Here is a 57671-nt window from a genome sequence, read left to right as displayed (position 1 = left end):
ACGATGACAGGAGCAGAGTTAGTCGTTGCCGCATTAAAACAGCAAGGCATCAAAACCGTGTTTGGTTACCCTGGTGGCGCCATCATGCCAATTTACGATGCCTTGTATGACGGTGGTGTTGAACACATTTTGTGTCGCCATGAACAAGGGGCTGCGATGGCAGCGATTGGGATGGCGCGAGCCACGCAGGATGTTGCGGTGTGTATGGCCACATCGGGTCCCGGAGCCACCAACCTTGTCACCGGTTTAGCCGATGCCTTTCTTGATTCAGTGCCGTTAGTTGCCATCACCGGTCAGGTTGCCAGTTCTCATATCGGCACCGATGCGTTCCAAGAAATGGATGTGATTGGTATGTCGCTATCGTGTACTAAACACAGTTACTTAGTGACCGACATCAACGAGCTGGCCCCAACCTTGGCAGAAGCCTTTGAAGTGGCCAAAACCGGACGACCGGGCCCAGTGATTGTCGATATCGCCAAAGACGTCCAGCTTGCAAAAGCGCCTGTTGAGTTGCTTCCTCCTTTTACGCCTCCAGCATTACCCCAAGTCAGCCAAGTTGATGTGGCTCGAGCCCAAGCGCTTCTCGATCAATCCACCCGCCCGGTGTTATATGTCGGTGGTGGTGTGCAACTGGCTAAAGCGACCCACACGGTGCGCGAATTTTTACGCCTCAACCCGATGCCTGCCGTTAGCACCTTAAAAGGGTTAGGCACCATCGAACGTCACGACCCTCACTATTTGGGCATGCTCGGCATGCATGGCACCAAAGCGGCCAACCTCGTGGTGCAAGAAGCGGATCTTTTGCTGGTGGTGGGTGCACGTTTTGATGACCGTGTGACGGGCAAATTAGAAACCTTCGCCCCTCACGCCAAAGTGATCCACATTGATATCGACGCGGCAGAAATCAATAAACTGCGTCATGCCAACGCTCCGTTACGCGGCGATATCAATGTCATCCTGCCTCAGTTAGAACTGACTCGTGATATTTCTCCTTGGGTTCATCACTGTGAAAGCTTACGCAGCGGCTTTAAGTGGCGTTACGACCACCCAGGAGAGCTCATCTATGCGCCGGGGTTGCTCAAGCAACTTTCCGATCTGATGCCAGACAACACCATCGTCTCCACCGACGTAGGCCAACACCAGATGTGGGCAGCGCAGCACATTCAGCCACGCGAGCCACAAAATTTCATTACCTCAGCGGGCCTTGGCACCATGGGTTTTGGCTTGCCAGCGGCAATGGGCGCAGCGGTAGCAAGGCCGGACGCACAATCAGTGCTGATCTCTGGTGATGGCTCAATCATGATGAACATCCAAGAGTTAGGCACGCTGAAGCGTCGCCAAATCCCAGTCAAAATCGTGTTGTTGAACAACCAACGTCTTGGCATGGTACGTCAGTGGCAATCGCTGTTCTTCGATGGTCGTCACAGTGAAACCATCCTTGATGACAACCCTGATTTCGTCATGCTGGCGAAAGCCTTCGATATTCCGGGCAAAACCATTACCAAGAAAGAAGAAGTGGAACCGGCACTCAAAGAAATGCTCGCAAGCAAAACGTCTTACTTGCTGCATGTGTTGATTGATGAAGAAGAAAATGTGTGGCCGCTGGTACCGCCAGGTGCGTCAAACAGTGATATGTTGGAAAACACCTAGGAGAGCCACTGATGGAACGTTATTTATTAGACATCAAAGCCGATGACAAACCCGTGCTGTTAGAGCGTGTTCTCCGTGTGATTCGCCACCGCGGCTTTGTCATCAAACAAGTTGCTGCGACGCAAAACCATGAGAGCAAGGTCGCCAGTGTCGAAATCATCGTAGACAGCGATCGCCCTATCTCATTTCTCACCAATCAAATTGAAAAATTGTGGGATATTCGTAGTGTTGAGGTGATGAAGATTCGTAACGACGAACTCCCTAACAACAATCTACAACAACACGTAAGTGCATAAGGAAGGCAATAATGGCAACGAAAACAGCAGATTATATCTGGTTTAATGGCAAGATGGTTCCCTGGGCAGAAGCGAATGTACACGTTCTGACTCACGCCATGCACTACGGCACCTCGGTATTTGAAGGGGTTCGCTGTTACAACACGCCAAAAGGGCCGATTGTCTTCCGTCACCAAGAACATGCGCAGCGTCTGAAAGATTCTGCCAAAATTTACCGCTTCCCAATCCCCTTTTCGGTGGAAGAGATCATGGAAGCGACTCGCGAAACTCTGCGTCAAAACAAGCTGGATAACGCCTACATTCGCCCACTGGCGTTTGTTGGCAACGTTGGCTTGGGCGTTTGTCCTCCCACCGATACCGAAATGGATCTGATCATTGCCGCCTTCCCTTGGGGCTCTTACTTAGGGGAAGAAGCGTTGGAAAATGGCGTTGATGCCATGGTATCCAGCTGGAACCGCGCTGCGCCGAACACGATTCCAACCGCTGCGAAAGCTGGCGGTAACTACCTCTCTTCTCTACTGGTTGGTGGTGAAGCACGTCGACATGGCTATGCCGAAGGGATTGCATTAAGTGTTGATGGTTACCTTTCAGAAGGTGCCGGTGAAAACATTTTCGTGATCAAAAATGGCGTCATCACCACACCACCAGCGACGGCTGCGATTCTCCCTGGCATCACTCGTGACTCAATCATGACACTCGCGCGAGAGATGGGTTATGAAGTCCGTGAAGCCAACATCGCACGTGAAGCCCTCTACTTGGCAGACGAAGTCTTTATGACGGGTACTGCCGCAGAAGTGGTTCCGGTGCGTAGTGTCGATCAAATTCAAGTGGGCGCAGGCAAACGCGGCCCAATCACCAAAGCCGTGCAAGAAGCGTACTTTGGTTTATTCAATGGCACCACCAAAGATAAGTGGGGCTGGTTAGATTACGTGTACCCAGAGAAGAAGTAGGGAGACAACAGAATGCCTAAATACAGATCAGCCACCACCACTCATGGTCGCAACATGGCCGGTGCGCGCGCACTATGGCGTGCTACGGGCGTCAAAGATGAAGACTTCGGCAAACCGATTATTGCCGTGGTCAACTCCTTTACCCAGTTCGTACCGGGCCACGTGCACCTGAAAGACCTTGGTCAATTGGTGGCAAGAGAAATTGAAGCAGCAGGCGGCATTGCCAAAGAATTCAACACCATCGCGGTGGATGATGGTATCGCTATGGGCCACGGAGGCATGCTTTATTCACTGCCTTCTCGTGAATTGATTGCCGACTCGGTGGAGTACATGGTCAACGCGCACTGTGCCGATGCCATGGTGTGTATCTCCAACTGTGACAAAATCACCCCGGGAATGCTGATGGCGTCAATGCGCCTTAATATCCCGGTGATCTTTGTCTCGGGTGGACCAATGGAAGCGGGCAAAACCAAGCTTTCGGATCAGATCATCAAGCTGGATCTGGTCGACGCCATGATCCAAGGCGCGGATCCTAAAGTCTCCGATGAGCAGAGCGAACAGATCGAGCGCAGTGCTTGCCCTACCTGTGGATCCTGCTCAGGCATGTTCACCGCCAACTCGATGAACTGTCTCACCGAAGCACTTGGCCTTTCTCAGCCAGGTAACGGCTCTTTGCTCGCAACGCATGCCGATCGTAAACAACTGTTTATCAGTGCAGGCCAACGTATTGTCGAACTGACCAAGCGTTACTACGAACAAGATGATGAAAGCGCACTGCCACGCAACATTGCGACCAAAGCCGCGTTTGAAAACGCCATGGCGCTAGACATCGCCATGGGCGGTTCAACCAACACCGTTTTACACCTATTAGCTGCAGCGCAAGAAGGTGAAGTAGATTTTGACATGACAGACATCGATCGCATGTCACGCATGGTGCCTCACCTATGTAAAGTGGCGCCATCAACCCAGAAATACCATATGGAAGATGTGCACCGCGCAGGTGGTGTGGTCGGTATTTTGGGCGAACTTAACCGAGCGGGCCTGCTGCACAATCAATCGAAAACGGTGCTTGGCCTCACTTGGGAAGAACAGCTTGCCCAATACGATATCATGCTGACCGATTCGGAAGAGGTGAAACGCTTCTACCGTGCAGGCCCTGCGGGTATTCGTACCACCCAAGCGTTCTCGCAAGATTGCCGCTGGGATACCTTGGATGACGATCGCGCCCAAGGCTGTATTCGCACCAAAGAAAACGCCTTTAGCCAAGATGGTGGCCTTGCTGTCCTCAAAGGCAATATTGCGCTGGATGGCTGTATCGTTAAGACGGCGGGTGTGGATGAAAGCATTCTAAAATTCACTGGCCCTGCTGTGGTTTTTGAAAGCCAAGAAGACGCGGTAGAAGGTATCTTGGGGGGTAAAGTCAAAGCAGGCGATGTGGTGGTGATTCGCTACGAAGGTCCGAAAGGCGGCCCAGGCATGCAAGAGATGCTCTACCCTACCACTTATTTGAAATCGATGGGCCTTGGCAAAGCGTGTGCGCTACTGACCGACGGACGTTTCTCTGGCGGCACATCGGGTCTTTCCATCGGCCACGCCTCACCAGAAGCGGCCAACGGCGGCGCGATCGGTTTGGTCAAACAGGGCGACTTGATTGCCATCGACATTCCAAATCGCACGATTTCTCTGCAAGTTTCCGATCAAGAAATGGCAGAGCGCCGAGCAGAACAAGACGCGCTTGGCTGGAAACCGGTATCTCGTCAACGCGAAGTGTCGTTTGCACTGAAAGCCTACGCCAGCATGGCAACCAGTGCCGACAAAGGCGCGGTAAGAGACAAGTCAAAGCTTGAGGGCTAAGCAATGTCATTAACCCAACAAACTGGCGCAGACTATCTGCGCCAGATATTGCGCGCTCCTGTGTATGAAGTGGCAACCGTCACCCCTTTGCAAGAGATGCCGCGTTTATCGGCACGTATTGGTAACAATGTGCAGATCAAACGTGAAGACCGCCAGCCGGTGCATTCGTTCAAGTTACGTGGCGCTTACAATATGGTGGCCAATCTGTCGCAAGCACAGAAGGACGCGGGGGTGATTGCTGCCTCTGCGGGCAACCATGCGCAAGGCATGGCTCTGTCAGGCACACGCCTTGGCATTGAAACCACCATCGTGATGCCTCGCACGACGCCAGATATCAAAGTCGACGCAGTGCGCGGCTTTGGCGGCAAAGTCGTCTTGCACGGCAGCAACTTCGATGAAGCCAAAGCCGAGGCCGAACGCCTTTCGCAAGAGAAAGGCTACACTTTTGTCCCACCTTTCGATCATCCTTTAGTGATTGCTGGGCAAGGCACCATCGGCATGGAAATGCTGCAGCAAAACGGCCATCTCGACCACATTTTCGTCCCTGTAGGGGGCGGTGGTTTAGCCGCTGGTGTGGCGGTGTTGGTGAAACAGCTGATGCCAGAGATCAAAGTCATTGCGGTGGAACCTGAAGATTCTGCCTGCCTTAAGGCGGCATTGGATGCAGGTGAGCCTGTGGTACTGGATCAAGTCAGTATGTTTGCTGATGGTGTGGCGGTAAAACGCATTGGCGATGAAACTTTCCGTCTATGCCAGCACTACATTGACGATCACGTCACCGTCTCCAGTGATGAAATCTGCGCGGCGGTCAAAGATATTTTCGAAGACACCCGTGCGATTGCTGAGCCTTCCGGAGCACTGGCGCTGGCGGGGCTGAAAAAGTATGCCGAGAAACACAAACTCAAAGGACACAACTTGGGTACCGTGCTTTCGGGTGCCAATACCAACTTCCACGGTTTACGTTATGTTTCCGAGCGTTGTGAGCTGGGTGAAAAACGCGAAGGCTTGCTTGCGGTGACCATTCCAGAGCGCAAAGGGGCATTTTTTGAGTTCTGCCATTTGATTGGTGGCCGTGCGGTGACGGAGTTCAACTACCGTTACAACGACGACTCGCTGGCCAATATTTTTGTCGGTGTTCGTCTGCAAAATGGTCAAGAGGAGTTGGATGGTATCATTCGCGACTTACGCGAAGGCGGCTACCCAGTGGTGGACCTTTCTGAGGATGAAATGGCCAAGCTGCACGTACGCTACATGATTGGCGGTAAACCCTCCAAACCACTCAAAGAGCGCTTATACAGCTTTGAGTTTCCAGAATACCCAGGCGCACTGCTTAAGTTCCTGAGCACACTGGGCACACACTGGAACATTAGCCTGTTTAACTACCGCAACCATGGGGCCGATTATGGCCGCGTACTGTGTGGTTTTGAGCTTGATGAGAGTGATTTATCCCGCTTTTCGGCGCATTTGCGCGAACTTGGCTACCAATGCAAAGATGTCACGGATAACCCATCCTACCGTTTCTTTCTTTCCTAATGCTGTTAAAAACGCCCTGTCAGACAGGGCGTTTTGTTTCGCTCAGCAACCAATCTTGATGCAGTTGATGTGAGTTTCCTAAGTAGTCCACCATCCACTGAATCAACTTGTGGTTGTCATCTTTTCGCCACACCAGACAACATTGACTCAGCGGTTTGTCGTCCGGTAGCACCTTTTCCACCAGCACACCGTCGTTGATCAGTGGCATGGCAATATGACGCGGCATATAACCCACGCCTACGCCATTTTTTAAACACTCGATAGCACTGTACCAATTGGGCAACAACAGACGACGCTGCTGCGGATAATGTCCAGTATGGCGCTTGGGTAGCACACTGGAGGTATCATCCAAACAGATCGCGGGAAACTGACTGACAAACGCTTCTGTCAGCACTTGCTGACGCACGCAAGGATGCGCTGGAGACATGACAAACGCCCAATCCAATCGTCCCATATCGCGCACTTCAAAATCGCCCCCAACCGGAATGGCCGAGGTGGCGCCGATGACGATATCCGCGCGCCCTTGGGCAATCGCCTCCCAAGAACCATTGAACACTTCCATATTGATTTGCAGTTCTGCAAAATCGAATTCGCGATAGAAATCCTCGACCAAAGGCTTGAGTTTGTCGAGCTTGACCACGTTATCCAGCGTCAACTTCAGCGTGGATTGCCAGCCTTGGGCCGCGCGCCGCGTCTGCGATTTCACTTCTTCCATCTGCCTTAGCAGCATTCTCGCTTCTGCGATGAACAGCTCACCTGCTGGGGTCAGTTCTACTTTTCTCGGTAAACGGCGGAACAGCAACACGCCAAGTTCTTGTTCCACCTGACGCACACCATAACTGATGGCCGAGGGCACTTTGTGCAACACCTCAGCGGCGGCAGTAAAACTGCCTAAACGAGCGACGGTATCCAACATTTCTAGCGATGGCTTTGAAAACACAGCTTACCTTTCAAAAATTTTGATTGATAACCATGAATTTTAGCGTTTTATTTTCTCAAAAGCGAAAAATAGAATAGCAGGGCATATAAATCAGGGTTGGCGCCAACTGATCACAAAACATTTGTAGTGAAAAAAATTGAATGGAATAAGTATGAACATTTCAAAATTACAGCTTGTGTATCTTGCAGCCCTCTCGATGCTCGGCTTTGTCGCAACAGACATGTATCTCCCTGCGTTTAAAGCGATGGAAATCGACTTTATGACCGGACCAGAACAGATCGCGCTTTCCTTAACGGTCTTTTTGGTCGGCATGGCGGTCGGTCAACTGCTTTGGGGCCTTGCCTCTGATAAGTTTGGTCACCGCAATACCTTAGCAGCTGGCCTTGCTCTGTTTACGCTGGCCTCATTGGGTTTGGCGTTCAGTGATCAAGTTTGGCAACTGCTCAGCTTACGTTTTGTGCAAGCGATCGGTGTGTGTGCACCGGCGGTGATCTGGCAAGCCATGGTCATCAAACGTTACTCCAGCAGTAGCCAACAAATTTTTGCCACTATTATGCCGTTGGTGGCGCTTTCTCCTGCGCTCGCCCCTCAGTTGGGTGTTGTGTTGGCAGATAGTTTTGGTTGGCACAGTATTTTTGTCGCGTTAACGGTTCTCGGTTTGGTCTTGGTTGCGGCGACCATGGCACAACCTAGTGTCGCCAATGAGCCAAAGCAAAGCAGTGTAAAATCGGATATCAAACATCTACTCAGCTCAAAAACCTATTTAGGCAACGTGCTGATGTTCGCCACCGCGTCTGCCGCTTTCTTTGCTTACCTGACAGGTATGCCTGAAATCATGGCGCAGCTTGGCTACGATGCCAAAGACATTGGCATGAGCTTTGTGCCGCAAACCATCGCGTTTATGGTCGGTGGATACTTAGGTAAAGTTGGTGTGCGTAAATTTGGTGATGAAAAAGTCCTGCGTCAACTGATTGGTCTGTTTAGCATCGCGGCACTGCTAATTTTCATCGCATCACAATGGCAGTTAACGTCTATTTGGCCAATCTTAGCGCCATTCTGTTTGATTGCCGTGGCGAATGGTGCCCTTTACCCTATCGTGGTTAACCGTGCACTTGCCAGTGCCAAGCAAAGCCCAGCCACGGCCGCAGGTTTGCAAAACAGCTTACAAATCACCGTCAGCAGTTTATCTAGCGCGCTGGTCGCCGCTCTTGCTAGCCAAGCGCAAGCGGTTACCGGTATTGCGATTGTTCTCTGTATGGGCGGACTTTGGATCGGCTATATCGTCTCCAACAAAGAGTTGGCGCAGCACTTCACGACACCAGACAATGCACGCGTGGTGAGTGATGAAGAGATCTAATCTCTAGCAACACAAGAGCCGCATAATAAGTATGCGGCTTTATATTTCGAGGCGAAGCTAACAGCCAGTTATAACCCTTTTAGTCCCCATTTTTCTGCGGTCTGTTTAAAGAAACCTTGTGTCTTTTTCAGTTCAACCCAATGGTTAACGTAATTAATCCAAACTTGATCATCCTGTGGCAATAACATGGCGATCGGTGTCGGCTTACGTGGCTCTTTGACGGGTGCAATCGCCAATTGCTGAAATTTCTCCACCAGCGTCGCCGCTTCCACATTTGAGGTCACAGAGACATCCGCTCGTTTGGCCAACAGTTCTTGGAAATCACGGGCTGGTGCTTCAATCACGATATGCTGTGCGGAAGGGAAAAACGCCTTAACCATTTTTTCTTGTACGGTACCTAGAGTTGCCGCCACTTTTACATCCGCTTTATCAAAATCGCTCCAATCAGAGTACTTACCGAGATCTTTTTTCTGCACCACAGGCACAAACGCAAGATAAAAGTAAGGCTGACTGTAACCTGCCACTTTCGCGCGAGACATACTCAGCGATGCGCTGCCTGTAATGTCATACTTATCCGCGGTGATGCCATTAACTAACGTTTTCCAATCCGTCGCCACGTATTCAACTTTGACGCCGAGGTCTTTCGCCAGCTCAGTCGTGACATCGATATCAAAACCACGATAACTGTTATTAGCCGGATCTTTCATCGTCATCGGGTTCCAATCCCCGGTCGTGCCGACTCTCAATACTCCGTTGTCGAGAATCTCATTCAAACGACTTTGTGCATTAGCCAGAGTGGACGCAGCAAGCAAACCAAGCCCCAACGCTAACCAAGTTTTTTTCATTTTATTTTCCTTTAACTTATTGTTCCGTAAATAGTTGAGATTTCGCGTTACATCATTGATAACATAGCAGCAACACAACCATTTTTTTAGTTGATATAAGGCGTAGTGTGACCTATCGATATTTATGTTTAATGATGTTACTGCCACTCACTGGATGTTCTGACTATCAATGGGGCTGGTATGTGCTTGATCCGACGACCAAGCAAGGCCTAACGAACGTGACATTTCTTATCGCAGGCTTTGCTGACACCATCAGCGTGTCGCTACTCAGTATGCTGTTTGCCATGACTCTGGGCTTAATGGTTGCCCTACCGGCCCTTTCTCCCCGCAAATCCCTACAACGCTTAAACCGGATTTACGTTGAAGTAATACGTGCCATTCCCGTGTTGGTTCTGCTGTTGTGGGTGTATTACGGCCTACCCACATTACTCGATGTTTCACTAGACCATTATTGGGCTGGAATTATTGCACTAACGATCGCGGAAAGTGCATTTATGGCAGAAGTATTTCGCGGTGGCATTCAATCTATCGGTCGCGGCCAACATGAAGCAGCAAAGTCGCTTGGTCTCAACTATTGGCAAAAAATGCGTCTGGTGATTTTGCCGCAAGCATTTCGTCAGATGCTGCCCGCGCTCGGCAACCAGTTTGTTTATATTCTAAAGATGAGCTCATTGGTCAGTGTCATTGGTCTGAGTGATTTGACGAGACGTGCCAATGAGTTGGTGGTGAATGAGTACTTACCACTAGAGATTTATACTTTCTTAGTGTTGGAATATTTGCTGTTGATCTTGATGGTATCTCAAGCAGTACGTTGGCTAGAAAAGCGCAGTGCTATTCCGAGCCATTAGTTCGTCATCATCATAAAAAAACGCCGCTATTACAGCGGCGTTTTTATTATCCAGCGATAATTACTTTTTCTTAACTGGGCGTTGCCAGCCTGTAATTTTAAGTTCTTTGGCGCGAGTAATCACTAACTCACCTTCTGCAACGTCTTTGGTCAAGGTGGTACCGGCACCAATTGTTGCACCATCAGCAATCGTCACCGGAGCGACCAGTTGGCTATCTGAACCAACAAACACGTCATTACCGATAATGGTTTTGAATTTGTTTGCACCATCGTAGTTGCAGGTAATAGTACCAGCGCCGATATTGGTGCGTTGACCGATTTCAGCATCGCCAAGATAAGTCAGGTGGTTGGCTTTAGAACCCTCACCAATACGTGCATTTTTTACTTCGACAAAGTTGCCCACGTGAGAGTCGTTACGCATCTCAGCACCAGGACGCAGACGAGTAAACGGACCAACGGTACATTGCTCACCCACCGTTGCACCTTCAATAACACTGTATGGACGAACGATGGTGTTATCATCGATTTCACAGTCTTTTAGCACACAGCCAGCACCGATAACGACGTTATCACCAAGGGAGACGTTACCTTCAATGATCACATTCACATCGATTTCAACATCAAGGCCACACTGCAGTTCACCACGTAGGTCAAAGCGTGCAGGATCACGCAACATCACACCTTGCTCTAGCAGCTTTTTCGCTTGGGCTGCTTGGAATGCACGTTCTAGACGAGCCAACTGAGCGCGATCATTCACCCCTTCCACTTCGATTGGGCTAACTGGGTGAACCGCTTCAACCGCATTGCCTTCATCATGCGCCGCCGCAATGACGTCTGTTAGGTAGTACTCACCTTGCGAGTTGTTATTGTTTAAGCCTGCAAGCCAACGCTTCAGATCACCACCGGTCGCCACCATTACGCCCGTGTTGATCTCTTTGATTAATTTTTGCTCTTCATTCGCGTCTTTTTGCTCAACGATCGCCACTACCGGACCGTTTTTACGCACGATACGTCCGTAACCCGTTGGGTTATCCAAGACGACAGTGAGCAGCGCGATGCCGCCTTTAGGCTGGGCATCAAGCAAGCTTTCAATGGTTTCAGAGGAAATAAGCGGAACATCGCCGTAAAGAACCAAGATTTTTTCATCATCTTGAAACTGAGGAGAGGCTTGATCCACCGCGTGACCAGTACCCAATTGTTCGGCTTGCAGCACCCAATTAACCGGCTCTTCTGCCAAAGCAGCTTGCATTTGGTCGCCACCATGACCGTACACCAAATGAATGTTCTGAGCACCTAAGCCAGTACAAGTATCAATTACATGTTTCACCATTGGTTTGCCTGCAAGTGTATGCAGTACCTTTGGCATATTGGAGTACATACGGGTTCCTTTCCCCGCTGCGAGAATCACCGCGCTAAATTTCATTATTTATAACCTATTGACGTTGCCAAAAATTCTGTCGGCCATTTTACCCAGCTAATGACGAATAGTTAACTTCAGGATAAAAATTTCTGATAAAAATTAAGCAAAAAGGCGGTCAAAATGACCGCCTTTATCACTATTAAAACATCGCAAAATTAACGACGTTTCTTTGTCAGCTCGATAACACGAAGCTGAGCAATGGCTTTAGCCAGTTCACTGGCCGCTTGTGCGAAGTCCATATCGCCATGCTGGTTGAGAATGTTCTCTTTCGCACGACGTTTTGCTTCTTCTGCCTTCGCTGCGTCTAGTTCTTCACCACGAATCGCAGTATCAGCCAGTACTGTTGCAGTACCAGGCTGAACTTCTACGATACCACCAGAGACATAAATGAACTCTTCTTCGCCGTGAAGTTTAACAATACGCACCATACCAGGCTTGATAGCGGTCAGCAGCGGTGTGTGGCCATGGAAAATACCCAGCTCACCCTCGCTACCGGTCACCTGAAACGTTTCAACGCGACCAGAAAAGATTTTCTTCTCCGCGCTTACCACATCCAGATGAAAGGTTATTGCTGCCATATCGCCTCCTAGTTAGCCTTATAGCTTCTTAGCATTCTCAATCGCTTCGTCGATAGTACCGCAGTACATAAACGCTTGCTCTGGAATGTCATCGTATTCACCAGCTAGTAGACCTTTGAAGCCACGTAGAGTCTCTTTAAGAGGTACGTAAACACCTGGGTCGCCTGTAAATACTTCCGCTACGTGGTAAGGCTGAGTTAGGAAACGCTCAATCTTACGTGCACGCGCAACCACTTGCTTATCTGATTCAGATAGCTCGTCCATACCTAGGATTGCGATGATGTCTTTCAGCTCTTTGTAGCGCTGAAGTGTCTGCTGAACACCACGAGCAGTGTCATAGTGTTCTTGACCTACAACAAGTGGGTCTAGCTGACGAGACGTCGAATCCAGTGGGTCGATCGCTGGGTATAGACCCATCGCTGCGATGTTACGGTTAAGTACAACCGTTGCATCCAAGTGCGCGAACGTTGTTGCTGGAGACGGGTCAGTCAAGTCATCCGCAGGTACGTATACCGCCTGTACAGACGTGATAGAACCTTGCTTCGTTGACGTGATACGCTCCTGAAGTACACCCATCTCTTCTGCAAGAGTTGGCTGGTAACCTACCGCTGAAGGCATACGACCTAGCAGTGCAGATACCTCTGTACCAGCAAGTGTGTAACGGTAGATGTTATCGACGAACAGTAGAACGTCACGACCTTCGTCACGGAAACGCTCTGCCATTGTCAGGCCAGTCAGTGCAACACGTAGACGGTTGCCTGGAGGCTCATTCATCTGACCGTAAACCATCGCTACTTTTGATTCTTCAGGCTTCTCGATGTTTACAACACCCGCTTCCTGCATCTCGTGGTAGAAGTCGTTACCCTCACGAGTACGCTCACCTACACCTGCGAATACAGATAGACCGGAGTGTTGTAGTGCGATGTTGTTGATAAGTTCCATCATGTTAACGGTCTTACCTACACCTGCACCACCGAATAGACCGATTTTACCACCCTTAGCGAAAGGACAAATCAAGTCGATTACTTTAACGCCTGTTTCTAGAAGCTCAGTCGCGTTTGACTGTTCTTCGTAGCTTGGCGCTGGACGGTGAATTGAGTACAGTTCTTCTGCACCGATCTCACCACGCTCGTCAATCGCATCACCAAGCACGTTCATGATACGACCTAGGGTCTTAGTACCTACTGGTACTGAAATTGGAGCGCCTGTATTTACTACTTCAACTCCACGACGTAAACCATCAGAGCTACCCATTACGATACAACGAACTACGCCACCGCCTAGCTGTTGTTGAACTTCAAGAACAAGACGCTCTTTTGAGTCCTTTACGTTTAGAGCGTCGTATACACTTGGTACATCGCTCTGTGGGAACTCTACGTCGACTACCGCACCGATGATCTGTACGATCTTACCTGTAGCCATCGTTAATCCTCTAAACTGTTTCGTTTAACCTAAGCTTAAACCGCTGCTGCACCACCAACGATTTCCGATAGTTCTTGTGTAATCGCAGCCTGACGGGCTTTGTTGTACACAAGTTCTAAGTCGTCAATCAAGTTGGTCGCGTTATCAGTTGCAGCCTTCATCGCAACCATTCGAGCCGCTTGCTCACAAGCAAGGTTCTCAACTACACCTTGATAAACCTGAGATTCCACATAACGCACTAATAGTGCATCAAGTAGAGACTGAGGTTCTGGCTCATAGATGTAATCCCATGAATGCTCACGCTGCATATCTTTGCTGTCCGATTTAGGCAAAGGTAGCAATTGATCGATCGTTGGTTGTTGAACCATGGTGTTTACGAACTTGTTAAATACAAGGTACAAACGGTCCAATTCACCTTCATCATATTTTTCTAGCATCACGCTAACCGAACCGATCAGGTCTTCCAAACTTGGGCTATCACCCAAACCTGAAACCTGAGCCGCTACTTTCGCGCCGCCATGTTTAAAGAAAGCTGTCGCTTTTGAGCCAATTACCGCAAGCTCAACCTCAGCACCTTTCTCTTTCCATGCCTGCATATCTGTAACCGCTTTTTTGAACACGTTGATGTTCAAGCCGCCACACAGACCACGGTCCGTTGAAATGATGATGTAACCAACACGCTTGGCTTCACGCTCATCTAGGTACGGATGACGATACTCTAGACTTGCATTTGCCACATGACCGATCACTTTACGCATTGTTTCCGCGTATGGACGAGAAGCTTCCATTGCGTCTTGCGAACGACGCATTTTTGAAGCTGCTACCATTTCCATCGCTTTCGTAATCTTCTGAGTGCTTTTAACACTCCCGATTTTACTACGTATCTCTTTTGCGCCGGCCATCGTTACTCTCCATTAGTTGGTGGCAGCCACTGCCACCGACCTATTACCAAGTTTGGGTTGCTTTGAAATCGTCAACCAGTTTCTTGAACTGAGCTTCGATTTCATCGTTGTAAGCACCCGTCTTGTCGATCTCAGCTGCAAGTTCAGCGTATTGACCGCGAGCGTACGATAGTAGAGCTGCTTCGAAATCAAGAACTTTAGATAGTTCGATATCGCTTAGATAGCCACGCTCTGCCGCAAAGATAGTTAGAGCTTGGTCAAACACTGACATCGGAGCGTACTGCTTCTGCTTCATCAGTTCAGTTACTTTTTGACCATGGTTCAACTGTCTCTTTGTTGCTTCATCAAGATCCGAAGAGAACTGAGCAAACGCTGCTAGTTCACGGTAAGCAGCAAGTGCTGTACGGATACCACCTGATAGCTTCTTGATGATTTTCGTCTGAGCTGAACCACCTACACGAGATACTGAAATACCTGGGTCAACGGCTGGGCGTACACCCGCGTTGAACAGTTCAGTTTGTAGGAAGATCTGGCCATCGGTAATCGAGATTACGTTGGTTGGTACGAATGCAGAAACGTCACCCGCTTGGGTTTCAATGATTGGCAGAGCCGTCAATGAACCCGTTTTACCTTTCACTTCACCGTTAGTGAAACGCTCTACGTACTCTGCGTTTACACGAGCAGCACGCTCTAGTAGACGAGAGTGGAGGTAGAATACGTCACCTGGGAATGCTTCACGGCCTGGTGGGCGTTTTAGCAGTAGAGAGATCTGACGGTACGCTACCGCTTGCTTAGATAGATCATCGTAAACAATCAGCGCATCTTCGCCGCGATCACGGAAGTATTCACCCATTGCACAACCCGCGTAAGGCGCTAGGTATTGCAGTGCAGCAGATTCAGATGCTGAAGCCACAACAACAATTGTGTTCTTCAGAGCACCGTGCTCTTCCAGTTTACGCACTACGTTGGCGATAGTAGAAGCTTTCTGACCAATCGCTACGTAGATAGAGAAAATACCAGAGTTTTTCTGGTTGATGATCGCATCGATCGCCATCGCTGTTTTACCAGTCTGACGGTCACCGATGATAAGTTCACGCTGACCACGACCGATTGGGATCATTGAGTCAACAGACTTATAACCAGTTTGTACAGGTTGATCAACCGATTGACGGTCGATTACACCCGGTGCAATCACTTCAACAGGCGAGGTCAACTTCGCTTCAATCGGACCTTTACCATCAATTGGTTCACCTAGTGTGTTCACTACGCGACCTAACAGTTCAGGACCAACTGGCACTTCAAGAATACGACCAGTACCTGTTACTTTCATGCCTTCCTTAAGGTCAGCATATGGGCCCATTACTACCGCACCAACCGAGTCACGCTCAAGGTTAAGTGCTAGTGCATAACGGCCACCCGGTAATTCAATCATTTCACCTTGCATCACGTCCGCTAGGCCGTGAATGCGAATGATACCGTCGCTTACCGATACGATAGTACCTTCATTGCGAGCTTCACTAACAACGTTGAAAGATTCAATACGCTGTTTAATTAGATCGCTAATTTCCGTGGAATTAAGTTGCATGCTCCAATCCCCATTAAGACTGCAATGCATCGCTCAGGCGATTCAGACGACCGCGAGCTGAGTTATCGATGACTAAGTCTCCGGCTCGAATTATCACCCCACCTAGTAGGGCCTCATCTACACTGCAATTCAGCTTAACTTTGCGCTCAAGACGCAGTTCAAGTTTCTGACTGATATTTGCACATTGTTCATCAGAAAGTTCGGTTGCAGAAATCACTTCTACATCAATCTCTTTCTCATGCTCTTTCTTCAAAATGAAGAATTGAGTGCATACATCAGGAAGGGCCGCAAGACGACCATTCTCCGCCATCACCTTAAGAAGGTTTTGACCGAATTCATCCACTTGTTCGCCACAAATCGCAATAAACAGTTCAGCCAGTTTATCGGCTGACATAGAGCCAGATAACAGCTCACTAATTTGTTCGTTTTGGGCTACTTCAGCAGCGAAAGACAACATTTGACCCCATTGGTCTAGTTGGCCTTTCTCTACCGCAAAGTCAAAGGCTGCTTTAGCATAGGGGCGCGCGATTGTTGTAAAATCAGCCATGTTCGCCCCCAAACTTAAAGTTTTGCAGTAATGTTATCGAGAATATCTTTGTGCGCATCTTTATCGATTGAACGCTCAAGGATTTTCTCTGCACCAGCTACAGCCAGAGTTGCAACTTGTTTGCGCAGTTCATCGCGTGCACGATTACGTTCCGCTTCAATTTGAGCTTCTGCTTGCGCTAGGATTTTTTGACGTTCAGTCTGTGCATCCTCGCGAGCTTCATCCAAAATTTGTGCTTTACGCTTATTCGCTTGTTCGATGATCTCAGTTGCTGTGCGCTTTGCTTCTTTCATTTGAGAAGAAGCATTAGCTTGTGCTAGATCCAAGTCTTTTGCAGCACGTTCTGCCGCTTGTAGACCGTCAGCGATTTTCTTCTGACGCTCTTCAATCGCTTGCATGATTGGTGGCCATACGTACTTCATACAGAACCACACAAACAGTGCAAACGAGAATGCTTGGCCTAGCAGAGTTGCGTTCATATTCACAACAGCTACCCCTCTATTCGGAATTAGTGTTCATCAAGGACACGCTAATGCATGCCGCTCAATACCGATGATTAACCAGCTAATTGACCTACGAATGGGTTTGCAAACGTGAATAGAAGTGCGATTACGATACCGATCATTGGAACCGCATCAAGTAGACCAGCGATGATGAACATCTTAACTTGAAGCATAGGAGCCATTTCTGGTTGACGAGCAGCACCTTCTAGGAATTTACCACCTAGAACCGCGAAGCCTACTGCAGTGCCTAGTGCACACAGACCAACGATGATTGCTACTGCGATTGCAGAAAAGCTTAGTACAGTTTCCATTACTATCTCCAATTATAGCGATTAACTAAAAGTCTAATAAGAATAAACAAAATTAATGATCACTGTCTTCGTGAGCCATTGACATATAAACGATTGTCAACATCATAAACACGAAGGCCTGAATCAGGATTACCAGAATATGGAAGATCGCCCATGGTAGCGAGCCCATCCATTGTAGATACCATGGTAGCATTGCCGCACAAAGAATAAATACAACCTCACCCGCGAACATGTTACCGAATAGACGCATACCAAGAGAGAGAGGTTTCGCCAGTAGCGATACCACTTCGATTAGTAGGTTGAACGGGATCATTGTCCAGTGGTTGAATGGGTGCAAAGCCAATTCTTTTGCAAAGCCACCTAGACCTTTCACTTTGATGCTGTAATAGATCATCAGAGCGAATACGCCTAGTGCCATAGCCATGGTGATGTTCACATCAGCTGAAGGTACTACTTTTAAGTAAGGAATACCGAGCCAATGCTCTGCCGGGTATGGAAGGAAATCGATAGGAACCAAGTCCATCAAGTTCATCAAAAATACCCAACAAAAGATAGTCAGTGCTAGAGGTGCAATCAGCGGGTTGCGTCCATGGAACGTATCTTTGACGTTTGTCGCGACAAATTCTACGATCATTTCAACAGCACACTGAAGCTTACCTGGTACACCGGCTGTTGTTTTTCGAGCAACAGAGTAAAAAATTCCGAGGAAAATTAGACCTGTAAGCCAAGAAAAAAACAGACTATCGATATGTACGTTCCAGAAACTAGACTCTTCCGCCACCAACCCCAACTTGTAAGTTGAAAGGTTAGTTAGGTGGTGAGTAATGTAACCAGAAGGTGTTAGCGCTTCACCTGGCGCAGCCATAACTCATCCTATTTTTTGTTGTTAATGAATAGCGCTGGTGCAAAGATATTAATTCCGAGTACCAGCAAATAGGTTAGTTTCAGGGGAACAAGTTCCACCTGCATATACATGTAGGCTACAGAAAACAGCACTACTGTAATGAGAATCTTCAACGCTTCACCTGTGTAGAAGGAAATGGCAACGTATTTTGATGCCCTAGCCCCTACAAACAGAAATGCACATATTGAAAATACTGCATTGGCGACGACAAAAATGCCACCACCGATTAGCGAGGAAACTCCCCACTCAGCATTCACAGCTAAAGCTATTCCTGCTGCCACAAAAATAACCACGCCGGTCTCGATCATTAACAATTGCTTTACAAGCTCTCGTCCTGGCCTAGCCAACGCAGCTACCATGTATTCGTACCTCTAGTAAATCCCATCAATCCCCCACTCTTGTTGTGGGTCTGGGAAGTTGCGGAAAATTATACGGTGAGTCCAACTGATTGCAATTAAAACGCAGCAAAAACTTACAGTTTTGTTTACAAACCGACAACTTTCGTACAAAAATTGCTTTTTTACATAATTGACCTAAATCAATTATCTCATTTAGCTCTCAAGCTTGGCAATTAGTTGCTCTAATTTGTGAGGCTCATCAATACTTATCGTCAATTTCGCTTTTCCATTGGTGCTTTTCACTAAAGAAACCTTAGCCCCCAATCTTTCACTTAATTTTTGTGATATTTGCTGTATTTCTTCATCTTTTGGCTGATTTTTATCTTCAACCTTTGGCGTGAGACACTTTTTTACCAATTGTTCGGTTTGACGAACCGTAAGAGCTTTACTAGCAACCTGCTGAGCCACTTCCACTTGTTGCTCACCTTCCAACGCTAATAATGCGCGAGCATGCCCCATATCGAGCAGTTTCTGTGCAACAAACTGTTTCACTTCTAGCTCCAAGCCATTCAATCGAAGCAGGTTGCTCACCGCGGTGCGTGACTTACCAATCACATCCGCCACTTGCTGATGAGTCAGAGAAAACTCGTCTTGCAATCGCTCGAGCGCTTGTGCTTCTTCGATCACATTAAGATCTTCACGCTGGATATTTTCGATCAGCGCCATGGCGATCGCAGCACGATCTTCAACCTGTTTGATCAAACAAGGAACACGCTTAAGACCCGCTTGCTTAGCGGCACGCCAGCGCCGCTCTCCAGCGATGATCTCAAAATGACCATCTTGCAATGCACGCACAATAATAGGTTGAATAATACCTTGTGACTGGATGGACGCAGCTAACTCTTCGAGTGCCTGTGGCGACATATCTTTTCGCGGCTGATAAACACCAGGTTGCAACTGACCGACCGCAATATCGGTTAACTCACCTTCAGCAGACAGAGCTTGGCTGTGTGTTGCGATATGTTGTTTCTCACGAGCTAATGAACTGGTGGACAATAGTGCATCCAGTCCCTTTCCTAGGCCACGCTTAGACATTGGGATCAATTCCTTTGGTAAAGGTTAAACTGGGATTTCTTCTCGGCGCAGCATTTCTCCGGCAAGCGCCAAATACGCTTTTGAACCCGCAGAGTGTTTGTCGTAATACATCGCTGGTTTTCCATGACTTGGCGCTTCTGCTAAACGTACATTGCGAGGGATCACTGTGCGGTAAACTTTACTGCCGAAATGCTTTTTGAGTTGATCGGAGACTTCATTAGATAGGCGATTGCGAGGATCATACATGGTGCGCAACAATCCCTCGATTTTGAGTTTGTCGTTTACCACAGCCGCCAGCTTACTAATGGTATCCATAAGAGCCGTTAAACCTTCTAACGCAAAATATTCACATTGCATTGGCACCAGCACGGAATCCGCCGCCGCCATGGCATTGATTGTAAGAAGGTTTAAAGAAGGAGGACAATCAATAAAGATGAAATCATAGTTATCGCGAACTGAGGCTAACGCGTTCTTCAAGCGAACTTCGCGAGCAAACACTTCCATCAATTTGATTTCAGCGGCGGTGACGTCACCATTCGCCGCTATCAGGTCATATTTGCCAGTGGTGGTTTTACATACCACTTGATCAAATGGGGTTTCTTCGACGAGTAAATCATACGCGGTAGCGTCGACCATATACTTGTCGACGCCACTTGCCATCGTAGCGTTACCTTGCGGGTCCAGATCAACGACCAACACTTTACGTTTGGTGGCTGCCATTGAGGCCGCCAAATTGACACACGTTGTTGTCTTACCCACACCACCTTTCTGGTTGGCGATTGCTACTATTCTACCCACGATGACCTCGCTAATTTTCCTTGCGCGATAAGATTACAAGATGGCGATCCCCTTCCAACTCAGGAACAGTCAAAGATATGACCTCTGTCACACTACACCACTCCGGAAGCTGATCAATTTCATCTTTAGGGTGCAATCCCTTAAGAGCAAGAAAGACACCTTGACCGCATTTTGGTAGATGATGACACCACTCCACCATGTCTGTCATTGAAGCAAATGCGCGACTTAGAACACCATCAAATTTTTCTTCTGGTTGGAACTCTTCGACACGACTTTGCACCGTGGTCACATTTTCAATCTTTAGTTCATGGAGAACTTGTTTGATAAAGCGAATGCGCTTACCCAAGCTGTCCAACAAAAAGAACGTTTTCTCTGGATGCATGATCGCCAACGGAATACCAGGCAATCCAGGTCCAGTACCGACATCGATAAAACGCTCACCGTCAAGGTGAGGCGCGACTACGATGCTATCGAGGATATGTTTCACCAGCATGTCTTGCGGATCACGCACAGATGTCAGGTTGTAGGCTTTGTTCCACTTATTGAGCAGTTCCACATAACCTAACAGCTGTTCACGTTGACGTTCATTGACCTGTAAGTCGGTTTGCGCGATTAATGCGTCCAGTTTTTGGCGAAGAGCACTCATGCGTTTTCTTCTCCCACTTTCAACATGCCAATTTTCTTTAAGTGAACCAGCAAAATCGAAATGGCCGCTGGCGTAATACCAGAGATGCGTGATGCAATCCCCAATGTTTCGGGTTTGGCGGTGTTGAGTTTAAGTACTACCTCGTTGGATAGGCCTTTCACTTCGCTGTAATTGAGATCCACTGGCAATTTGGTATGTTCATGACGCAGGGATTTTTCAATCTCATCTTGCTGACGCTTAATGTAACCTTCGTATTTCACTTGAATTTCCACTTGCTCTGCGGCTTCAAGATCGTCGAGTGCAGGTGCAAAAGCGGCCAATGACGTGAGCTGCTCATAACTCATCTCAGGGCGACGAAGAAGATCTTCACCACTGGCTTCACGGATCATTGGTGCTTTCAATAATTGGTTAAGCTCGTCAATACCGACAGAGCTTGGGTTCATCCATGTCGATTTCAGACGTTGACGCTCTTGCTCCATATTGTCGATCTTCTGGTTGAAACGAGCCCAACGAGCATCATCAATCAAACCAAGTTCACGTGCTTTTTCTGTCAAACGCAGATCCGCGTTGTCTTCACGCAGTAACAAGCGATGTTCTGCACGCGATGTGAACATACGGTACGGTTCTTTGGTACCCATGGTTGAGAGATCGTCGATCAATACGCCCATGTAGGCTTGATCGCGACGCGGGCTCCAACCTTCTTTCTCTTGACTGAACAAGCTGGCATTGAGACCTGCCATCAAGCCTTGTGCGGCCGCTTCTTCGTAACCAGTGGTGCCGTTAATTTGACCAGCAAAGAACAAACCTTGGATAAACTTGGTTTCGTAAGTCTGTTTCAAGTCACGCGGATCGAAGAAATCGTATTCAATTGCGTAACCAGGGCGAACAATGTGCGCGTTTTCAAACCCTTTCATCGAACGAACAATCTGCACCTGTACATCAAATGGCAAGCTGGTGGAGATGCCGTTTGGATACAATTCGTGAGTCGTTAAACCTTCTGGTTCAATGAAGATTTGGTGGCAGTTCTTATCGGCAAAGCGCATCACTTTGTCTTCGATAGAAGGGCAGTAACGAGGGCCAATACCTTCGATGATGCCAGCATACATTGGGCTACGATCGAGGTTGTTGCGAATCACCTCATGCGTCTGCTCATTGGTATGGGTAATGAAACAAGGAATTTGACGTGGGTGATGAGTGCGATCGCCCATAAAAGAGAACACAGGCGTTGGGTTATCACCGTGCTGCGCTTCCAGCACTGAAAAATCGACACTACGTGCATCAATACGTGGAGGTGTTCCTGTTTTCAGACGATCAACACGGAAAGGCAGTTCACGAAGACGCTGTGCAAGCGCGATCGATGGAGGATCCCCTGCGCGCCCACCTGAGGAGCTTTCTAAGCCAATATGGATCTTACCACCAAGGAAAGTACCTACCGTCAAAACGACCGCTTTAGCATGAAACTTCAGACCCATTTGCGTAACCACACCGCGAACTTGATCGTTTTCAACAATCAAATCATCCACGGCTTGTTGGAAAAGAGTCAAGTTTGGCGCATTTTCTAAAAAGTCACGCACGTACGCTTTATAAAGCGCTCGGTCGGCTTGTGCACGAGTGGCACGTACAGCTGGGCCTTTTGACGCATTAAGCGTTCTAAATTGAATACCCGCGTGATCGATGGCTTGTGCCATCAAACCGCCCATTGCATCCACTTCTTTGACTAAGTGTCCCTTACCGATCCCGCCAATCGCAGGGTTACAAGACATTTGTCCTAAAGTATCGATATTGTGAGTAAGTAATAAGGTCTTCTGACCTGTACGTGCTGATGCGAGTGCGGCTTCCGTTCCTGCGTGTCCGCCACCGACAACAATGACGTCAAATGTTTCGTGATAAAGCATGAACTGACCTCAGGTATTCAAAGGATTCAACAGTGAAAGAAAAAGAGCGATATTCTACCTGTTTTTAACTATGAGTGAAAATTGTTTTCGTACACTCGATCATAGGATCGTCTCTCTAAATATATATAAAGATCTTTATATATGATCTTTTATTGGATCTATTATTAGGATCCACCTCTCCTGTGGATAACCCATAAATGATCAACAAGATCATGGATCTTATTCGGATCAAATGATGTGATCATGATTTGATCTACTCTTGTATTTCCTGGGATCAAAAATGGTAGTTATACACAGGGCATGGTTTGGATGAAAGTTATTATTTGGATAACTATAGGAAAAACACGGGATCTTCTCTATTTTATCCACAGATGGTTTGTTGGTTTTTTGTTCAGATTGAAGGGAGGGAAGCTTGGTGGGTTATTCACAGAGAAAAGCGGAGTGTCACTCCGCTTGTCATCTAGCACAATTAAAATTGTTGGATATGCGCATTGAACCACTCTTCTGCAGCATCTTCTGGAACAGTGTGGTTTAAGACATCAATGGTTAAGCAATCTGTAATAGGCGTCGCGCCGATGTCTTCTAGCAAGGAGTAGGCGTGTAGGCCTGCAGCGCAGAAGGTATCGTAGCTTGAATCTCCGATGGCGATGACAGCATAGCGAACATCTCCCATTTTAGGAGGAGTGGCTTGCAGAGCGCGAATAAAAGGTTGGATGTTGTCTGGATACTCTCCAGCGCCATGGGTAGAGGTAATGATCAACCAAGTACCGTTATTTGGGATTTCAGACAGTTGAGGCTGATTGTGAATGTGAGTTTCAAACCCAGCAGCTTGCAGCAGATCGTTAAGATGATCGCCAACGTATTCTGCGCCACCCAGTGTGCTGCCAGTGATGATGTGAATCATAGTGTGTCCTTGAGTCGAAAAAAAAGCGCAGCCAATGGCTACGCTTTAAGATTATTTACCGATACAGAATGAAGAGAAAATACGTCCGAGCAAATCATCAGAGCTAAACTCGCCCGTGATTTCGTTGAGATGCTGCTGAGCAATGCGGAGCTCCTCGGCGAGGATTTCTCCAGCCATATAACCCTCAAGCTGATCTTGGCCTATCTGTAAGTGTTCTGCAGCGCGTTGAAGCGCATCCAGATGTCGGCGTCTTGCCATAAAACCGCCTTCGGTGTTGCCAGAGAAACCCATACAGGCTTTAAGGTGATTACGCAATGCCTCAACCCCTTGGCCCGTTTTGGCCGACAAACGGATCAACGTCGGCTGACTGACATGGCAGATCCCCAGTGATTCTTGGGTTTGATCGGCTTTGTTGCGGATCACGGTAATGCCGATTTGTTCTGGCAAACGATCAATAAAGTCTGGCCAGATTTCTTTAGGGTCGGTGGCGTCGGTGGTGGTGCCATCGACCATGAAGAGTACGCGATCGGCTTGACGGATTTCATCCCAAGCGCGCTCGATACCGATTTTTTCTACTTCGTCTGAAGCATCACGCAGACCAGCGGTATCGATGATGTGCAATGGCATGCCATCGATATGGATGTGCTCACGGAGGACATCACGTGTGGTGCCAGCAATGTCGGTGACAATCGCGGAATCCTTACCTGATAGCGCATTCAGTAGGCTGGATTTGCCAGCGTTCGGACGGCCCGCAATCACCACTTTCATCCCTTCACGCATGATTGCGCCCTGGTTGGCTTCTTTGCGCACCGCATCTAAGTTGTCGATGATGGCTTGCAGATCGCCCGCCACTTTACCATCGGCTAAAAAGTCGATTTCCTCTTCTGGAAAATCGATGGCCGCTTCAACGTAGATGCGCAGATGGATGAGAGATTCCACCAGCGTATGAATTCGCTTAGAAAATTGCCCTTGTAGCGATTGGAGTGCCGATTTAGCCGCTTCTTCGGAGCTCGCGTCAATTAGGTCGGCGATCGCCTCTGCTTGTGTGAGGTCCATCTTATCGTTAAGGAAGGCTCGCTCAGAAAACTCCCCAGGTCTTGCAGGACGAACACCTGAGATGGTCAGGATGCGTTTAATCAGCATGTCCATCACCACGGGGCCACCGTGGCCTTGCAACTCAAGGACATCTTCGCCAGTAAATGAATGAGGATTGGGGAAGAACAGTGCGATCCCTTGGTCAAGTTCACTGCCATCTTGGGCTTTAAAAGGGATATATTCAGCGTAGCGTGGCTTCAGCGTCTTCCCTGTTACTTCCAAGGCAACTTGAGCGGCTTGTGGGCCTGAGACACGAATAATCCCGACCCCACCTCTGCCCGGCGCTGTAGCCTGGGCGACAATCGTATCTGTTGTCATAAATGAGCCTATCGTTTTAACGACCATTTGTCTGGTCAGTGAATCAATTAGCTGAATTGTAATCAGCCGAAAACAAAAAGGCGACCTTTTGGCCGCCTTTCTTTACTCTGTTGTCACTTACTTAGTGTGTAAGCCTTTTTTCTCCAGTGCTTTGTAAATCAAAGACTGCTGGATCAGAGTAACGATGTTCGATACTAGCCAGTATAGAACCAGACCTGATGGGAACCATAGGAAGAAGAAGGTAAACATCACCGGCATAAAGGTCATGATCTTCTGCTGCATAGGATCGGTTACTGTCGTTGGGCTCATCTTCTGGATGAGGAACATTGATCCGCCCATCAATAGCGGCAGGATGTAGTATGGATCCTGCGCAGAAAGGTCGTGAATCCATAGGAAGAATGGCGAGTGACGCAGCTCAACCGATTCCATCAATGCCCAGTACAGCGCGATGAAGATAGGCATCTGCAGAATGAGAGGAAGACAACCACCGAGTGGGTTAACTTTCTCTTTCTTGTACAGTTCCATCATCTCTTGGCTCATGCGCTGACGGTCATCACCGATGCGCTCACGCATTGCTTGCAGCTTAGGCTGTAGCATGCGCATTTTGGCCATTGAGGTGTACTGTGCTTTTGTCAGTGGGTACATCGCACCACGAACGATGAAGGTTAGACAGATGATCGCCACACCCCAGTTACCCACCACGCTTTGGATAACAGACAGTAGCCAATGCAGAGGTTTCGCGATGAACCACAACCAGCCGTAATCGACTACTAAGTCAAGGTTTGGTGCGACTTCTGCCATTTGGTCTTGCAGTTTAGGACCCGCCCAAAGGGTTGCAGTGAAGTGTGCGCTATCGCCATCAGCAACCGTTTTGTTTGGCATACGAACGCCAATGTCGCCCATATTGCCAATCACGCGAGTGTACAGGTTGGCACCTGGTTCGTTACGTGGGATCCACGCCGCAGCGAAGTAGTGCTGGATCATTGCCGCCCAACCTTGACCATTGGTCAGAGTAAGAGACAGATTGCGATCTTGCATATCTTCGAAGCTGTATTTTTTGTAACGAGTATCTTCAGTTGAGTAAGCTCCGCCACGGTAGGTTGGCATGGTGATGCTGCCGCCCGCGTCCATCAGGTTTTGACGTAGGTGGGCGTACATGCCTAACGTTGCGTTGTTACCTGATTTGTTGATGACATCGAACTCAACGTCAATCGCGTAGCTACCACGTTTTAGGATAAAGGTTTTGGTGTACTCCAAGCCATTCGCTTGGTAGGTCATTGGAATACGTAATTCGTTTTGATCGTCAGCTAACGTAAAGCTGTCCGCGCTCACTTGGTAGCTTGGACGATTGTTGCTGCTTAGGTCGATGCCTTGTGGGCCAACCAGACCACTTTGTGCGATGAACTGATGACCTTGAGTATCTTTAAGAAGCTCGAAGGCATTCGCAGAATTCATCTCTGCAGAATATTGGTTCAAATCCGCAGCCACTACATCACCACCAACAGTGTCGATTGACAGAGTCAACACATCCGTTGTTACCGTGATGAGTTTTGCTGACGCTTGTTGCGCTGGCGCTGGGTCCAGTTCATCAGCAAAAGATGGTGCAGGTAAAGTGCTGCTTGTTTGAGCCTGTTCAACGGCTTGAGGGGCTGGGTTCTTTGCAACTTGCCACTGTTGGAACAGCAAGAAAGAAACCAGCGCCAGAAGCAGGACCAGGAGAGTACGTTGAGAATCCATCGTTATTTATCTCTGTCTTGTTTTTGGACTGGTGGAACGGGGTCAAAGCCCCCTTCATTCAAAGGGTGGCATTTTAATAGACGTTTGCCTGATAACCAACACCCTTTTACAAAACCGTGAGCTTTCAACGCTTCTATGGCATATGTAGAACAGGTTGGAGTAAAACGACAGCGCGGTCCAAGGAGAGGACTGATAAGACCTTGATAAAGACGGACGAGTCCGATTGTTAACCACGCGAGGGGCGAGACAGGCGATGCCATAGCTTATCAAACAACTTAAACAGTTCCTCATTGCTCAAATCTTGCGCGCTTTTCTTGGCGATCACAACAAAATCTTTATTGGGAAGTTGATGTTGTGTGTTACGAAAGCTTTCACGGGCTAGGCGTTTGAATCGGTTGCGACCAACGGCAGTTTTGATTTGCTTCTTGGGTACAGCCAAGCCTAAACGAGGATGAGAAAGGTTATTATTGCGAGCAATGATAGTGAAATGAGGAGAGCCAGCTCGATGAGCTTGCTGAAAGACGTTTTGATAATGCTCGGGAGTTAACAAACGTAACTCCCGATTGAACGCGTACGTATTCAAAATAAGCTAATGATTATTTTGACAGGCGCGCACGGCCTTTCGCACGACGTGCATTGATTACTTTACGACCGTTCTTAGTCGCCATGCGTGCACGGAAACCGTGAGTACGCTTGCGCTTTAGAACTGAAGGTTGAAAAGTGCGTTTAGTAGCCATTGTTATTACCTTTACTGATCAGTAGTTTTAGGTTCTAAGTTAACCCGGCGTGGGTCTGTTTTCTTCTCCATATAAAGAAGAGTTCACCGACGCCTCTCAACAAAGAGGCGGAATTGTAATCACAGTCACACAAAGTGTCAATCTTTGTGGTGTATCAACAAATCCGCCGGGCGATTATACGGAGTGTGAGTAAAATCTCAAGGATCTCGCGATCTTTGTCGGGATCTTTACTCCATTCCTACTTGGCGTAGGAATTTTTGTAAGCGAGGATCCTGTGGATTTCCAAAGATATCCTGTGGAGATCCCTGCTCAACAATCTTGCCTTCCGCCATAAAGATCACGCGATCCGCCACTTCTCGGGCAAATTGCATCTCATGGGTGACCACCAGCATCGTTTGATGTTGGTTGGCTAACTTCTTCATTAAAGAGAGTACTTCTCCGACCCATTCAGGATCCAATGCCGAAGTTGGCTCATCAAAAAGCAACAGTTCGGGTTGCAATGCCATGGCACGGCCAATACCGACGCGCTGTTGCTGGCCACCCGAGAGGGCTGCTGGGTAGCTGTCGCCTTTTTCTCCCAGACCAATGTCGTCCAAGATTTGCTGCGCGCGTTTCAGAGCGTCTTCTTTTTTCCAGCCGCGAACGGTGACCAAACCCTCGGCAATATTTTGTCGCGCCGTCATGTGGGCAAATAACGCGTAGTTTTGAAACACGAAACCAGTGCGGCGGCGCAGCGCAAGCACTTCGGCTTTGGTGTGTTGTTGGCTATCGACACTGATGTCATCAATGGTGATTTTGCCTTGGTCCGCTTGCTCTAGAAAGTTAACACAGCGCAGCAAGGTCGACTTGCCAGTACCACTTGAACCAATGATGACGATGATTTCACCTTGGTTAATGGTCAGATCAATGCCTTTGAGTACTTCTGTGTCGTCAAAGCGTTTGTGGATATTGTCTAATTTGATCATCTCGCATACGCCTTATTCAGTTTGTTCTCGGCCCAAATTTGCACTCGGGTTAGCACCAGTACGACACCCCAATAGATGAGTGCGACGGCCAAAAAGGCTTCAAAGAAGCGGAAGCTTGAGGAGGCTTCCATTTGCGCCTTGGCCATGATTTCCGCCACGCCTAGTGTAAAAGCCAAAGAGGTGGATTTGATCATGTCGATGAAGTAGTTCATCAACGACGGTAAAGCAACGCGAGTCGCTTGAGGTAGAATAATGCGACGCATCGCTTGAGAAGTGGTCATGCCTACCGACAAGCTGGCTTCCATCTGGCTACGGTCAATGCCAATAATCGCGGCGCGAATGCTTTCGGCCATGTAGGCAGCAAAATGCAGTGTTAAACCGATAACAGCGGCACTGAACGCGTCGAGTCCAACCATGATTGGGAAGATCTGAGGTAAGCCATAGTAAAGTAGGAACAGTTGTACCAGCAGCGGTGTGCCGCGGAAAAAACTGATATAAAGTTGGCTCAGTGGATCCAGAATCGGTATGCGAAATACGCGAATATTAGCGAGCATAATGGCTAAGGCCAGAGAGAAAATAAGACCTAAAAATGCCATTTCCATGGTGGTGCCGAGGTATTTGAGCAGTATCGGCAGCAGCTCTAGCATGTAGTTAAAATCAAATCCCATACCAGTACCTTTAAAGAAAACAAAAGGTGGAATGCGAATTCCACCTTAAAAACAAAAGCTGTGACGAGCAGTATATCAGGTTACTTAGTAATGTCGGCACCAAACCATTTGATTGAGATTTTCTCAACTGTGCCATCGGCACGCATCTCAGCAAGGGCTTTGTTGACTTCACCTTGCAGCTTCACGCCACGTTCGTTGTTCACAAATGGCCATGCGTTAGCGATGGTTTCAAATGGTTCACCAGCCAATTGTAGTGGCAAACCGGTTTTCTTGATCAGTTCTAGTGCTGATAGGCGATCCATCACAAAGGCATCGGCGCGTCCTAACGCAACATCATGCTCGATACCGGTATCGTAAGTCTTGATATTGATCTTGCCGTCTTTATCGTAATCGCGTAATAGCTGTTCAAAGTTTGAGCCTAGGTTGACCGCAACGGTTTTACCAGCGAGGTCTGCAACGCCTTTGATGCTGTCATTGCCCTTGCGTACGGTGATCTGAGCGCCGTCTACCACATAAGGGTCAGCAAAAAGGTATTTGGCTTTGCGCGCATCCGTCATGGTGATTTGGTTGGAGATGGTATCGATGCGACCCGTTTCAAGTAAACCAAACAGACCTGAGAAGTTTGCGGTTACGTATTCGACTTTGTAGCCATTACGCTTACCAATCTCATCCCACATATCCACTTCAAAACCTTGCAGTTGGTCTTGCTTTACAAAGGTGAAAGGAAAGTAGCGGCCAGACATGCCTACTTTAACCACTTCTTCGGCAACCGCCTGAAAAGTTGCTGCAGAAAGCGCGATGGCAGCAATACTCGCTTTAATCCAGTTATTCATCTTGTGACTCCTTATCTTTATGGGAGGTGATGTTAATGTGATTTATCTCAATAGAATAAATAACTAGTTGTTATTAACCATAACCAGATGAATAGAGGGTCTTGGGGATAAAATGCCAAGATCCGTGGAAAAGTGGATCGTCTTGTGGGTAATCATTGGGCAAGGTGTGTTGATCCGCAAAAATCAAGCGAAATTATTGTGAATAACTTGGATCTTATTCACTGGATCGTCGATCAATCACTGGCGATCTTGGTTATCAACAGGTAAAATTGCCAATCTTTTCAGATTAATTTCGTACTCAGTGGGGGCACCGTGTCATCTTCGCTTTGGTTGCAGTGTATGCAACGGCTTCAAGAAGAGCTACCAGCTACAGAATTCAGTATGTGGGTTCGCCCGTTACAAGCGGAGCTCAATGACAATACGCTCACTCTGTTTGCCCCAAATCGCTTTGTTTTGGATTGGGTGCGAGACAAATACCTCAATAGCATTAATCGTTTACTGCAAGAGTATTGTGGTAACGATGTTCCGAGTTTGCGTTTTGAAGTGGGGAGCCGTCCTATTGCAGCGGCAAAACCTGCGCCAACGCGTACGCCAGCGGATGTGGCGGCCGAATCGTCGGCACCCGCACAATTGCAAGCACGTAAGCCAGTACACAAAACTTGGGATGATGATGCTCAAGCGATCGCTGACATCAATCACCGCTCAAATGTGAACCCAAAGCATAAGTTCAATAATTTTGTGGAAGGTAAGTCGAACCAATTGGGGTTGGCGGCGGCACGTCAGGTGGCGGATAACCCAGGTGGGGCGTACAACCCACTGTTCTTATACGGCGGCACCGGTTTAGGTAAAACTCACTTGTTGCACGCCGTTGGCAACGCCATTGTTGATAACAAGCCCAACGCCAAAGTGGTTTACATGCACTCTGAGCGTTTTGTGCAAGACATGGTTAAAGCCCTGCAAAATAACGCAATTGAAGAGTTCAAACGCTACTATCGCAGTGTGGATGCCTTGCTTATCGATGACATTCAATTCTTTGCTAACAAAGAGCGTTCGCAGGAAGAGTTCTTCCACACCTTTAATGCGCTATTGGAAGGTAACCAACAGATCATTCTGACTTCGGACCGTTATCCAAAAGAGATCAATGGTGTAGAAGATCGCTTGAAATCACGCTTTGGTTGGGGTTTGACGGTGGCGATTGAGCCACCAGAACTGGAAACCCGCGTGGCGATCTTGATGAAGAAAGCGGAAGATCACCAAATCCATCTTGCCGATGAAGTGGCGTTCTTTATTGCTAAGCGTCTGCGGTCTAATGTTCGTGAGCTAGAAGGGGCATTAAACCGAGTGATCGCCAATGCCAACTTTACTGGCCGTCCAATTACCATTGATTTTGTGCGTGAAGCACTGCGTGATTTATTGGCACTGCAAGAGAAGCTGGTGACCATCGACAACATTCAAAAGACGGTGGCGGAATACTACAAGATTAAAGTGGCCGATCTGCTCTCTAAGCGACGTTCTCGCTCGGTTGCGCGCCCTCGCCAATTAGCCATGGCATTGGCCAAAGAGCTTACCAACCACAGCTTGCCAGAAATCGGTGATGCGTTTGGTGGCCGTGACCACACCACAGTGCTGCACGCGTGTCGTAAGATTGAGCAGCTGCGTGAAGAGAGCCACGATATTAAAGAAGATTACTCTAACTTGATTCGCACCCTGTCGTCTTAATCGGTTAGAATGACACAATTCTAAACACTTTATTGAAGCGGACAGCGTAAAGAGCCAAGCATGAAATTTACTATCGCACGTAGTCATTTTATTAAACCCCTTCAACAGGTTTCCGGTGCACTCGGTGGGCGACCAACGCTACCGATCCTCGGGAATTTGCTGATCAACGTTGAAAATGGTCAACTGTCAATGACCGCCACGGACTTAGAAGTGGAGCTGATCAGTAAAGTGACCTTGGAAGGGGAGTTTGAAGCGGGCAGCATTACGGTTCCTTCGCGCAAGTTTCTTGATATCTGCCGTGGATTACCCGACGATGCAGTGATCACGTTTGTATTGGAAGGCGATCGCGTGCAAGTGCGCTCTGGGCGCAGCCGTTTCTCGTTGGCCACATTACCTGCCAATGATTTTCCGAATATTGAAGATTGGCAAAGTGAAGTGGAAGTCTCTCTCACTCAGGGCGAATTGCGCGCACTGATTGAGAAAACACAATTCTCGATGGCCAACCAAGACGTACGCTACTACCTCAATGGCATGTTGTTTGAAATTGAGGGCAGCACACTGCGCAGTGTCGCGACCGATGGTCACCGTATGGCTGTGGCTCAGGCACCATTGAGTGCTGACTTCGCGCAAAAGCAGATCATCGTACCGCGTAAAGGTGTGCAAGAGCTGGTTAAACTGCTGGATACACCAGAGCAACCTGTCACGCTGCAAATTGGTAGCTCAAATCTGCGCGCCGAAGTAAACCATTTTGTCTTTACTTCTAAGCTGGTGGACGGTCGTTTCCCGGATTACCGTCGCGTGTTGCCACAACACACAACCAAAACGCTGGAAGCGAGTTGTGATGAATTACGCCAAGCATTTTCTCGCGCGGCGATTTTGTCGAATGAAAAATTCCGTGGCGTTCGTGTTAACTTGGCTGGCAGTGAAATGCGCATTACCGCCAACAACCCAGAGCAAGAAGAAGCGGAAGAGATGTTGGACGTGAGCTTCGACGGTGAGGCGATTGAGATTGGTTTCAACGTTAGCTACGTATTGGATGTGCTGAACACCTTGCGTTGTGAGCAAGTACGAATCTCAATGTCGGATGCCAATGCCAGTGCGCTGGTTGAAAATGTCGATGACGACAGCGCCATGTACGTGGTTATGCCAATTCGTCTATAAGCTGATTGAATGCCACTTTCTCGTCTGATTATTCAGCAGTTTCGTAATATCAAAGCCTGCGACATTGCACTGTCGCCAGGCTTTAATTTTCTTATTGGTCCGAATGGCAGTGGCAAAACCAGTGTCTTGGAAGCCATCTATTTGCTCGGTCATGGTCGCTCATTTAAAAGTGCTTTGACCGGACGCGTGATTCAAAATGAGTGTGATCAACTGTTTGTCCATGGTCGTTTTTTGAACTCGGATCAATTTGAGCTACCGATCGGCATTAATAAGCAGCGCGATGGCACAACAGAGGTTAAAATAGGCGGTCAATCTGGGCAAAAGTTAGCGCAGCTAGCACAAGTGTTGCCATTGCAATTGATTCATCCCGAAGGCTTCGATTTATTAACGGATGGGCCCAAGCATCGTCGAGCGTTTATTGATTGGGGCGTGTTTCATACCGAGCCCGCGTTTTACGATGCATGGGGGCGTTTTAAGCGCCTCAACAAACAACGTAATGCGTTGTTGAAGTCGGCAAAGAGCTATCAAGAGCTGAGTTATTGGGACAAGGAAATGGCACGTTTGGCCGAGTTGATTAGCCAATGGCGCGCCGATTACGTTGCCCAAATGCAAAGCAAAGCGGAACAGTTGTGCCAAGAATTTTTGCCAGAATTTCATATCCAATTGAAGTATTATCGTGGCTGGGAAAAAGAAACCCCATACCAACAAATACTGGAAGAGAATTTCGAACGCGATCAAACACTAGGTTATACCGTTAGCGGGCCAAATAAGGCCGATTTACGGATAAAAGTGAATAACACCCCGGTGGAAGATGTGTTGTCGCGTGGCCAATTGAAATTAATGGTGTGTGCGCTCCGCTTGGCACAAGGCCAGCACCTAACGGAAAAAACCGGTAAGCAATGCGTCTATCTCATAGATGACTTTGCCTCTGAATTAGACAGTCAACGTCGCAAGCGTCTTGCTGATTGCTTGAAACAGACGGGGGCTCAAGTTTTTGTAAGTTCGATTACGGAAAACCAGATCAGCGACATGCGCGATGACTCTGGCCGACTGTTTCATGTGGAGCAGGGTGTAATCGAGCAAGGATAAATAATGAGAGAGTAACTCATGTCGAACAATTACGATTCATCGAGTATTAAGGTACTGAAGGGTCTGGATGCGGTACGTAAGCGTCCGGGTATGTACATCGGGGACACAGATGATGGCACCGGTCTGCACCACATGGTTTTTGAGGTGGTGGATAACTCAATTGATGAAGCCTTAGCAGGCCACTGTAAAGATATCGTAGTCACGATTCATGAGGATAACTCAGTTTCTGTTAGCGATGATGGCCGTGGTATCCCGACCGAAATGCACCCAGAAGAGAACGTGTCTGCTGCCGAAGTTATCATGACGGTATTGCACGCTGGCGGTAAGTTTGACGACAACTCTTACAAAGTGTCTGGCGGTCTTCACGGTGTAGGTGTTTCGGTGGTAAACGCACTGTCTGAAAAAGTGCTGTTGACGATTTATCGTGGTGGTCATGTTCATAGCCAAACCTATCGTCATGGTGTACCTGATGCACCGCTTGCTGTTATCGGCGATACTGAAAAAACCGGTACCACGGTACGTTTCTGGCCAAGTGCACAAACCTTCACCAACATCGAATTTCATTATGACATCCTAGCGAAGCGTCTACGTGAACTCTCTTTCCTGAACTCTGGTGTGTCGATCAAACTGTTTGATGAGCGCGAAGAAGATAAGAAAGATCACTTCATGTATGAAGGTGGTATTCAAGCGTTCGTCACTCACTTGAACCGCAACAAAACCCCCATCCATGAAAAAGTATTCCATTTCAACGCCGAGCGTGAAGACGGTATTGCGGTTGAAGTGGCGATGCAGTGGAACGATGGCTTCCAAGAAAACATCTACTGTTTTACCAACAACATCCCACAGCGTGACGGTGGTACCCACTTAGCGGGTTTCCGCGCGGCATTGACGCGCACACTGAACAGCTACATGGACAAAGAAGGCTACTCGAAGAAAGCGAAAACCGCGACTTCTGGTGACGATGCGCGTGAAGGTTTGACCGCTGTTGTTTCAGTAAAAGTGCCGGATCCAAAATTCTCAAGCCAAACCAAAGACAAACTGGTTTCTAGTGAAGTGAAGTCCGCAGTGGAATCCTTCATGGCAGACAAACTGAACGACTTCTTGGCCGAACACCCAAGCGAAGCGAAAACCGTTTGTTCTAAGATTATCGACGCCGCACGTGCGCGTGAAGCCGCACGTAAAGCGCGCGAAATGACACGCCGTAAAGGGGCGTTAGACCTTGCTGGCCTTCCAGGTAAACTGGCTGACTGTCAGGAAAAAGATCCTGCGCTGTCTGAACTTTACATAGTGGAGGGTGATTCGGCAGGCGGCTCCGCAAAACAAGGCCGTAACCGTAAGAACCAAGCAATCCTACCGCTAAAAGGTAAGATTCTAAACGTAGAAAAAGCGCGTTTCGACAAGATGCTTTCTTCTCAAGAAGTCGCAACGCTGATCACTGCACTAGGTTGTGGTATCGGTCGTGACGAGTACAACCCAGACAAACTGCGTTACCACAACATCATCATCATGACCGATGCGGACGTCGATGGTTCGCACATCCGTACGCTACTGTTGACCTTCTTCTACCGTCAAATGCCTGAGCTTATCGAGCGTGGCTACGTGTATATCGCTCAGCCACCATTGTACAAAGTGAAGAAAGGCAAACAAGAGCAGTACATTAAAGATGAAGATGCGATGAACCAGTACCAAATTTCCTTGGCATTGGATAACGCAGCACTGCACGTGAACCCAGACGCACCAGCATTGGCCGGTGAAGCACTGGAGAAACTGGTTCAGCAATACAATGCAGCGATCAAGCTGGTGGATCGCATGAGCCGTCGTTACCCACGTGCACTGATTCATGAACTGATTTATGTTCCGCGCCTCAGCGAAACACAATTTGCCGATCAAGCAGCAATGGCAGCATGGACAGAGCAACTGGTTACTCAGTTGAACGCCAAAGAAGTGGGCGCAAGCCAATACAGCTTTGAAATCGAACACGATGCAGAGCGCGGACTGTTCTCACCGAAGATTGTGGTTCGTACCCACGGTGTGATGCACGAGTACCCACTGAGCGTGGATCTGATCAACTCGAAAGAATACCAGAAGCTGGCAGAGCTGGCGGATGCGCTGGATGGTTTGATCGAAGAAGGTGCGTATATTCAGCGTGGTGAACGTACTCAACCCGTGAACAGCTTTGCAAGTGCGCTTGAGTGGTTGATTAAGGAATCTCGTCGTGGTTTGAGCCTACAACGCTACAAAGGTTTGGGTGAGATGAACCCAGATCAGCTTTGGGAAACCACCATGGATCCAGAAACTCGTCGCATGATGCGTGTGACCATTGAAGATGCCGTTGGTGCTGATGAGCTGTTCACGACCTTGATGGGTGATCAAGTTGAACCACGTCGTAACTTCATCGAAGAAAACGCCTTGAAGGTAGCAAACCTAGACGTGTAGTCGATAAGACGCGATCAAAATTAATGAAATGCCACCTCGCAAGAGGTGGCATTTTTACATAGGCTAGGAAAAACTGCCCTAGACCCTAGACCCTAGACCCTAGACCCTAGACCCTAGAAACGAAGACTGAAAATTCTTTTTCTGATCCCTTGAATCCCCATTTCCAGACCTTATATCTAGTTAAGAAGAGGGATGGCTAGCTTGCTCAACAAGAGAAGAACAGCGCCTCTGGCATCGCTAAACCAGATCGCTCAAGAGAGGATACTGAAGTTTAGTACTCAATTTGACTCTAGATTCGACACCATGTCCCCGTCCCCAAAAGTTGGGCTGTGGAGTGGATTATCGAATCCCTTAGCTCGGCGTTTTCTTGCATAAACACGCCAACAAGATAGGTTTATCTGGGCTAAGACTATTGCTTAAAAGAGGATAGGATTATGCGTAATGTAGATTTCTCACCACTATACCGTAATGCGATTGGTTTTGACCGTCTGTTCAACCTGATGGAAGCCAGCGCAGCCAAAAACAGTTCTGGCGGTTACCCTCCATACAACATTGAGCAAAAAGATGAGCACAACTACCGCATCACGATGGCCGTTGCAGGTTTTGCTGAAGATCAACTCGATTTGACGCAAAACGAAAACATGTTGATCGTGAAGGGTGAACGCAAAGCCGAAGACAGCAAAAACTACGTTTATCAAGGCATTGCCGAGCGCGACTTTGAGCGTAAATTCCAGCTAGCGGATTACGTCAAAGTGGTGGGCGCATCGATGGAAAATGGTTTACTGCACATCGATTTGGTGCGTGAAGTTCCAGAAGCGATGCAACCACGTAAAATTGCCATTGGTGGCACTAAACTGCTCGAGAACTGATGTCTGTGCTGTTAAATAGCAGCGAGTCGACTGGGGCAGGGCGACCAAACAGGTAGCCTTGCCCAAAATCACATTGAAATTGAGCAAGCAATTCTTCTTGCTCAATCTGTTCAACCCCTTCCGCTATCACCTGCATATCAAGATGATGCGCCAAAGTAATGATGCTTTGCGCGACCTTCTGATCGCCAGTATTGGAATTGATTTGGTCGATAAACGACTTATCAATTTTTAAGTAGTTGGCTGGCACGTCTTTCAAAATCGCCAATGAAGAATAGCCGGTACCAAAATCATCAATCGCTATCTGTATGCCCAGTTGTTTAAACTTGAGTAAGATATTGGTACAGGCCTGAATATTTTGCATCAAGGTGGTTTCGGTCAGCTCAAACTTCAGTGAATGCGCATCTACACCATACTGCTGGATAATGCCGATAAACCGCTCAAAGAGTTGAGGGTCGGACAGTTGGCTGGCGGAAATATTGATCGATACGATCGGTTTTTCCGGCGCTGCTTGTGCAATAAATTGGCAGGCTTGTGCGAGGACACAATCACCAATCTCGTTGATCAAGCCACTTTGCTCTGCAAGCCCAATAAAGCTTGCGGGATACAGTAAACCTTTCGTTGGGTGTTGCCAACGGATAAGAGCTTCATAGCAATGTATTTGGTGCGATCGAATGTCATAGATAGGTTGGTAATGAAGCACAAACTGATTTTGCTCAATGGCGATCTTCAAACTTTCAACGAGTTGGATTTTTTCATCGTCTCTGAGTTTCATGAACTTATCAAAGAAACAATATTGGTTGCGACCTTGGCTCTTGGCTTGATACATCGCAAAATCGACATGTTTCATCAGTGTTGTGGAGTCTTGACCATCTTGTGGAATAAGCACGGCGCCGACGGAAACGGTTAAGCGATGAGAGTTAGGAAGATGTTCGCTGGGTTGTGATAGCGCGGCAATCAGTGCAGAGAGACGCAGCTTGAGGCTGTCGAACTCTTGATATTCAAGGAGAACGGCGAACTCATCGCCACTGATTCGTGTGATCGATTGCGCATCGGAAACGTGGTGGCACAAGCGTTGGGCCACGACTTTTAGCACTTGATCTCCTACATAGTGGCCCAGTTGGTCATTGATCTGCTTGAAGTTATCGATATCGAGATATAGCAGGGCGTGGCAATGCGCCAGTGCGTCTGGTTTTTGTAGAATCTGGTTAAGCACATCCGTGAATTTTCGCCGATTGTCCAATCCAGTAAGCATGTCAGTATTGGCCAGCTTTTTGAGCTGAAATGTCTTTTGTTCGACGGCGTGTTGCAGCTTCTTCGGTAGTGTGACGTAGTAAAAAAAGCAAAAACTGGCGAAGCCACTGACTATGAAAGCAATGGCCAATTGAATTAACGCAGAGCCATACAGTTGCTGGCTTTGTGGTAGACCAACGATGAGCGTCCATTGGTTGTTGGGCACGTCAATGGTGACCTGGCTGCTGATCCAGTCTTGAGATATCGACTCACCATAAAAGACATCCATTTGGTTAGTGTCGGGGTGGGTGCGCGAGAGTTGAAAATGCAGATTATCTTTCTGTAGTTCCTGCAGATCGCTACTGGCAATTAAGTTTTCTAACAAAATCAGCGCGGAGACAAATCCCCAAAACTCGCTTTTATCTTGCTGTTTAAGAAACACGGGCCGACGAGCAACCATGCCTACGCCCCCTTGTTTTAGGGTAAAGGGGCCAGCGAGGGTGAGCTTGCCTGACTCCACGGCACTCAGCGCCTCTTTCTTTCTTGCATCGTCTTTGAGTAAGTTGTGGCCAATGGCTTTTTCGTTGCCAGCGAGAGGGTAAATGGATTGAATGATGCCATTCGGTGCCAATTGAACGTTGGTGATCACTTTACTTAAGGAAAGGACCTCTTGAGCGTACTCTTCAAAATTATCCATGTTACCGTTGTTTTGAATCACTTCGACGGCAAGAATTTGCGTGGAGGCGATCAATGCAGTGTGCAGCTCTTTCTCTAAGTTTTTTGCTTGAGTCATCGCGACTTGGCTCACCAACAGCTCTTTTTCGCGCAAATTGGTGGCGGTCACTAAATGGATAATCCACAAAGTAATTGAGAGTATCGATGCAAATAAGAGCAACGTCGCAATGAGAGGATGCTTTATATTGAGAAAGGTATTCATCCATGTACACCAAATGACAGATAAACAAAGATGAATACCAGTTTACCCATTTAGATAAGCAAAGCGGCTTTCATCATTTAATGGTTTTAGAATTATGAATATCTTTCAGAATAGGCGCGATTGACCTCTTCAGCAATGATTGCAATGCCTTTTTGCATGAGCTCATCATCTTGTACATAGTTCATGCGTAAACACTGATGGGCATGCTCCCAATTATCTTCTTGGCCAATAAAGAAGTATTCCCCTGGCACGATCAACACGCCTCGAGCCTTTAAGCGTTGGTACAGTTCCATGGTGGTGATAGGAAGTGCGTCAAACCACAACCATAAGAAAATTGCGCCTTCCGGTTTATGGATACGAAAGCGATCATCGGGCATGGCGGCTTGGAGCAGTTCAACTGCGCGTTGAGATTTTTGTTGGTAGAACGGTTTAATCACCTCTGAACTGAGGTGCAGTAGATCTTTCTTCTCTATCATGTAGTGACCGAGAGCGGGGCCAACGCTGCCAGGAGCGAGACTAATAATGCCATTCATATTGGTCAGGGCTTGGGTCACGGCTTCATTCGCAATCACGATGCCACAGCGAACCCCAGGGAGCCCCAGTTTGGACAAACTCATGCACAGAATGGTGTTTTCGTTCCAAAATGGTTCGACATCTTCAAAGATAATGTTTGGGAAAGGTAAACCGTAGGCGTTATCAATGATGAGGGGAATCTGGTTGTCTCTGGCCAACTGATCCAGTTTGCGAATTTCTTCATCTGTCAGTACGTTACCGGTTGGATTGGTCGGGCGAGAGGCACAAATCGCAGCGACAGATTCATCCACTTTGAGTTGTTCGAAATCGACGTGGTATTTGAACAAGCCGTTATCGAGCAGTTCAATCTCAGGACGATAAGAGACAAAAATATCTTCATCAATCCCCGCATCGGCATAGCCAATGTATTCTGGCGCCAGCGGTAGCAAGATTTTTTTATGTGAGCCGTCGGGTTGTTGACCAGCAAAAAGATTAAACAGGTAGAAAAAGCCGCTTTGGCTGCCATTGGTCAAACTGATGTTCTTTTCACTGATATTCCAACCATAGGTCTCCTTGAGTAAGCGTGCCAGTGCTTTAACAAAGACATCTTTACCTTGAGGACCATCGTAGTTTGCCAGTGCTGCAAGCAATTCGCCGTTAGAGAGCATGTTTTCGCTGGCTTGGTGAAAGTATTCGAGCATGGCTGGGATAGCGGCTGGGTTGCCTCCTCCGAGCATGATGGCACCCGGTGTGCGCAGGCCATCATTCAAATCGTCCATTAATTGGGTTATTCCAGAATACTGATTAAATTTTTCGCCAAATTTTGAAAACTGCATTTGTTGTTATACCTAATTCATTGTGATTGCTTTTGTGTGCCTAAATGGCCAGTACGTTGCTGGCTGATAGAGTAATAGTTGAACATACCTGAATGTAACAGAGAGTAAAAGCGTGAAATTGCTCGTAAGCTGAAACTTTTTCCCACGAAATTCTTCTTAATAAAGAAGAAAAATTCAGCAAATGTCAGAGCGGATGATCCATATAACATTTTGATAAATTAGAACGCCATATGGCTTTGTGGTTATTCTTGTTGTGAATGTATTATGCGTGCGCATTACATAACTAAATGGAATTACAATGAAAATGAGAAAGTGTTTATTATCGACCATGTTGGTGGCAGGTTTAGCCGCGTGTAGTACGACGAGCTATCAAGCCAGTGTGCCAACAGCGGCCCCAGAGGTAGTGGCAGCATTACAAGATGAATTGAAAGAGATCCAGGATTTAAAAGTCACCGATGAAGGCTATATTGATTACTACGTTTGGGTACCTGACGGTTATCAATGGGATACTCATGCGATTAAGAAAGGTGGATACGAATGGGCATGTGAAGATATGCTTGATTTGTTGAGCCAAGGCTTTGTTGTTCGTATGGGCTTCAAAGGAAAAGGTGGTCGTGAAGAGCATTATGACTTTGCTCGCTGTGAACAAGAAGCCACCAACTAAGCCGTTTGGATGCCAAGAAACAAAAAAGGGAAGCTGATGCTTCCCTTTTACTTATCTCTTAATCACTTCAAAGCGCAATACATTACTTCTGAAGCAAAGAAATGTCAGCGATCTGTAGGAACAGGTTACGTAGGTTGTTCAGGAGCGTTAGACGGTTGGTCTTCAGTGCGTCATCATCAGCCATAACCATTACGTTATCGAAGAACGCATCCACAGGCTCACGAAGGTCTGCGAGTTTACTTAGCGCTTCTTGGTAGTTACCAGTGGCAAATGCTGGCTCAAGCGCTTCTGTCATCACTTCCACGTTTTCAGCCAGTACTTTCTCTGCGTCTTCTTGCAGTAGCGCAAGGTCGATTTCTGCTGCTAGCTCGCCATCGAATTTCGCGAGGATGTTACCAACACGCTTGTTCGCTGCCGCCAGTGCTTCTGCCGCTTCCAGTTCACGGAAGTGAGAAACCGCTTTAACACGTTGGTCAAAGTCAGCAGGTTTCGTTGGACGACGTGCCAATACCGCTTGGATGATGTCGACACTGAAGCCTTCGTCTTGGTACCAAGCGCGGAAACGACCCAGCATAAACTCAATCACTTCTTGCTCAACGTTATCGTTAGTTAAACGGCTAGTACCATCTTGTTGGGCGAACAGTGACTTCGCTTTCGCCACTAGGTCTACTAGGTCTAGGTTGTAACCGTATTCAACGATGATACGCAGTACACCGAGAGATGCGCGGCGCAGTGCAAATGGGTCAGAACCTTTTGGCGCTTGACCGATACCGAAGATACCGACGATAGTGTCTAGCTTGTCTGCCATCGCAATTGCTGCAGATACACCATTTGATGGTAGGTCATCACCAGCGAAACGAGGCATGTATTGCTCGTTGAGTGCCACGGCTACTTCTTCCGCTTCACCGTCATGGCGAGCGTAGTGCATGCCCATCACACCTTGAGTATCGGTAAACTCGAATACCATCGAGGTCATGAGGTCACATTTTGCTAGAAGACCAGCGCGTTTTGATTTCTCAACGTCAGCACCGATTTGCTCAGCAATGTAGCCAGCCAGTTCCGTGATGCGATCGGTTTTGTCTTTGATGGTGCCAAGTTGCTGTTGGAAAATCGCGTTTTCTAGCATTGGCAGACGATCGATGAGCTTGCTCTTACGGTCCGTGTTGAAGAAGAACTCCGCATCCGCAAGACGTGGGCGAACCACTTTCTCGTTACCTTCAATCACATAACGAGGCTCTTTCGATTCGATGTTAGACACGAAGATGAAGTTAGGCAGTAGCTGCTTGTCTTCGGTGTAGACAGGGAAGTACTTTTGGTCACCTTTCATGGTGTAAACCAATGCTTCTGCTGGGACTTTTAGGAACTCTTCTTCGAACTTAGCGGTCAGTACCACTGGCCATTCAACCAGAGAGGTGACTTCTTCGACTAGGTCATCTTCGAGATCAGCGATACCGCCGATCGCTGCTGCCGCTTTTTGCGCATCAGCGAGGATGATCGCTTTACGCATTTCGTAATCTGCCATCACTTTACCGCGCTCTTCTAGAAGTGCAGGGTATTGCTCTGCAGACTCGATAGTGAACTCGCGCTCACCCATAAAGCGGTGACCACGGATAACGCGATCAGAAGCTACGCCTAGGATTTCACCTTGAATAAGGTCACTACCCATTAGCATAGTCAGCGTTTTTACTGGACGGATAAATTGAGTGGTTTTGTTACCCCAACGCATAGGTTTTGCGATAGGTAGACCTGCTAGCGCTTTGGCTGCCAGCTCAACCACGATATCAGCCGTTGGTTGGCCTTTGACTTCTTGTTTGAACAGCAGCCATTCGCCTTTGTCGGTGATCATGCGCTCTGCTTGATCAACCGTGATGCCACAACCACGTGCCCAACCCTGAGCGGCTTTGGTTGCATTACCTTCTGCATCAAAAGCGGCAGAAACGGCAGGACCACGCTTTTCAACGATTTTGTCTGCTTGGTGTTCGGCTAATGCGGTGACTTTCAGTGCAAGGCGACGAGGCGCTGCGTACCATTTCACACCTTCGTGCGTTAGCTCAGCACCTTTTAGCTCTGCTTCAAAGTTTGCTGTAAATGCTTCAGCCAGAGTACGAAGTTGCGTTGGTGGCAGTTCTTCAGTACCTAGCTCGATTAAAAATTCTTTTGCCATGTTACTCTACCTCTTACGCTTGTTCTTTCTTACACATTGGGAAGCCCAGTGCTTCGCGTGATGCGTAGTATGCTTCTGCCACTGATTTAGTCAGGTTACGGATGCGCAGGATGTAGCGTTGACGTTCAGTGACTGAGATCGCTTTGCGAGCATCGAGTAGGTTGAACGCGTGAGCCGCTTTTAGAATGCGCTCGTAGGCAGGTAGAGGAAGTGGTTTTTCTAGCTCAAGCAGTTGTTGACACTCTTTCTCACATTGTTCGAAGAAGCTGAACAGGAAATCCACATCAGCGTGCTCGAAGTTGTAAGTTGATTGTTCTACTTCGTTTTGGTGGAAGATATCACCGTAAGTCACTTTGCTGCCATCAGGTGCGATGTTCCAAGTCAGATCGTAAACCGAGTCAACTTCTTGGATGTACATAGCAAGACGTTCGATACCGTAAGTGATCTCACCAGTAACTGGTTTACACTCAAGGCCGCCGACTTGTTGGAAGTAAGTAAACTGAGTCACTTCCATACCGTTTAGCCAAACTTCCCAGCCTAAACCCCAAGCGCCTAGCGTTGGGTTTTCCCAGTTGTCTTCCACGAAGCGAATGTCGTGAACCAGTGGGTCAATACCAAGAACTTCTAGAGAGCCTAGGTACAACTCTTGAATATTGTCTGGCGACGGTTTTAGCGCAACTTGGAATTGGTAGTAGTGCTGTAGACGGTTAGGGTTTTCACCGTAACGGCCATCGGTCGGACGACGAGAAGGTTGTACGTAAGCTGTCGACATTGGCTCTGGGCCAAGCGCTCGTAGACAAGTCATTGGGTGAGAGGTACCCGCACCCACTTCCATATCCAGCGGTTGAACAATGGTACAACCATTTTGAGCCCAATAATCCTGCAGCGCGAGGATCATTCCCTGGAAGGTTTTGATATCGTATTTTTGCATAAGTCAGGTTCGCGCGATTCTCTTATTACGGATTCATTCATCGAATTTGTTGGGCTTTCTGCTGCCAACAGGGGTGAATGAAGGTAATGACGGTTGAATAAAATAACGATCAAGTATACCCAGATATTCAGCATGGGAGTAGAGCTAATCTTGATTAATTCGTGGGCAATTTTCTCGTTTAATGGATTTTTACCGCGTTATCGACTGAATTTTTCCTAAAAGGGAGTTTTTGACGGATTTCTTACTTGAGATGTTCGGATAAGCTGGCTAGAATTGCGCCTGTCTTTGGGGAGTAGCTTACTGGATGAAAAGCCATTTTCATCGAGTTCGTCCGTCAACATAATTGGTGCCAAATCACCATGGCGTTCGAGACTTGAAGCCTTTCAAGTTTAGCAAGACCTTAGACAAACATCACGAACCGGGGTGGGGCGTGGGGTTTGTCTATGGTTACTATAATTATCCCGCCCCAATGAGCATGTCGTGAGCGTTTTAGCTATTTCAATTACTACTGTCGCCTTAGCCGAAATTGGCGATAAAACCCAATTGTTGTCTCTGCTGTTAGCCAGCCGTTACCGCAAACCGATCCCAATCATTGCTGCGATCTTTTTCGCGACGATTGCTAACCATGCCTTGGCTGCTTGGCTGGGTGTCGTTGTTGCCGATTATCTTTCTCCCGACGTGTTGAAGTGGGTGGTGGTGGCTAGTTTCTTAGCCATGGCGGGATGGGTGTTGATTCCCGATAAGTTGGATGACGAAGAAGAGATCTCAAACCGTGGCCCTTTTGTGGCCAGCTTTATTGCTTTCTTTATCGCTGAGATTGGCGATAAAACGCAGATCGCAACGTCCATTCTAGGGGCACAGTATGCGGATGCACTGACCTGGGTTGTGTTAGGAACCACCATTGGCATGTTGCTGGCCAATGCCCCTGTGGTGCTGATTGGGAAACTGTCTGCGGATAAACTGCCATTGGCGTTAATCCGCAAAGTCACAGCAGCTCTGTTTGTTGCATTAGCGATTGGCGCAGCGTTTTATTCATAATTCATATGAGTTCGGGTTCAAATGCGAGGGGAACTTTTAACCTCCTCGCAATTTGAGCACAAGCTCATATTGAATTTTTTAGGTAAATTGTTGTTTTCTTACGACATTATTATCCAGTAACCTTGAGGTGAAACACATAATCTCCTTTGGGGTGACGTGGAGGTACGTTGTTAAATCATCAAATGGTTATTTTTATTGACTAAAGGCTCAACTATTTGTTTTTTATAGTTTTTAGTTCTATTGATGATTTAATTGTGGTTGGTTATTTTGTGTGCAGTCATGTTCACAAGGGATCACCATGAAAAACACATTGTTGTCTACCGCTATCGTATCTGCACTGATGTTTAGTGCTTCTTCATCAGCCAAGACGGATGTTGCTGATTTGTCGCAACTGACCATTATTCCCAATCACAACGCCTCGTTGATTCGCAACTTTAACCCGTATGCAGTATCACGCTTACATACGGCTCGTGATTTTATTTTCGAACCGCTGGTCATCTTCAATGAACTCCATGGCAACGTGCCAGAGTTTCGTTTGGCGACAGGATATGTTCTGAGTAAAGACTTACTCAGTATCACCTTTGATTTGCGTAAAGGGGTTAAATGGTCGGATGGTGAGACTTTTGATGCAGACGATGTGGTTTTCACTTTTGAACTGGTTAAAGCGCATACCAGCATCGATGATCGCGGTATCAACAGTAAGATTAAATCGGTTGAGAAGCTGAGCCCTTATCAAGTACGTTTCCATCTTAATGAAGTTAATACCAACATCAGCTATGAAATTGTTCAAGTTCCTATTGTGCCCGAGCATCAGTGGAAAGAGGTGGCTGATCCAGCAGCATTTATGAACCCAAACCCAGTTGGTACGGGACCGTTTACCGAATTACCACAGTTTACCAGCACTCTGTTCCTACAATGCCGTAACCCCAATTATTGGGATAACGCTAACTTAGAGGTGGACTGTTTGCGTGTGCCGCAAATGAACCATAATGATCAGGTGTTGGCGGAGCTGATGCGTTCGAGCATCGATTGGGCTGGTTCATTTGTTCCTGATATTGATCAAACCTACATGCAAGCATCGAGCGATCATGGCTACTGGTTCCCACCGGCGGGAACCCAAGCGTTTGTGTTCAATTTCGCGTCTAAAGATCCAGTGAAGCACCCAGTGCTCAACGATATCCAATTCCGCCGTGCCTTCTCGATGGCATTGGATCGCCAAACGTTGATTGATATTGCTAACTATGGAAATGCGGTATTGAACGATTTTGCCTCTGGCCTTGGCTACGCATTTGAAGCTTGGTCGGACAAAACAACCCATGAAAAATACAAACCGTTTATGACCTACTCACCGGAGCAGGCCAAAGCTCTGCTAGCGAAAGCGGGCTATAAAGATCTCGATAACGATGGCTTTGTTGAATCACCAGCGGGTAAGAAGTTTGAGTTGTTGATCCAATCTCCGCAAGGCTGGACGGATTTTAATAACACCGTGATGCTCGCAGTGGAGCAGTTGGTCGAGGTTGGCATTAACGTGAAAGCACGTACGCCAGACTTTTCGATTTACAATAATGGAATGATTTCTGCAGATTATGATATTGCTTATACCAACTATTTCCACGGATCTACGCCTCATAAGTATTGGGACAGTGGTTATCACTCTCGTTTGCAAGCTTCAGAAGGGATGCCGCGTTTTGCTATGCATCACTGGAAAAATGACAAGTTAGATGCATTACTGGATAGCTTCTACACAACGGCAAACCTTCAAGAGCAGAAAAAAATAGCCCATGGCATTCAGGCTATCATTGCAGAAAATCAGGTTACCGTGCCTGTGTTATCTGGCCCGAATTTCTACCAATACAATACCAAGCGTTTTACTGGCTGGTGGAACAAAGACAATCCGAAAGGTCGTCCTATGATATGGGAAGGCACGCCCGAGCGATTACTGCACGTTTTGGATCTAAAACCACGCAGTTAGTTCATTGCTCAGCTTTTTCCTACAAGCCCTACGTTGTTAGGGCTTTTTTGCATCACCTCGTTTCATCATGTGACATTTCAATAGATAAAATGCGTGATCCTGTACATATCAACGTCATCATGGTCATGATACTTTAGTGTTATCAAAGAGGACGAGAGGGTTGCATTATGCTGACACGATATATGGGTATGACTGCGAAAAGTCAGAGTTATCTGTTCACTTTTGGTTTAGCACTCTGTTTGTTGGCGATGGTTTTAACAGACATGTGGCTCCCGATAGTCGCGGGATCTTTCATTCTCACCGGTTTAACTGTAGAAGCGTGGATCCGCGTTGCTCACATCATTCCAATGCATGAAGAGATGCGATCGATGAAAAAGCAGTTGAATAAGCTGCAATCGGAAATTCGTTCTATCGAATTCGATCAATAAAGAAATGGCAGCCGTGTGGCTGCCGTTTTTTTATCTCGCGTTATAAGCCTTTCTTAATCAGATACTGATAAGGTAGCTCGTCGGTTTGTGCCGCAATGAGTTGGTGATCCATAAAGCGACAAAAGCTTGGAATGTCTCTGGTGGTGGATGGATCATCGGCTTTTACCAGTAAAACCTCACCGTCTTGCATGGTTCGAATTGTCTTCCTGACCATCATTACTGGCTCTGGGCAGCGTAGTCCTTCCGCCTCTAAGGTCTTGGTCGCCAGTTCAGGATTAAAGCTCATAATGTGATTCTCTTAACTTACTTAGCGGTGAATTCTACTTTCGTAGAAAAAATATTCAATAACCACTTGGCAAAGCGATCATTTTGTTTTAACTTTAGTTAACAATTTGGTAACAACTGGCGGAGGGAGCGATGCTAACAGCATTAGATAGATTGACCATTTATTCGGTTTTGTGCTTCATCTCGTTTTGTGCACTCGTGTTCAGAACGCCAGCAGAAACCTCATTGATGCCTATTTTAGGTATGAGCGCAACCATCATCGGGATTTGGATTGAGATGCATCGATGGTCCGGTGCATCTGAAGAACAAGAGAATTAGCGCTTTTGTTAACAAACCTACGCTCACCAATTTAACGACACTTCATTCCGACACTATCCCCATTTTTCTTGGGCTTCCCCGCTGAAAGGCGGGATTTTTTTTGCCTGAAGAGTACAATTGTCATAGACATGGGCGTGGATAGGAGCTTCAACGTGGAGTTGGAAGAGATTTACCGTCGAGATCTGAATTTGCTGGTGGCACTGCGAGTGTTAATTGAAGAAAGCAGTGTTAGCAAAGCCGCAGTGCGTTTGAATCTCAGTCAATCTGCGATGAGTCGAGTGTTGGGGCGCTTGCGCGATTTGCTTGGTGACCCGCTGTTTACGCGTGAAGGGCAACATTTATTGCCGACTGAAAAAGCATTAGAGATCGATCGGGCTCTCGGCGAGCCACTGGAATCGTTACGTCAATTGCTCTCTCCATCTGAGTTTGAACCTCATCTCTGCACTCAAACGTTTACCATCGCCACCACTGATTACGCGATGCAGACGATCTTGCCGTTTGCTCTGCCGAGGATCTACCAAGAAGCGCCTAATGTGTCGTTTCATTTTCTTCCTTTGCAACACGATCGCTTGGCGGATCAGTTGACGTATGAAGGGGCTGATCTGGCTATTTGCCGTCCCACAGGTCCGGTTGAACCGCTGCGTAGCGAAGTATTGGGCCGAGTGGGGGTGCTGTGTTTGCTTTCCAAGCAGCATCCGCTCGCGGGAAAAGAGATGAGTCTGGCAGACTATCTGTATCATCCCCATGCCATGATTGCCATCAGTGATGGTGTGAAAGCGCTGATCGAGCAAGCGTTAGTCGACCAGCCGCAACGTAAGATGGTGCTGCGTGCCTATCATCTTGAAGCGGCACTGGCGATAGTGGACACCATGCCCTTGATCATTACCGTCCCCGCCGATTTGGCCTATTTGGTTGCCGAGCGCTACGATTTGGTGGTGAAAGCGCTGCCGTTTCAGTTTACCCCATTTGATTACTCGATGATTTGGCATCCAAGATGTGAACATTCTCCTGCTCAAGAATGGTTGCGCTCCGTCGTGCGTGAAGAGTGCAGTCGGCTGATTGCCAAACGTATTGAAGATATGGGGCTCGATTAACGCAAGCGGGGGAAAGAACAGCAAAAAGCCGAGTGTGACTCGGCTTTTTTTCGCTACTTGTACGGCAAGTGCTACAGCTTGATGACCACGCGACCGGTCACTTGGCCATTGGTGATGTCTTCAGCGTATTTTGCCGCTTCACTGAGTTCAACTTCGGTACACGCTTGTTCGAAGTAGCTTTCTGGCAGTAGCGCTACCAGTTTTTCCCACGCTGCGATGCGTTTTTCCGTTGGGCACATTACTGAGTCGATACCTTGTAGGCGAACGTTACGCAGAATGAATGGCATGACGGTGGTCGGCAGATCAAAGCCGCCCGCGAGGCCACATGCGGCGACCGCACTGTTGTAGTCCATTTGCGCCAGCACTTTTGCCAGTACTTTGCTGCCAACGGTGTCGACTGCGCCAGCCCAAATTTGTTTTTCTAGTGGGCGAGCGGGCTCTTCAAATTCAACCCGATCAATAATGCGGCTGGCGCCAAGTTGCTTGAGTAGTGGGCCGTTTTGTTCAACACGACCAGTCACCGCTGCCACTTGGTAACCGAGTTGAGCTAAGAGTGTCACGGCCACAGAGCCGACACCGCCACTTGCGCCGGTGACAAGGATTTCTCCCGCTTCTGGTGTGATGTCAGCATCGAGCAGTGCTTGAACACACAGCATGGCGGTGAAACCCGCAGTACCAATCATCATTGCTTTTTTGCTGTCGATTCCTGTTGGTAGCGGTACTAACCAATCGGCGTTGAGACGCGCACGCTGAGCCATTCCGCCCCAATGATTTTCCCCGACACCCCAACCCGTGAGCACAACCTGATCCCCTGCTTGGTAGCGCCCGTCTTGTGATTCGATGACAGTACCTGCTAAGTCAATACCTGGAATCATCGGAAAGTTGCGGATGATTTTGCCTTTCCCCGTGATTGCTAAGCCATCTTTAAAGTTGAGAGATGAATAGTCAACGGCCACCAGCACGTTGCCTTCGGGTAGCTGAGACTCATCCATTTGTTCAATAGTAGCGATGGTGCGTTTTTCTTCCTGATTAAGAACTAAAGCGTGAAACATGAGATTTCTCCAGCGATTGCAGATAGGTCAAACGGGATAAGTGTAGGCGCAAGTGAACTATGAATAAAATGAAACTTTAGCATTATAGTAATGCGTTTTACGCATAAATTAAGAGCGGCTCAAGCCGCTCTTAGTGAGTGAAGGCGTTTAACCGACGAGGTTAAGGACGTTCAAATACCGTTGCAATGCCTTGGCCTAAACCAATACACATGGTCGCAAGACCGTATTTGGCGTCTTTGGCTTCCATCAGGTTAATCAGGGTGGTTGAAATACGAGCCCCCGAGCAACCCAGTGGGTGGCCAAGAGCGATCGCGCCGCCGTTAAGGTTGACCTTTTCATCCATCATCTCAAGCAAACCAAGGTCTTTCGCACATGGTAGAGATTGTGCGGCAAACGCTTCATTTAGCTCAACCACATCCATGTCTTCAATCGATAGACCGGCACGTTTAAGTGCTTTTTGCGTCGCAGGTACAGGGCCGTAACCCATGATGGAAGGATCGCAACCGGCGATCGCCATGCCTTTAATACGAGCACGAATCGTCAGGCCAAGCGCATTGGCTTTCTCTTCACTCATGATCAACATCGCAGATGCACCATCTGACAACGCAGAGGATGTACCGGCAGTCACGGTGCCATTGGCCGGATCAAACACGGGGCGAAGCTGAGATAGCCCTTCCACCGTGGTTTCTGGGCGAATCACTTCGTCGTAATCCAAGGTGAACAAGGTGCCATCCGCGGCATGCCCTTCGGTAGGCAGAATTTCGTTTTTGAATCGACCTTCAAGTGTTGCCGCATGGGCACGAGCGTGAGAGCGTGCGGCAAACTCATCTTGCTGCTCACGGCTAATGCCGTGCAGCTTACCAAGCATTTCAGCGGTTAAGCCCATCATGCCCGCTGCTTTGGCAACGTGTTTCGACATGCCTGGGTGAAAATCCACGCCGTGGTTCATGGGCACGTGGCCCATATGCTCAACACCGCCAATCAAACAGATCTCTGCATCACCAGTCATGATGGCGCGCGCACCATCGTGCAGCGCTTGCATCGATGAACCACAGAGACGATTGACCGTCACAGCGCCAATTTCAATTGGCAAACCTGCCAGCAGCGCTGCGTTTCGCGCTACGTTAAAGCCTTGTTCTAGGGTTTGTTGAACACATCCCCAATAGATATCTTCAATCTCACTTGGGTTAACTTGTGGGTTACGCGCCAGAATCCCTTTCATCAAATGGGCAGAAAGATCTTCTGCTCGAGTGTGGCGGAAGGCGCCACCTTTAGAGCGACCCATTGGCGTACGTAGACAATCGACAATTACGACATTTTTCATTGTGGGAACTCCTTAGATAGAACCTTGCTGTTGCGCGCCGTAAAAGGTTTGCCCTTTTTCAGCCATATCAATAAGCATTTGTGGAACCTGATACATAGCGCCAAGTTCGACATGCTGCTGTGCCATTGCGACAAAGTTTGCAATACCAACACTATCTAAGTAGCGGAATACACCACCACGGAAAGGCGGGAAACCAAGGCCATACACCAGCGCCATATCCGCTTCTTGCGCTGAGGCGATAATGCCTTCTTGCAAGCAAAGCACCACTTCGTTGATCATCGGAATCATCATGCGTTGGATAATGGTCTGATCATCAAAGGCTTGTTGAGCGGCACAAACAGGAGCAAGAATCGGTACGATCTCATCACTGAATGCTTTCTTCGGTTTGCCTTTCTTGTCCATGGTGTACGTGTAGAAACCGCTGCCGTTTTTCTGGCCATACTTGTTGGCTTCAAATAATGCATCAATCGCATCGCGACCTTGTTTACCCATGCGCTCAGGGAACCCTTGCGCCATGACGGCTTGAGCGTGGTGTGCGGTATCAATACCGACCACATCCAATAAGTAAGCAGGGCCCATTGGCCAACCGAACTTACGTTCCATCACTTTATCGATTTGAGTAAAGTCGGCACCATCGCGCAGCAACATGCTAAAACCACCAAAGTATGGGAACAGCACGCGGTTAACAAAGAACCCTGGGCAGTCATTGACCACAATTGGGGATTTGCCCATTTTGGCTGCGTAAGCAACGACACGGTTGATGGTTTCATCGGAGGTGTGTTCGCCACGAATGATTTCGACTAAAGGCATGCGATGCACTGGGTTGAAGAAGTGCATACCACAGAAATTCTCTGGTCGTTTGAGTGATTTGGCCAGCAAGTTAATTGGAATGGTCGAGGTGTTCGAAGTGAGAACGGTCTCTTCGCTCACTTGCTCTTCCACTTCGCTTAATACGGCTGCTTTTACTTTCGGGTTTTCGACCACGGCTTCTACAATGATATCGGCGTTATCGATGCCCGCGTAGTGAAGGCTTGGCGTAATAGAAGCGAGAATACCGGCCATTTTAAAGCCATCAATCTTGCCACGTTCAAGCTGTTTGTTGAGTAGCTTTGAGGCTTCCGTCATGCCCAGATCCAGTGATGCTTGTGCGATGTCTTTCATGATCACGGGGACACCTTTGAGAGCAGATTGGTAGGCGATGCCGCCCCCCATAATACCTGCGCCCAGCACTGCTGCACGTTGGGTCTCTTTATTGGCGGATTTTACTGCTTTCTTCGCGATGCCTTTGATGTATTGGTCATTGAGGAAAAGCCCCACCAAGGCTTTAGCTTCTTCTGACTTCGCCAGTTTAACGAAATGTTTTCTTTCGATGTCTAACGCTTGATTGCGTGCAAAACGGGCACCTTCTTCAATCGTGACAACGGCGGTCATCGGTGCAGGGTAGTGTGGCCCTGCCACTTGAGCCACCAAGCCTTTGGCCATGGTGAAACTCATCATCGCTTCGAGTTTGCTTAGCGTTAACGCTGAGGTTTTTTGCTGGCGACGTGCTTTCCAGTCAATTTTTTCATTGATGGCATCGGTGAGTGTTTGCAGGGCGGATGCGTAGAGGCGATCGGTATCGACGACAGCATCAAGTAAACCAATTTTTAGAGCTTCCTCTGCACGGCAAGCTTTGCCTTGGGTGATGATTTCCATGGCGCTGTCTGCGCCGATCACGCGCGGCAAACGCACACAACCGCCAAAGCCAGGCATAATGCCAAGCTTAGTTTCAGGAAGACCAATGCTGGTGGTTTTATCACCGATGCGTAAGTCGGTAGCAAGTACACACTCACATCCACCGCCTAAGGTATGCCCTTTGACAACTGCGACAGTCGGAACGGGCAAATCTTCCAGTTTATTGAAGATGCTATTGGCAAATTGAAGCCATTGGTCGAGCTCTTCTTCTGGCTTGGCAAACAGTCCTAAAAACTCAGTAATATCTGCTCCGACAATAAAGGCTTCTTTGTCTGATGTAAGCATTACGCCTTTCAGACCGGAGTAAGCGGTGAGCGCATCAAGCGCTTTGTCGAGTGAAGCAAGGGTTGCTAGATCGAGCTTGTTGACGGAATTTGGTGCACAGAAAAGGATTTCTGCCACTCCATCTTGTACTTCCTTTACCTGTAGGGTTTCGGCTTGGTAAATCATTGTCTATCTCCATGACATACAATCTTGGATTGTCTGTATACCTAAGGCGCACATTCGCCGATGTAGGTATAGTGGAAAGTGTTGTATTTATATTCTGGTTAGACCAGTTTGCTTAGTGTGGACCTCGGATTGTCTAATTTCAATACATTTTTTAAACAAGTGTTTAACATTGTGCGTTAAAGCAGATCTTATGCACTCTGAATAGGGGCATGCTACACTTGCCGCTCTTGTTGATAGTGCGAATGTCATGAACGAAAATCCATACCTCATCCCAGCCCAAGTGGTTCAATTTGAAGAAGAAATCAAAAAGAGTCTCTTTATTACTTATCTTGCTCATACCCCGACGATAGAGGCGGCAAAAGCTTTTGTAGAGAGGATTAAAACGCAACATACCGATGCGCGTCATAACTGTTGGGCGTTTGTTGCTGGGCGACCAGAGGATTCAATGAAGTGGGGTTTTAGTGATGATGGTGAGCCATCCGGTACAGCAGGAAAGCCGATTTTGGCGCAGCTCTCTGGGTCGGGTGTTGGTGAGATAACCGCAGTCGTAACACGATATTATGGTGGTATTCGCCTTGGCACTGGTGGATTGGTGAAAGCGTATGGCGGTGGTGTGCAGCAGGCGCTCAAGCTGCTTCAAACAATTGAGAAAAAAATAACCACAAAACTCAGACTGGAGTTAGACTATGCGTTCGTACCAATTGCGCAATCTATAATGCAGCAATTCGACGCTGTTGAGGTTGACGCTCAATACAGTGAGAGCGTCGTGCTGGTGGTTGAACTGGAAGTGAGAAACGTGGAGATGTTTACTCAAACCATGATCAACAAAAGCAGTGCAAAAGCGCTCGTGACGCCTTATATCGGGAAATAACAATAACAACTAGGAAGTCTGTCGACTTTATTGATTCAATCATCCATGCAATTTCGTTCAATTATCCGTATTGTCGGGCTGTTGCTCGCACTCTTCAGTGTCACTATGCTTGCGCCCGCGTTGGTGGCGCTTATTTATCGCGATGGTGCGGGTGTTCCTTTTGTTACGACCTTTTTTGTGCTGCTGTTTTGCGGCACCGTGTGTTGGTTTCCAAACCGTAGGCATAAACACGAACTCAAAGCGCGCGATGGCTTTTTAATTGTGGTGCTATTTTGGACCGTACTCGGTAGTGCTGGTGCGTTGCCCTTTCTGATCGCTGATAACCCCAGTATTTCGATCACCGATGCATTTTTCGAATCCTTCTCCGCGCTGACCACCACGGGTGCGACGGTTATCGTCGGTTTAGATGAGCTACCCAAAGCGATTTTGTTCTATCGCCAGATACTGCAATGGTTTGGCGGTATGGGGATCATCGTGCTGGCGGTCGCGATTTTGCCGGTTCTAGGCATCGGTGGCATGCAGTTGTATCGTGCTGAAATTCCTGGTCCAGTCAAAGACAGTAAAATGACCCCGCGTATTGCTGAAACGGCTAAAGCACTTTGGTATATCTATTTGAGTCTGACTATCGCTTGTGCGGGGGCTTTCTGGTTGGCGGGAATGACGCCGTTTGATGCGATTAGCCATAGTTTCTCGACCATCGCGATTGGTGGCTTTTCTACCCACGACGCCAGTATGGGGTATTTCGATAGCTATGCGATTAACTTAATCACGGTTATCTTCCTGCTGATCTCGGCATGTAACTACTCACTTCACTTTGCCGCCTTTGCCTCTGGCGGTGTTCATCCCAAATACTATTGGAAAGACCCAGAGTTTAGAGCGTTTATCTTTATTCAAGCACTGCTGTTTGTCATTTGCTTCTTATTATTGTTGGCACACCATTCTTACGACTCCATTTACGATGCCTTCGACCAAGCGTTGTTCCAAACAGTCTCCATCTCAACGACTGCGGGTTTCACTACCACGGGATTTTCAGATTGGCCACTATTTCTACCCGTGCTACTGCTGTTCTCCTCTTTTATTGGCGGATGTGCAGGCTCAACCGGTGGTGGTATGAAAGTCATTCGGATTTTATTGCTCACGTTGCAAGGTGCGCGTGAACTTAAGCGCTTGGTTCACCCTAGAGCGGTCTACACCATCAAAGTAGGTGGCAATGCTCTGTCGCAACGTGTGGTGGATGCGGTGTGGGGATTCTTCTCCGCTTATGCATTGGTGTTTGTCGTTTGTATGCTCGCGCTCATTGCGACAGGAATGGACGAACTTACCGCGTTTTCGGCCGTTGCGGCAACGCTAAACAACCTAGGCCCAGGCTTGGGGGAGGTTGCGGTGCATTTTGCGGATGTGAACGATAAAGCCAAATGGGTTTTGGTGGTGTCTATGCTCTTTGGTCGTTTAGAGATCTTTACCTTACTTATATTGCTAACCCCTACGTTTTGGCGCAGTTAAGGAGAAATGATAGTGAAAGCCCTATTTCTTTATTCTTCCCGCGAGGGGCAGACCAAGAAAATCCTTCAATATATAGAAGAACAGTTACCGAGCTATCAATGTGATGTGAAGAATCTACATGACATCGATACGGTGGATTTTTCTGTTTATGACAAAGTGCTGATTGGCGCGTCGATTCGCTATGGTCATCTAAATCAGAAGCTCTATCAATTTATCCAGCATAACCTAACTCAGTTGAATGAACATAAAGTGGCGTTCTTTTGCGTCAACCTAACCGCAAGAAAAGAAGAGCAAGGGAAAGATACGCCAGAGGGAAGCGCTTATATTCGAACATTTCTTAAAAAGTCTCCTTGGCAGCCTAACCTAATCGGTGTTTTCGCTGGCGCGCTCTATTACCCCAGATATAACTGGTTTGATAGAAATATGATCAAACTCATCATGACATTAACTGGCGGAGAGACGGACACCAGTAAAGAAGTGGAGTACACCAACTGGAAGAAAGTACGCCAATTCTCTGAGAAGTTTGCTTGTTTGTAGAAATAACCTGCACTTTTTGCTTGTTTTGACTCTTTTTTAAACG

54 protein-coding genes are annotated in these 57671 nt (G+C 47.8%); 21 read left to right on the top strand and 33 right to left on the bottom strand.

The window, feature by feature from the left end; genetic code table 11:
* Positions 1-3 precede the first annotated feature (3 nt).
* Genes ilvG through ilvA form a run of 5 tightly spaced genes read left to right on the top strand, consistent with a single transcriptional unit; the run spans position 4 to position 6283 of the window.
* Complete coding sequence (ilvG, locus tag LZU85_RS18515) at positions 4-1650, top strand: acetolactate synthase 2 catalytic subunit (RefSeq protein WP_011151435.1); 1647 nt, start codon at positions 4-6, stop codon at positions 1648-1650.
* Between the two features lie 11 nt (positions 1651-1661).
* Positions 1662-1946 (top strand): acetolactate synthase 2 small subunit, encoded by a 285-nt coding sequence (ilvM, locus tag LZU85_RS18510; RefSeq protein ID WP_011079065.1) that lies wholly within the window; start codon positions 1662-1664, stop codon positions 1944-1946.
* An 11-nt stretch (positions 1947-1957) separates the two neighbouring features.
* Positions 1958-2896: a branched-chain-amino-acid transaminase gene (gene ilvE / locus LZU85_RS18505; protein WP_237288078.1), complete on the top strand. Its 939-nt coding sequence runs from the start codon at positions 1958-1960 to the stop codon at positions 2894-2896.
* Between the two features lie 12 nt (positions 2897-2908).
* Positions 2909-4750 carry a dihydroxy-acid dehydratase gene (ilvD, locus tag LZU85_RS18500; RefSeq protein WP_011079063.1) on the top strand — a complete coding sequence of 614 codons (1842 nt, stop codon included), beginning with the start codon at positions 2909-2911 and terminating at the stop codon, positions 4748-4750.
* 3 nt (positions 4751-4753) lie between these two features.
* Positions 4754-6283: a threonine ammonia-lyase, biosynthetic gene (gene ilvA, locus LZU85_RS18495; protein WP_011151438.1), complete on the top strand. Its 1530-nt coding sequence runs from the start codon at positions 4754-4756 to the stop codon at positions 6281-6283.
* Between the two features lie 19 nt (positions 6284-6302).
* On the opposite strand, the gene punR is transcribed toward ilvA, so the two are convergent.
* Positions 6303-7223, bottom strand: coding sequence for a DNA-binding transcriptional activator PunR (gene punR / locus LZU85_RS18490; RefSeq protein ID WP_011079061.1), 921 nt, complete (start codon positions 7221-7223; stop codon positions 6303-6305).
* A 151-nt stretch (positions 7224-7374) separates the two neighbouring features.
* Here punR and punC point away from each other — a divergent pair, with 151 nt between their 5' ends.
* The gene (punC, locus tag LZU85_RS18485; RefSeq protein ID WP_237288077.1) at positions 7375-8580 is read left to right on the top strand and encodes a purine nucleoside transporter PunC; all 1206 of its coding nucleotides are present in this window, start codon (positions 7375-7377) and stop codon (positions 8578-8580) included.
* 68 nt (positions 8581-8648) lie between these two features.
* Here the strand turns inward: punC and LZU85_RS18480 are convergent, their stop codons facing one another.
* Positions 8649-9425, bottom strand: a complete 777-nt coding sequence (locus LZU85_RS18480; protein WP_237288075.1) for a transporter substrate-binding domain-containing protein — start codon at positions 9423-9425, stop codon at positions 8649-8651.
* Between the two features lie 107 nt (positions 9426-9532).
* On the opposite strand from LZU85_RS18480, the gene LZU85_RS18475 reads away from it, so the two are divergent.
* Positions 9533-10273 carry an amino acid ABC transporter permease gene (locus LZU85_RS18475; RefSeq protein WP_237288074.1) on the top strand — a complete coding sequence of 247 codons (741 nt, stop codon included), beginning with the start codon at positions 9533-9535 and terminating at the stop codon, positions 10271-10273.
* 60 nt (positions 10274-10333) lie between these two features.
* Here the strand turns inward: LZU85_RS18475 and glmU are convergent, their stop codons facing one another.
* The 23 genes from glmU to LZU85_RS18360 all read right to left on the bottom strand — a co-directional run bounded on the left by glmU (position 10334) and on the right by LZU85_RS18360 (position 30473).
* Positions 10334-11695 (bottom strand): bifunctional UDP-N-acetylglucosamine diphosphorylase/glucosamine-1-phosphate N-acetyltransferase GlmU, encoded by a 1362-nt coding sequence (gene glmU, locus LZU85_RS18470; RefSeq protein WP_237288073.1) that lies wholly within the window; start codon positions 11693-11695, stop codon positions 10334-10336.
* Between the two features lie 152 nt (positions 11696-11847).
* On the bottom strand, positions 11848-12270 hold the full coding sequence (locus LZU85_RS18465; protein WP_011079056.1) for a F0F1 ATP synthase subunit epsilon: 423 nt from the start codon (positions 12268-12270) through the stop codon (positions 11848-11850).
* Between the two features lie 18 nt (positions 12271-12288).
* Positions 12289-13692 carry a F0F1 ATP synthase subunit beta gene (gene atpD, locus LZU85_RS18460; RefSeq protein ID WP_011079055.1) on the bottom strand — a complete coding sequence of 468 codons (1404 nt, stop codon included), beginning with the start codon at positions 13690-13692 and terminating at the stop codon, positions 12289-12291.
* Between the two features lie 35 nt (positions 13693-13727).
* Positions 13728-14594 (bottom strand): F0F1 ATP synthase subunit gamma, encoded by an 867-nt coding sequence (gene atpG, locus LZU85_RS18455; RefSeq protein ID WP_017419850.1) that lies wholly within the window; start codon positions 14592-14594, stop codon positions 13728-13730.
* Positions 14595-14637: 43 nt separating this feature from the next.
* On the bottom strand, positions 14638-16179 hold the full coding sequence (gene atpA / locus LZU85_RS18450) for a F0F1 ATP synthase subunit alpha (RefSeq protein WP_176299493.1): 1542 nt from the start codon (positions 16177-16179) through the stop codon (positions 14638-14640).
* Positions 16180-16192: 13 nt separating this feature from the next.
* Positions 16193-16726: a F0F1 ATP synthase subunit delta gene (gene atpH, locus LZU85_RS18445; RefSeq protein WP_103185197.1), complete on the bottom strand. Its 534-nt coding sequence runs from the start codon at positions 16724-16726 to the stop codon at positions 16193-16195.
* A gap of 14 nt (positions 16727-16740) precedes the next feature.
* Entirely contained in the window at positions 16741-17211 is a 471-nt protein-coding gene (gene atpF / locus LZU85_RS18440; RefSeq protein WP_103185196.1) for a F0F1 ATP synthase subunit B, read from the bottom strand.
* A 71-nt stretch (positions 17212-17282) separates the two neighbouring features.
* Positions 17283-17540, bottom strand: coding sequence for a F0F1 ATP synthase subunit C (gene atpE, locus LZU85_RS18435; protein WP_011079050.1), 258 nt, complete (start codon positions 17538-17540; stop codon positions 17283-17285).
* 52 nt (positions 17541-17592) lie between these two features.
* Positions 17593-18405, bottom strand: coding sequence for a F0F1 ATP synthase subunit A (gene atpB / locus LZU85_RS18430; RefSeq protein ID WP_176299494.1), 813 nt, complete (start codon positions 18403-18405; stop codon positions 17593-17595).
* Positions 18406-18413: 8 nt separating this feature from the next.
* Positions 18414-18803, bottom strand: coding sequence for a F0F1 ATP synthase subunit I (locus LZU85_RS18425; RefSeq protein WP_176299495.1), 390 nt, complete (start codon positions 18801-18803; stop codon positions 18414-18416).
* A 192-nt stretch (positions 18804-18995) separates the two neighbouring features.
* Positions 18996-19877, bottom strand: coding sequence for a ParB/RepB/Spo0J family partition protein (locus tag LZU85_RS18420; RefSeq protein ID WP_176299496.1), 882 nt, complete (start codon positions 19875-19877; stop codon positions 18996-18998).
* A gap of 24 nt (positions 19878-19901) precedes the next feature.
* Complete coding sequence (locus tag LZU85_RS18415; protein WP_176299497.1) at positions 19902-20675, bottom strand: AAA family ATPase; 774 nt, start codon at positions 20673-20675, stop codon at positions 19902-19904.
* A gap of 10 nt (positions 20676-20685) precedes the next feature.
* Positions 20686-21321, bottom strand: coding sequence for a 16S rRNA (guanine(527)-N(7))-methyltransferase RsmG (gene rsmG / locus LZU85_RS18410; protein ID WP_176299498.1), 636 nt, complete (start codon positions 21319-21321; stop codon positions 20686-20688).
* Complete coding sequence (gene mnmG / locus LZU85_RS18405) at positions 21318-23216, bottom strand: tRNA uridine-5-carboxymethylaminomethyl(34) synthesis enzyme MnmG (RefSeq protein ID WP_237288072.1); 1899 nt, start codon at positions 23214-23216, stop codon at positions 21318-21320. Before mnmG ends, rsmG begins: the two co-directional genes overlap by 4 nt.
* Positions 23217-23685: 469 nt before the next feature.
* A complete protein-coding gene (gene mioC / locus LZU85_RS18400) occupies positions 23686-24120 on the bottom strand; it encodes an FMN-binding protein MioC (protein WP_237288067.1) in 435 nt (144 codons plus the stop codon).
* A 51-nt stretch (positions 24121-24171) separates the two neighbouring features.
* Entirely contained in the window at positions 24172-25533 is a 1362-nt protein-coding gene (gene mnmE, locus LZU85_RS18395) for a tRNA uridine-5-carboxymethylaminomethyl(34) synthesis GTPase MnmE (protein ID WP_237288066.1), read from the bottom strand.
* 117 nt (positions 25534-25650) lie between these two features.
* Complete coding sequence (gene yidC / locus LZU85_RS18390; protein ID WP_080533448.1) at positions 25651-27270, bottom strand: membrane protein insertase YidC; 1620 nt, start codon at positions 27268-27270, stop codon at positions 25651-25653.
* 2 nt (positions 27271-27272) lie between these two features.
* A complete protein-coding gene (yidD, locus tag LZU85_RS18385) occupies positions 27273-27530 on the bottom strand; it encodes a membrane protein insertion efficiency factor YidD (RefSeq protein ID WP_072599185.1) in 258 nt (85 codons plus the stop codon).
* Entirely contained in the window at positions 27497-27820 is a 324-nt protein-coding gene (gene rnpA, locus LZU85_RS18380) for a ribonuclease P protein component (protein ID WP_013572637.1), read from the bottom strand. The genes yidD and rnpA overlap by 34 nt, the downstream gene beginning before the upstream one ends.
* A 46-nt stretch (positions 27821-27866) precedes the next feature.
* Complete coding sequence (rpmH, locus tag LZU85_RS18375; protein WP_011079039.1) at positions 27867-28007, bottom strand: 50S ribosomal protein L34; 141 nt, start codon at positions 28005-28007, stop codon at positions 27867-27869.
* Between the two features lie 227 nt (positions 28008-28234).
* Positions 28235-28972: an amino acid ABC transporter ATP-binding protein gene (locus tag LZU85_RS18370; protein ID WP_237288064.1), complete on the bottom strand. Its 738-nt coding sequence runs from the start codon at positions 28970-28972 to the stop codon at positions 28235-28237.
* Entirely contained in the window at positions 28969-29640 is a 672-nt protein-coding gene (locus tag LZU85_RS18365) for an amino acid ABC transporter permease (protein ID WP_176299503.1), read from the bottom strand. Before LZU85_RS18365 ends, LZU85_RS18370 begins: the two co-directional genes overlap by 4 nt.
* Positions 29641-29720: 80 nt before the next feature.
* Complete coding sequence (locus LZU85_RS18360) at positions 29721-30473, bottom strand: amino acid ABC transporter substrate-binding protein (RefSeq protein ID WP_176299504.1); 753 nt, start codon at positions 30471-30473, stop codon at positions 29721-29723.
* Positions 30474-30785: 312 nt separating this feature from the next.
* Between LZU85_RS18360 and dnaA the strand changes: the two genes are divergently transcribed.
* The 5 genes from dnaA to LZU85_RS18335 all read left to right on the top strand — a co-directional run bounded on the left by dnaA (position 30786) and on the right by LZU85_RS18335 (position 37747).
* A complete protein-coding gene (dnaA, locus tag LZU85_RS18355) occupies positions 30786-32192 on the top strand; it encodes a chromosomal replication initiator protein DnaA (protein WP_176299505.1) in 1407 nt (468 codons plus the stop codon).
* A gap of 60 nt (positions 32193-32252) precedes the next feature.
* Complete coding sequence (gene dnaN, locus LZU85_RS18350; protein WP_045598812.1) at positions 32253-33353, top strand: DNA polymerase III subunit beta; 1101 nt, start codon at positions 32253-32255, stop codon at positions 33351-33353.
* Positions 33354-33362: 9 nt separating this feature from the next.
* Positions 33363-34442 (top strand): DNA replication/repair protein RecF, encoded by a 1080-nt coding sequence (gene recF / locus LZU85_RS18345; protein WP_013572632.1) that lies wholly within the window; start codon positions 33363-33365, stop codon positions 34440-34442.
* An 18-nt stretch (positions 34443-34460) separates the two neighbouring features.
* Positions 34461-36878, top strand: a complete 2418-nt coding sequence (gene gyrB, locus LZU85_RS18340; RefSeq protein WP_237288062.1) for a DNA topoisomerase (ATP-hydrolyzing) subunit B — start codon at positions 34461-34463, stop codon at positions 36876-36878.
* Between the two features lie 434 nt (positions 36879-37312).
* The gene (locus LZU85_RS18335) at positions 37313-37747 is read left to right on the top strand and encodes an Hsp20 family protein (RefSeq protein WP_237288060.1); all 435 of its coding nucleotides are present in this window, start codon (positions 37313-37315) and stop codon (positions 37745-37747) included.
* Here the strand turns inward: LZU85_RS18335 and LZU85_RS18330 are convergent.
* Both LZU85_RS18330 and LZU85_RS18325 read right to left on the bottom strand, forming a co-directional pair.
* A complete protein-coding gene (locus LZU85_RS18330; RefSeq protein ID WP_237288058.1) occupies positions 37728-39914 on the bottom strand; it encodes a bifunctional diguanylate cyclase/phosphodiesterase in 2187 nt (728 codons plus the stop codon). The two genes, LZU85_RS18335 and LZU85_RS18330, sit on opposite strands and share 20 nt — an antisense overlap.
* Positions 39915-40006: 92 nt before the next feature.
* Positions 40007-41263: a valine--pyruvate transaminase gene (locus tag LZU85_RS18325; RefSeq protein ID WP_237288057.1), complete on the bottom strand. Its 1257-nt coding sequence runs from the start codon at positions 41261-41263 to the stop codon at positions 40007-40009.
* A gap of 298 nt (positions 41264-41561) precedes the next feature.
* Here LZU85_RS18325 and LZU85_RS18320 point away from each other — a divergent pair, with 298 nt between their 5' ends.
* Positions 41562-41927, top strand: coding sequence for a hypothetical protein (locus tag LZU85_RS18320; protein ID WP_176299510.1), 366 nt, complete (start codon positions 41562-41564; stop codon positions 41925-41927).
* 82 nt (positions 41928-42009) lie between these two features.
* Here LZU85_RS18320 and glyS read toward each other — a convergent pair whose 3' ends face one another.
* Positions 42010-44091, bottom strand: coding sequence for a glycine--tRNA ligase subunit beta (glyS, locus tag LZU85_RS18315; protein ID WP_237288055.1), 2082 nt, complete (start codon positions 44089-44091; stop codon positions 42010-42012).
* Positions 44092-44104: 13 nt separating this feature from the next.
* Positions 44105-45022 (bottom strand): glycine--tRNA ligase subunit alpha, encoded by a 918-nt coding sequence (gene glyQ, locus LZU85_RS18310; protein ID WP_011079026.1) that lies wholly within the window; start codon positions 45020-45022, stop codon positions 44105-44107.
* A gap of 480 nt (positions 45023-45502) precedes the next feature.
* On the opposite strand from glyQ, the gene LZU85_RS18305 reads away from it, so the two are divergent.
* The 3 genes from LZU85_RS18305 (at position 45503) to LZU85_RS18295 (ending at position 48460) form a co-directional block, all read left to right on the top strand.
* Positions 45503-46060 (top strand): TMEM165/GDT1 family protein, encoded by a 558-nt coding sequence (locus LZU85_RS18305; protein ID WP_176299512.1) that lies wholly within the window; start codon positions 45503-45505, stop codon positions 46058-46060.
* Between the two features lie 298 nt (positions 46061-46358).
* Positions 46359-48032, top strand: coding sequence for an ABC transporter substrate-binding protein (locus LZU85_RS18300; RefSeq protein WP_237288053.1), 1674 nt, complete (start codon positions 46359-46361; stop codon positions 48030-48032).
* A 167-nt stretch (positions 48033-48199) separates the two neighbouring features.
* Positions 48200-48460 (top strand): hypothetical protein, encoded by a 261-nt coding sequence (locus LZU85_RS18295; protein WP_176299514.1) that lies wholly within the window; start codon positions 48200-48202, stop codon positions 48458-48460.
* A gap of 40 nt (positions 48461-48500) precedes the next feature.
* Here LZU85_RS18295 and tusA read toward each other — a convergent pair whose 3' ends face one another.
* Positions 48501-48746: a sulfurtransferase TusA gene (gene tusA / locus LZU85_RS18290; protein WP_011079023.1), complete on the bottom strand. Its 246-nt coding sequence runs from the start codon at positions 48744-48746 to the stop codon at positions 48501-48503.
* 131 nt (positions 48747-48877) lie between these two features.
* Here tusA and LZU85_RS18285 point away from each other — a divergent pair, with 131 nt between their 5' ends.
* Together LZU85_RS18285 and LZU85_RS18280 are read left to right on the top strand one after the other, a co-directional pair.
* Entirely contained in the window at positions 48878-49063 is a 186-nt protein-coding gene (locus tag LZU85_RS18285; RefSeq protein ID WP_011079022.1) for a hypothetical protein, read from the top strand.
* Positions 49064-49215: 152 nt separating this feature from the next.
* The gene (locus LZU85_RS18280) at positions 49216-50157 is read left to right on the top strand and encodes a LysR family transcriptional regulator (RefSeq protein ID WP_237288052.1); all 942 of its coding nucleotides are present in this window, start codon (positions 49216-49218) and stop codon (positions 50155-50157) included.
* Between the two features lie 71 nt (positions 50158-50228).
* On the opposite strand, the gene acuI is transcribed toward LZU85_RS18280, so the two are convergent.
* From acuI to fadB, 3 genes are all read right to left on the bottom strand, one after another.
* Positions 50229-51209, bottom strand: a complete 981-nt coding sequence (gene acuI / locus LZU85_RS18275; protein WP_080608553.1) for an acrylyl-CoA reductase (NADPH) — start codon at positions 51207-51209, stop codon at positions 50229-50231.
* A 160-nt stretch (positions 51210-51369) separates the two neighbouring features.
* The gene (gene fadA, locus LZU85_RS18270; protein ID WP_237288050.1) at positions 51370-52533 is read right to left on the bottom strand and encodes an acetyl-CoA C-acyltransferase FadA; all 1164 of its coding nucleotides are present in this window, start codon (positions 52531-52533) and stop codon (positions 51370-51372) included.
* A gap of 12 nt (positions 52534-52545) precedes the next feature.
* Positions 52546-54717 (bottom strand): fatty acid oxidation complex subunit alpha FadB, encoded by a 2172-nt coding sequence (fadB, locus tag LZU85_RS18265; RefSeq protein WP_237288048.1) that lies wholly within the window; start codon positions 54715-54717, stop codon positions 52546-52548.
* A 247-nt stretch (positions 54718-54964) separates the two neighbouring features.
* Here fadB and LZU85_RS18260 point away from each other — a divergent pair, with 247 nt between their 5' ends.
* The 3 genes from LZU85_RS18260 to hemG are packed head-to-tail and all read left to right on the top strand — an operon-like array spanning position 54965 to position 57628.
* Positions 54965-55588, top strand: a complete 624-nt coding sequence (locus LZU85_RS18260; protein WP_237288046.1) for a YigZ family protein — start codon at positions 54965-54967, stop codon at positions 55586-55588.
* A gap of 45 nt (positions 55589-55633) precedes the next feature.
* On the top strand, positions 55634-57091 hold the full coding sequence (locus LZU85_RS18255; RefSeq protein WP_011079016.1) for a TrkH family potassium uptake protein: 1458 nt from the start codon (positions 55634-55636) through the stop codon (positions 57089-57091).
* Positions 57092-57100: 9 nt separating this feature from the next.
* Positions 57101-57628 (top strand): menaquinone-dependent protoporphyrinogen IX dehydrogenase, encoded by a 528-nt coding sequence (gene hemG / locus LZU85_RS18250; RefSeq protein ID WP_043921081.1) that lies wholly within the window; start codon positions 57101-57103, stop codon positions 57626-57628.
* The last annotated feature ends 43 nt before the right edge of the window (positions 57629-57671 follow it).

Origin of the sequence: Vibrio floridensis (genome assembly GCF_021852965.1) — a bacterium.
Taxonomy (GTDB): domain Bacteria; phylum Pseudomonadota; class Gammaproteobacteria; order Enterobacterales; family Vibrionaceae; genus Vibrio; species Vibrio floridensis.
The sequence above is the reverse complement of the archived record's forward strand: the minus strand, read 5'-3'. Positions and strand labels throughout refer to the sequence as shown.

Bases quoted from the DNA above. Each gene is read 5' to 3' on its own strand.
- LZU85_RS18260 (WP_237288046.1), top strand. From the start codon at position 54,965: ATGAACGAAAATCCATACCTCATCCCAGCCCAAGTGGTTCAATTTGAA.
- fadB (WP_237288048.1), bottom strand. From the start codon at position 54,717: ATGATTTACCAAGCCGAAACCCTACAGGTAAAGGAAGTACAAGATGGA.
- glyS (WP_237288055.1), bottom strand. From the start codon at position 44,091: ATGGCAAAAGAATTTTTAATCGAGCTAGGTACTGAAGAACTGCCACCA.
- LZU85_RS18420 (WP_176299496.1), bottom strand. From the start codon at position 19,877: ATGTCTAAGCGTGGCCTAGGAAAGGGACTGGATGCACTATTGTCCACC.
- LZU85_RS18465 (WP_011079056.1), bottom strand. From the start codon at position 12,270: ATGGCAGCAATAACCTTTCATCTGGATGTGGTAAGCGCGGAGAAGAAA.
- LZU85_RS18425 (WP_176299495.1), bottom strand. From the start codon at position 18,803: ATGGTAGCTGCGTTGGCTAGGCCAGGACGAGAGCTTGTAAAGCAATTG.
- LZU85_RS18480 (WP_237288075.1), bottom strand. From the start codon at position 9,425: ATGAAAAAAACTTGGTTAGCGTTGGGGCTTGGTTTGCTTGCTGCGTCC.
- mioC (WP_237288067.1), bottom strand. From the start codon at position 24,120: ATGATTCACATCATCACTGGCAGCACACTGGGTGGCGCAGAATACGTT.
- glmU (WP_237288073.1), bottom strand. From the start codon at position 11,695: ATGAAATTTAGCGCGGTGATTCTCGCAGCGGGGAAAGGAACCCGTATG.
- mnmG (WP_237288072.1), bottom strand. From the start codon at position 23,216: ATGCTTTATCACGAAACATTTGACGTCATTGTTGTCGGTGGCGGACAC.
- gyrB (WP_237288062.1), top strand. From the start codon at position 34,461: ATGTCGAACAATTACGATTCATCGAGTATTAAGGTACTGAAGGGTCTG.
- fadA (WP_237288050.1), bottom strand. From the start codon at position 52,533: ATGAAAAATGTCGTAATTGTCGATTGTCTACGTACGCCAATGGGTCGC.
- ilvA (WP_011151438.1), top strand. From the start codon at position 4,754: ATGTCATTAACCCAACAAACTGGCGCAGACTATCTGCGCCAGATATTG.
- acuI (WP_080608553.1), bottom strand. From the start codon at position 51,209: ATGTTTCACGCTTTAGTTCTTAATCAGGAAGAAAAACGCACCATCGCT.
- LZU85_RS18370 (WP_237288064.1), bottom strand. From the start codon at position 28,972: ATGATCAAATTAGACAATATCCACAAACGCTTTGACGACACAGAAGTA.
- LZU85_RS18335 (WP_237288060.1), top strand. From the start codon at position 37,313: ATGCGTAATGTAGATTTCTCACCACTATACCGTAATGCGATTGGTTTT.
- atpG (WP_017419850.1), bottom strand. From the start codon at position 14,594: ATGGCCGGCGCAAAAGAGATACGTAGTAAAATCGGGAGTGTTAAAAGC.
- atpA (WP_176299493.1), bottom strand. From the start codon at position 16,179: ATGCAACTTAATTCCACGGAAATTAGCGATCTAATTAAACAGCGTATT.
- yidC (WP_080533448.1), bottom strand. From the start codon at position 27,270: ATGGATTCTCAACGTACTCTCCTGGTCCTGCTTCTGGCGCTGGTTTCT.
- rpmH (WP_011079039.1), bottom strand. From the start codon at position 28,007: ATGGCTACTAAACGCACTTTTCAACCTTCAGTTCTAAAGCGCAAGCGT.
- mnmE (WP_237288066.1), bottom strand. From the start codon at position 25,533: ATGACAACAGATACGATTGTCGCCCAGGCTACAGCGCCGGGCAGAGGT.
- LZU85_RS18295 (WP_176299514.1), top strand. From the start codon at position 48,200: ATGCTGACACGATATATGGGTATGACTGCGAAAAGTCAGAGTTATCTG.
- recF (WP_013572632.1), top strand. From the start codon at position 33,363: ATGCCACTTTCTCGTCTGATTATTCAGCAGTTTCGTAATATCAAAGCC.
- ilvG (WP_011151435.1), top strand. From the start codon at position 4: ATGACAGGAGCAGAGTTAGTCGTTGCCGCATTAAAACAGCAAGGCATC.
- atpD (WP_011079055.1), bottom strand. From the start codon at position 13,692: ATGGCTACAGGTAAGATCGTACAGATCATCGGTGCGGTAGTCGACGTA.
- LZU85_RS18365 (WP_176299503.1), bottom strand. From the start codon at position 29,640: ATGGGATTTGATTTTAACTACATGCTAGAGCTGCTGCCGATACTGCTC.
- ilvE (WP_237288078.1), top strand. From the start codon at position 1,958: ATGGCAACGAAAACAGCAGATTATATCTGGTTTAATGGCAAGATGGTT.
- yidD (WP_072599185.1), bottom strand. From the start codon at position 27,530: ATGGCATCGCCTGTCTCGCCCCTCGCGTGGTTAACAATCGGACTCGTC.
- ilvD (WP_011079063.1), top strand. From the start codon at position 2,909: ATGCCTAAATACAGATCAGCCACCACCACTCATGGTCGCAACATGGCC.
- LZU85_RS18325 (WP_237288057.1), bottom strand. From the start codon at position 41,263: ATGCAGTTTTCAAAATTTGGCGAAAAATTTAATCAGTATTCTGGAATA.
- LZU85_RS18285 (WP_011079022.1), top strand. From the start codon at position 48,878: ATGCTAACAGCATTAGATAGATTGACCATTTATTCGGTTTTGTGCTTC.
- LZU85_RS18320 (WP_176299510.1), top strand. From the start codon at position 41,562: ATGAAAATGAGAAAGTGTTTATTATCGACCATGTTGGTGGCAGGTTTA.
- LZU85_RS18330 (WP_237288058.1), bottom strand. From the start codon at position 39,914: ATGAATACCTTTCTCAATATAAAGCATCCTCTCATTGCGACGTTGCTC.
- atpB (WP_176299494.1), bottom strand. From the start codon at position 18,405: ATGGCTGCGCCAGGTGAAGCGCTAACACCTTCTGGTTACATTACTCAC.
- LZU85_RS18300 (WP_237288053.1), top strand. From the start codon at position 46,359: ATGAAAAACACATTGTTGTCTACCGCTATCGTATCTGCACTGATGTTT.
- ilvM (WP_011079065.1), top strand. From the start codon at position 1,662: ATGGAACGTTATTTATTAGACATCAAAGCCGATGACAAACCCGTGCTG.
- tusA (WP_011079023.1), bottom strand. From the start codon at position 48,746: ATGAGCTTTAATCCTGAACTGGCGACCAAGACCTTAGAGGCGGAAGGA.
- glyQ (WP_011079026.1), bottom strand. From the start codon at position 45,022: ATGCAAAAATACGATATCAAAACCTTCCAGGGAATGATCCTCGCGCTG.
- punC (WP_237288077.1), top strand. From the start codon at position 7,375: ATGAACATTTCAAAATTACAGCTTGTGTATCTTGCAGCCCTCTCGATG.
- LZU85_RS18255 (WP_011079016.1), top strand. From the start codon at position 55,634: ATGCAATTTCGTTCAATTATCCGTATTGTCGGGCTGTTGCTCGCACTC.
- dnaN (WP_045598812.1), top strand. From the start codon at position 32,253: ATGAAATTTACTATCGCACGTAGTCATTTTATTAAACCCCTTCAACAG.
- atpE (WP_011079050.1), bottom strand. From the start codon at position 17,540: ATGGAAACTGTACTAAGCTTTTCTGCAATCGCAGTAGCAATCATCGTT.
- LZU85_RS18360 (WP_176299504.1), bottom strand. From the start codon at position 30,473: ATGAATAACTGGATTAAAGCGAGTATTGCTGCCATCGCGCTTTCTGCA.
- atpH (WP_103185197.1), bottom strand. From the start codon at position 16,726: ATGGCTGATTTTACAACAATCGCGCGCCCCTATGCTAAAGCAGCCTTT.
- rsmG (WP_176299498.1), bottom strand. From the start codon at position 21,321: ATGAGTGCTCTTCGCCAAAAACTGGACGCATTAATCGCGCAAACCGAC.